The sequence below is a fragment of the Clostridium pabulibutyricum genome (assembly GCF_058242705.1).
The window spans coordinates 57672-115342 of record NZ_JBZAYZ010000006.1; the positions used below are offsets into that span (position 1 = coordinate 57672).

General features: G+C 34.2%; 48 protein-coding genes and 1 other annotated feature (2 of these 49 cut by a window edge). Of the genes, 10 read left to right on the top strand and 38 right to left on the bottom strand.

Going from position 1 to position 57671, the window contains the following annotated elements:
* The 15 genes from AC4CVH_RS08335 to AC4CVH_RS08405 form a co-directional block, all read right to left on the bottom strand.
* Nucleotides 1–154: the start of a glycosyltransferase gene (locus tag AC4CVH_RS08335; RefSeq protein ID WP_490787295.1), read on the bottom strand. 965 nt of this gene lie to the left of the window's left edge; 154 of the gene's 1119 nt are visible here — the first part of the coding sequence; the start codon lies at nucleotides 152–154; the stop codon falls past the left edge of the window.
* Complete coding sequence (locus AC4CVH_RS08340; protein ID WP_490787296.1) at nucleotides 138–1394, bottom strand: O-antigen ligase family protein; 1257 nt, start codon at nucleotides 1392–1394, stop codon at nucleotides 138–140. The genes AC4CVH_RS08335 and AC4CVH_RS08340 overlap by 17 nt, the downstream gene beginning before the upstream one ends.
* 43 nt (nucleotides 1395–1437) lie before the next feature.
* Nucleotides 1438–2469: a glycosyltransferase family 2 protein gene (locus tag AC4CVH_RS08345; RefSeq protein ID WP_490787297.1), complete on the bottom strand. Its 1032-nt coding sequence runs from the start codon at nucleotides 2467–2469 to the stop codon at nucleotides 1438–1440.
* A complete protein-coding gene (locus AC4CVH_RS08350; RefSeq protein WP_490787298.1) occupies nucleotides 2466–3908 on the bottom strand; it encodes an O-antigen ligase family protein in 1443 nt (480 codons plus the stop codon). Before AC4CVH_RS08350 ends, AC4CVH_RS08345 begins: the two co-directional genes overlap by 4 nt.
* A 22-nt stretch (nucleotides 3909–3930) precedes the next feature.
* Nucleotides 3931–5265, bottom strand: coding sequence for an ABC transporter substrate-binding protein (locus AC4CVH_RS08355; RefSeq protein ID WP_490787299.1), 1335 nt, complete (start codon nucleotides 5263–5265; stop codon nucleotides 3931–3933).
* A 2-nt stretch (nucleotides 5266–5267) separates the two neighbouring features.
* Complete coding sequence (gene wecB / locus AC4CVH_RS08360) at nucleotides 5268–6344, bottom strand: non-hydrolyzing UDP-N-acetylglucosamine 2-epimerase (RefSeq protein ID WP_490787300.1); 1077 nt, start codon at nucleotides 6342–6344, stop codon at nucleotides 5268–5270.
* Between the two features lie 29 nt (nucleotides 6345–6373).
* On the bottom strand, nucleotides 6374–7480 hold the full coding sequence (locus tag AC4CVH_RS08365) for a glycosyltransferase family 4 protein (protein ID WP_490787301.1): 1107 nt from the start codon (nucleotides 7478–7480) through the stop codon (nucleotides 6374–6376).
* Nucleotides 7481–7498: 18 nt separating this feature from the next.
* Entirely contained in the window at nucleotides 7499–8248 is a 750-nt protein-coding gene (locus AC4CVH_RS08370) for an acyltransferase (RefSeq protein WP_490787302.1), read from the bottom strand.
* 27 nt (nucleotides 8249–8275) lie between these two features.
* The gene (locus AC4CVH_RS08375; protein WP_490787303.1) at nucleotides 8276–9382 is read right to left on the bottom strand and encodes a Gfo/Idh/MocA family protein; all 1107 of its coding nucleotides are present in this window, start codon (nucleotides 9380–9382) and stop codon (nucleotides 8276–8278) included.
* A gap of 72 nt (nucleotides 9383–9454) precedes the next feature.
* Nucleotides 9455–10774 (bottom strand): nucleotide sugar dehydrogenase, encoded by a 1320-nt coding sequence (locus AC4CVH_RS08380; RefSeq protein ID WP_490787304.1) that lies wholly within the window; start codon nucleotides 10772–10774, stop codon nucleotides 9455–9457.
* 27 nt (nucleotides 10775–10801) lie between these two features.
* The gene (locus AC4CVH_RS08385) at nucleotides 10802–11986 is read right to left on the bottom strand and encodes a glycosyltransferase (RefSeq protein ID WP_490787305.1); all 1185 of its coding nucleotides are present in this window, start codon (nucleotides 11984–11986) and stop codon (nucleotides 10802–10804) included.
* Nucleotides 11983–13857: a polysaccharide biosynthesis protein gene (locus tag AC4CVH_RS08390; protein ID WP_490787306.1), complete on the bottom strand. Its 1875-nt coding sequence runs from the start codon at nucleotides 13855–13857 to the stop codon at nucleotides 11983–11985. Before AC4CVH_RS08390 ends, AC4CVH_RS08385 begins: the two co-directional genes overlap by 4 nt.
* An 88-nt stretch (nucleotides 13858–13945) precedes the next feature.
* Nucleotides 13946–14878, bottom strand: coding sequence for a UTP--glucose-1-phosphate uridylyltransferase GalU (gene galU / locus AC4CVH_RS08395; RefSeq protein WP_490787307.1), 933 nt, complete (start codon nucleotides 14876–14878; stop codon nucleotides 13946–13948).
* A gap of 38 nt (nucleotides 14879–14916) precedes the next feature.
* Nucleotides 14917–15984: a tetratricopeptide repeat protein gene (locus AC4CVH_RS08400; protein WP_490787308.1), complete on the bottom strand. Its 1068-nt coding sequence runs from the start codon at nucleotides 15982–15984 to the stop codon at nucleotides 14917–14919.
* Nucleotides 15985–16016: 32 nt separating this feature from the next.
* A complete protein-coding gene (locus AC4CVH_RS08405) occupies nucleotides 16017–17747 on the bottom strand; it encodes a phospho-sugar mutase (RefSeq protein WP_490787309.1) in 1731 nt (576 codons plus the stop codon).
* A gap of 316 nt (nucleotides 17748–18063) precedes the next feature.
* Here AC4CVH_RS08405 and AC4CVH_RS08410 point away from each other — a divergent pair, with 316 nt between their 5' ends.
* Nucleotides 18064–19524, top strand: a complete 1461-nt coding sequence (locus tag AC4CVH_RS08410) for an aminotransferase class I/II-fold pyridoxal phosphate-dependent enzyme (protein WP_490787310.1) — start codon at nucleotides 18064–18066, stop codon at nucleotides 19522–19524.
* 78 nt (nucleotides 19525–19602) lie between these two features.
* Here the strand turns inward: AC4CVH_RS08410 and AC4CVH_RS08415 are convergent, their stop codons facing one another.
* The 3 genes from AC4CVH_RS08415 to AC4CVH_RS08425 are packed head-to-tail and all read right to left on the bottom strand — an operon-like array spanning nucleotide 19603 to nucleotide 24831.
* The gene (locus AC4CVH_RS08415) at nucleotides 19603–20061 is read right to left on the bottom strand and encodes a 2-thiouracil desulfurase family protein (RefSeq protein ID WP_490787311.1); all 459 of its coding nucleotides are present in this window, start codon (nucleotides 20059–20061) and stop codon (nucleotides 19603–19605) included.
* A 26-nt stretch (nucleotides 20062–20087) separates the two neighbouring features.
* Entirely contained in the window at nucleotides 20088–22451 is a 2364-nt protein-coding gene (locus tag AC4CVH_RS08420) for an endonuclease MutS2 (protein ID WP_490787312.1), read from the bottom strand.
* 37 nt (nucleotides 22452–22488) lie between these two features.
* Nucleotides 22489–24831, bottom strand: a complete 2343-nt coding sequence (locus tag AC4CVH_RS08425) for a U32 family peptidase (RefSeq protein WP_490787313.1) — start codon at nucleotides 24829–24831, stop codon at nucleotides 22489–22491.
* Nucleotides 24832–25067: 236 nt separating this feature from the next.
* On the opposite strand from AC4CVH_RS08425, the gene AC4CVH_RS08430 reads away from it, so the two are divergent.
* Nucleotides 25068–25865: a hypothetical protein gene (locus AC4CVH_RS08430; RefSeq protein ID WP_490787314.1), complete on the top strand. Its 798-nt coding sequence runs from the start codon at nucleotides 25068–25070 to the stop codon at nucleotides 25863–25865.
* 255 nt (nucleotides 25866–26120) lie between these two features.
* Here AC4CVH_RS08430 and AC4CVH_RS08435 read toward each other — a convergent pair whose 3' ends face one another.
* Nucleotides 26121–27587, bottom strand: a complete 1467-nt coding sequence (locus tag AC4CVH_RS08435) for a hypothetical protein (RefSeq protein WP_490787315.1) — start codon at nucleotides 27585–27587, stop codon at nucleotides 26121–26123.
* 142 nt (nucleotides 27588–27729) lie between these two features.
* On the opposite strand from AC4CVH_RS08435, the gene AC4CVH_RS08440 reads away from it, so the two are divergent.
* From AC4CVH_RS08440 to AC4CVH_RS08455, 4 genes are all read left to right on the top strand, one after another.
* Nucleotides 27730–28497 (top strand): hypothetical protein, encoded by a 768-nt coding sequence (locus AC4CVH_RS08440; RefSeq protein WP_490787316.1) that lies wholly within the window; start codon nucleotides 27730–27732, stop codon nucleotides 28495–28497.
* Nucleotides 28498–28626: 129 nt separating this feature from the next.
* Nucleotides 28627–29142, top strand: a complete 516-nt coding sequence (locus tag AC4CVH_RS08445; RefSeq protein WP_490787317.1) for a DUF4489 domain-containing protein — start codon at nucleotides 28627–28629, stop codon at nucleotides 29140–29142.
* A gap of 222 nt (nucleotides 29143–29364) precedes the next feature.
* Complete coding sequence (locus AC4CVH_RS08450) at nucleotides 29365–32454, top strand: DNRLRE domain-containing protein (protein ID WP_490787318.1); 3090 nt, start codon at nucleotides 29365–29367, stop codon at nucleotides 32452–32454.
* 225 nt (nucleotides 32455–32679) lie between these two features.
* Nucleotides 32680–33753, top strand: coding sequence for a glycosyltransferase (locus tag AC4CVH_RS08455; protein ID WP_490787319.1), 1074 nt, complete (start codon nucleotides 32680–32682; stop codon nucleotides 33751–33753).
* Nucleotides 33754–33805: 52 nt separating this feature from the next.
* Here AC4CVH_RS08455 and AC4CVH_RS08460 read toward each other — a convergent pair whose 3' ends face one another.
* The 10 genes from AC4CVH_RS08460 to ytxC all read right to left on the bottom strand — a co-directional run bounded on the left by AC4CVH_RS08460 (nucleotide 33806) and on the right by ytxC (nucleotide 45764).
* Nucleotides 33806–35731, bottom strand: a complete 1926-nt coding sequence (locus tag AC4CVH_RS08460) for a glycosyltransferase (protein WP_490787320.1) — start codon at nucleotides 35729–35731, stop codon at nucleotides 33806–33808.
* A 115-nt stretch (nucleotides 35732–35846) separates the two neighbouring features.
* The gene (locus AC4CVH_RS08465) at nucleotides 35847–36458 is read right to left on the bottom strand and encodes a cell division protein ZapA (RefSeq protein WP_490787321.1); all 612 of its coding nucleotides are present in this window, start codon (nucleotides 36456–36458) and stop codon (nucleotides 35847–35849) included.
* 179 nt (nucleotides 36459–36637) lie between these two features.
* Complete coding sequence (pheT, locus tag AC4CVH_RS08470; RefSeq protein ID WP_490787322.1) at nucleotides 36638–39016, bottom strand: phenylalanine--tRNA ligase subunit beta; 2379 nt, start codon at nucleotides 39014–39016, stop codon at nucleotides 36638–36640.
* Between the two features lie 38 nt (nucleotides 39017–39054).
* Complete coding sequence (pheS, locus tag AC4CVH_RS08475) at nucleotides 39055–40074, bottom strand: phenylalanine--tRNA ligase subunit alpha (RefSeq protein ID WP_490787387.1); 1020 nt, start codon at nucleotides 40072–40074, stop codon at nucleotides 39055–39057.
* Between the two features lie 61 nt (nucleotides 40075–40135).
* Nucleotides 40136–40352: a binding site (T-box leader), on the bottom strand.
* Nucleotides 40353–40415: 63 nt separating this feature from the next.
* Nucleotides 40416–41204: a TrmH family RNA methyltransferase gene (locus tag AC4CVH_RS08480; protein WP_490787323.1), complete on the bottom strand. Its 789-nt coding sequence runs from the start codon at nucleotides 41202–41204 to the stop codon at nucleotides 40416–40418.
* Between the two features lie 81 nt (nucleotides 41205–41285).
* A complete protein-coding gene (gene rplT / locus AC4CVH_RS08485) occupies nucleotides 41286–41645 on the bottom strand; it encodes a 50S ribosomal protein L20 (RefSeq protein WP_490787324.1) in 360 nt (119 codons plus the stop codon).
* A gap of 27 nt (nucleotides 41646–41672) precedes the next feature.
* A complete protein-coding gene (gene rpmI, locus AC4CVH_RS08490) occupies nucleotides 41673–41870 on the bottom strand; it encodes a 50S ribosomal protein L35 (protein WP_490787325.1) in 198 nt (65 codons plus the stop codon).
* A gap of 23 nt (nucleotides 41871–41893) precedes the next feature.
* Nucleotides 41894–42415, bottom strand: a complete 522-nt coding sequence (infC, locus tag AC4CVH_RS08495; protein WP_490787326.1) for a translation initiation factor IF-3 — start codon at nucleotides 42413–42415, stop codon at nucleotides 41894–41896.
* Between the two features lie 192 nt (nucleotides 42416–42607).
* Complete coding sequence (thrS, locus tag AC4CVH_RS08500; RefSeq protein ID WP_490787327.1) at nucleotides 42608–44521, bottom strand: threonine--tRNA ligase; 1914 nt, start codon at nucleotides 44519–44521, stop codon at nucleotides 42608–42610.
* A gap of 376 nt (nucleotides 44522–44897) precedes the next feature.
* A complete protein-coding gene (gene ytxC, locus AC4CVH_RS08505; protein ID WP_490787328.1) occupies nucleotides 44898–45764 on the bottom strand; it encodes a putative sporulation protein YtxC in 867 nt (288 codons plus the stop codon).
* A gap of 177 nt (nucleotides 45765–45941) precedes the next feature.
* Between ytxC and AC4CVH_RS08510 the strand changes: the two genes are divergently transcribed.
* A complete protein-coding gene (locus AC4CVH_RS08510) occupies nucleotides 45942–46637 on the top strand; it encodes a DUF6873 family GME fold protein (protein WP_490787329.1) in 696 nt (231 codons plus the stop codon).
* 52 nt (nucleotides 46638–46689) lie between these two features.
* On the opposite strand, the gene hydF is transcribed toward AC4CVH_RS08510, so the two are convergent.
* The 4 genes from hydF to AC4CVH_RS08530 form a co-directional block, all read right to left on the bottom strand.
* The gene (hydF, locus tag AC4CVH_RS08515) at nucleotides 46690–47922 is read right to left on the bottom strand and encodes a [FeFe] hydrogenase H-cluster maturation GTPase HydF (RefSeq protein ID WP_490787330.1); all 1233 of its coding nucleotides are present in this window, start codon (nucleotides 47920–47922) and stop codon (nucleotides 46690–46692) included.
* 17 nt (nucleotides 47923–47939) lie between these two features.
* Nucleotides 47940–49337: an aspartate ammonia-lyase gene (locus tag AC4CVH_RS08520; RefSeq protein WP_490787331.1), complete on the bottom strand. Its 1398-nt coding sequence runs from the start codon at nucleotides 49335–49337 to the stop codon at nucleotides 47940–47942.
* A 137-nt stretch (nucleotides 49338–49474) separates the two neighbouring features.
* Nucleotides 49475–49879, bottom strand: coding sequence for a hypothetical protein (locus AC4CVH_RS08525; RefSeq protein WP_490787332.1), 405 nt, complete (start codon nucleotides 49877–49879; stop codon nucleotides 49475–49477).
* Between the two features lie 128 nt (nucleotides 49880–50007).
* The gene (locus tag AC4CVH_RS08530; RefSeq protein ID WP_490787333.1) at nucleotides 50008–50814 is read right to left on the bottom strand and encodes a PPK2 family polyphosphate kinase; all 807 of its coding nucleotides are present in this window, start codon (nucleotides 50812–50814) and stop codon (nucleotides 50008–50010) included.
* 190 nt (nucleotides 50815–51004) lie between these two features.
* Here AC4CVH_RS08530 and AC4CVH_RS08535 point away from each other — a divergent pair, with 190 nt between their 5' ends.
* Nucleotides 51005–51199, top strand: coding sequence for an alpha/beta-type small acid-soluble spore protein (locus tag AC4CVH_RS08535; RefSeq protein WP_490787334.1), 195 nt, complete (start codon nucleotides 51005–51007; stop codon nucleotides 51197–51199).
* An 87-nt stretch (nucleotides 51200–51286) separates the two neighbouring features.
* On the opposite strand, the gene AC4CVH_RS08540 is transcribed toward AC4CVH_RS08535, so the two are convergent.
* From AC4CVH_RS08540 to AC4CVH_RS08550, 3 genes are read right to left on the bottom strand one after another with little or no spacing between them, the layout of a single operon-like run.
* Nucleotides 51287–52021: an ABC transporter permease gene (locus AC4CVH_RS08540; protein ID WP_490787335.1), complete on the bottom strand. Its 735-nt coding sequence runs from the start codon at nucleotides 52019–52021 to the stop codon at nucleotides 51287–51289.
* 11 nt (nucleotides 52022–52032) lie between these two features.
* Nucleotides 52033–52794, bottom strand: a complete 762-nt coding sequence (locus AC4CVH_RS08545; protein WP_490787336.1) for an ABC transporter permease — start codon at nucleotides 52792–52794, stop codon at nucleotides 52033–52035.
* Nucleotides 52791–53702: an ABC transporter ATP-binding protein gene (locus AC4CVH_RS08550; RefSeq protein ID WP_490787337.1), complete on the bottom strand. Its 912-nt coding sequence runs from the start codon at nucleotides 53700–53702 to the stop codon at nucleotides 52791–52793. The genes AC4CVH_RS08545 and AC4CVH_RS08550 overlap by 4 nt, the downstream gene beginning before the upstream one ends.
* Before the next feature lie 159 nt (nucleotides 53703–53861).
* On the opposite strand from AC4CVH_RS08550, the gene AC4CVH_RS08555 reads away from it, so the two are divergent.
* Both AC4CVH_RS08555 and AC4CVH_RS08560 read left to right on the top strand, forming a co-directional pair.
* Entirely contained in the window at nucleotides 53862–54575 is a 714-nt protein-coding gene (locus tag AC4CVH_RS08555) for a response regulator transcription factor (protein WP_490787338.1), read from the top strand.
* 15 nt (nucleotides 54576–54590) lie between these two features.
* A complete protein-coding gene (locus AC4CVH_RS08560) occupies nucleotides 54591–56009 on the top strand; it encodes a sensor histidine kinase (RefSeq protein ID WP_490787339.1) in 1419 nt (472 codons plus the stop codon).
* A 3-nt stretch (nucleotides 56010–56012) separates the two neighbouring features.
* Here the strand turns inward: AC4CVH_RS08560 and ilvA are convergent, their stop codons facing one another.
* Together ilvA and AC4CVH_RS08570 are read right to left on the bottom strand one after the other, a co-directional pair.
* Nucleotides 56013–57224 carry a threonine ammonia-lyase gene (gene ilvA, locus AC4CVH_RS08565; RefSeq protein WP_490787340.1) on the bottom strand — a complete coding sequence of 404 codons (1212 nt, stop codon included), beginning with the start codon at nucleotides 57222–57224 and terminating at the stop codon, nucleotides 56013–56015.
* A gap of 27 nt (nucleotides 57225–57251) precedes the next feature.
* On the bottom strand, nucleotides 57252–57671 hold the final stretch of the coding sequence (locus tag AC4CVH_RS08570; protein WP_490787341.1) for an MFS transporter. Its footprint extends 900 nt past the window's final position; only the last 420 of its 1320 coding nucleotides appear in the window; its start codon lies beyond the right edge, outside the window — the gene reads right to left on this strand; its stop codon occupies nucleotides 57252–57254.

Genomic DNA, 57671 nt, shown 5'->3' on the forward strand with positions numbered 1-57671 from the left:
TAACTGCATTGTCATACATATATCCTCTTCCTATGCAAACTACCCAGCTTTCCATATCAAATATATCATTCTTGCATATGTTCAAAACGTGTTTTGCTCCACCGCCATTGTCATTCCCGGATATGACCTGAAGTACCCTAATAATATAAATCACCTTCCATGTGCTGTCTATACATTACAGATTCAAAACATGCTATAAGTATCCAGAAAAAGGCTATTACTTTAGGTGCTGAAAAGAAATTATCTATAAGATTCATACACACAAAAGCTGCAAGTGAAGCAATAAAACCTCTAAAAAATGGTGTATAAAATTTATCTTCAACCTGTCTTGTAAATTTAACTATTCTATAGAATACAGATATTATCATAAATACAAAGACTGCTGTTCCAAACACACCGAGTTCTGACTGAACTTTCAAGATTATATTGTGTGGATGAAAATCTTTTGAAGGATAATACTCTATCTTTTGCTTTAAAAGTACCTTGTATTTATCATACAATACACGATAATTTCCATTCCCCACTCCCCTTATGGGATGATCTTTTATCATAAATCCAGCTATATCCCATAGTTTTATTCTTGACATATTCTGTGCAGGGTCTGTAAATTCAGACAATCTGCTTGTAATTTGGGGAACAAATACAGATATCCCCCCTGCGGCAATAAGTGCTATGATAAATTTCCAACTGTATGTAAGTGCAAGAACTATACATCCAATAACAAAGCCTATCCATGCATTCCTTGAAAAACTCATTACAATATTTAAAAACGCCATAGCTGCAATAACTGCAAAAATAACTTTCTTTCTTCTGTTTTTTTCACTTATCGCAAGTACGATTAAAGGGAAAATGGCCATAACCATAAATACTCCAAGATTGTTTGAATTCTCCATTGTCGAAAATATCCTGTCTCTTACTCCATTTTCACTTTTTTGAATAAATCCAATGCCACATATGCCTTCTATTATACCTATGAGTGAAACTATAAACGTTGATACCATATACAGCCTCAATATCCAATCGACTATAATTTGTCTAGTCGACATTTCATATTTTATTATAAAGAACATCAGAATATATGTAACAAATCTTGCTGTTTCAGACAATGCTATAGTCTTCCCCTCAGCATAAGATACCGATATAAGCATAATCAACGCAAGTAAAAACATGAATATACTGGTTGAGTTTCTAAAAAAGTCCCTCAATCCCCGCATAAACCTTTTTCTTGAATCTGCAAATAAAATTACAGAAAGCGCATAAACTACTATGGCGAGTGCAAGTATTGCATCACCGTTTAAAGGTAATCTACCGACTTTATATTTCCCAGGCAACAATGGTTGAAACAATACATAAAAATATATTAAAATACATACTAATCTACTTCCTATATTCATGTAAAGCACCTCTTTTGGCAATCAAAAATAATCTCAAAGTTACTTATCTTGACATACTCGTATTATTCTTAATAGATTTTTTAGACTTAAAAATATAAAAATTAAACAATCCATTTATAAAACCAACACCATATCCAAAATGAATTATAGGAAAAATCCAGAATATATACTTCCATATTCTTCTTTCACGGTGTATAAGCTTCAATGATGCTACAACATCCCCAAATACATAAATTAAAACTTCCAGTACCCACAGATAGAGTATCCATCTATAAAATATTCCAAGTACTATACCTAGAACATTTGTTGTAACAAACAATGCAGGCACAATATGTCTCAAAGATGGCAGACCACCATGCTTTTGCATTACACGGACCTTCCAGAAGCCGTACTGGTAATATTGCTTCCACAGTTTCTTTAGTGAAGCTCTGCTGTAATAGTAGGATTTTATACTTGGTGAAAGTAAAATCTTATAACCTTTTTCGGTTATCCTAAAATTCAACTCATCATCTTGATTTCTTACAAGCTCTTCATCAAAATAGCCTATTTCTTCAAGTACTTTCTTCCTGTAACATCCAAAAGCCACCGTATCAACATACGTTTCTTCCGTAGCATACCTAAAGAGAGCATTTCCAACTCCAAAAGGTGAACTCATTGCCATGGAAATCGCAAGGCCCTTGTCATTTCCATTTATAGTTTCAATTGGACCTCCAACACATCCCACATCATGAGTTGTAAGTGAAATTACATTTTCTTTCACAAAATTCTGATCTGCATAAGCATGTGCACCAAAAATTATTATCACATCAGAGCTACTATGCTTAATTCCCGCATTCATTCCCTTAGGTGCAGAAAGTCCTTTATTGTCTATAAGTTTTATATTACCATATTTTTTTTCATAATCCCTAACTATGTTTCTGGTGCCATCGTCTGACATTCCATCACATATTAGAACTTCATATAAATCACTGTCATACGTCTGATTTATAAATGAATCTATACACTTTCCTATATACTTTTTCTCATTTCTGCATGGAACTACTACAGAAACAGTTAATTTCGCAGCTTTGTTCATACTGATCCTTCTCCCATATCCGAACGTCTTTTGCAATTATTAATTTCAATTAATCCCAGAACCAAAAATATCATAATCGTTCCAGTTATTACTCCTTTATGATTAAACTCATTTCCAGTTAAAACAGAAGCGATAATATACGTTATTAAAGATACAAATAATCCCCTGTTTTTACTGTAATTTTTAAAGACAACCTTTATTCTATTTACAATAATCAATATATATGTTAATAACGAAACCAAACCAAATTCCACACCTATTTGCAATATTAAATTGTGTGCATGCTCAAGCATATAATGAGCTGCTGTAATTTGCCATCTTAAATCTTCCGGCATCATTAAATATCCCCTGAGTGCAAATTCCTTATAATATTTTGGAAATTGACTCATGCCTACCCCAAATGGATAATCTTTAATAATTCTGATATCTGTATATATTGACTGTATTCTGGCTGTAGCAGACTCATTTCCTAAAAGACCGGATACATTATTTCCTCTTGTTATTATAAACGTCATCACAGGTTTAATTAATACAACCCCTATAACTGTCATGGCTATAACTAATTTTCTGTATTTTTTGCTTATCAGAATTAAAAATACTGCTATAAGTGCACTAATCCAAGCGCCCCTCGTAAATGTTATAAGCAATGCTATAACTTGTATAAAAAGTGATATATACAAAAATTTTTTTTCTGATTTGTTTTTCTTATTATATAAAATATATTCTAGTACAAAAGGCAGTACAGTAACTAAAATTACTGCAAATATATTAACATTGTGATATCCGAATGTTAACAATGCCCTGTTTTTATGTATAGCACTTAAAGATACCCCATCCTTGAACATTTGCACAAATCCATACAAACTGCTCAAATCAATGCTAAAAATTATAGAGTAAATTAATTTTTTTATATCATGCTTTTCAAAAAGAGATATTATAATAAGCATAAACATAATAGGTGTAACTACACCTAAATATGTATCACTCAAACTTTCCCAAATATTAAAAGAATAACTATCTGAATTATATACAAATATTACAAAGATAAGAACCAATATATAAAATTTAAATTCACTCTTATCTCCATTTGTCACTTTGTATTTTATAGTAGCACATATTTGTTTTATATTGTATAAAAAAGCAATAGTAATATATATAGTTTCAAAAGATATCTTAAATACAAAGAAATCTATCTGAAGGAACTTACGTGCTGTAACAAAAAAAGGCAAAAAAATCAAAAACAACAGTATGGACTTCTTTGCATCTTTAAACAATAAATATATTACATTTAATAGCAAAAAACTAGCCAAAAACAACATAAAAACATCTTTTTTGCTATTTCCATTAATATTAAAAATAGCTACTATAACAGACAATAAAAAACTACATCCTAGTACCTTCTTATTGTACTGTGACATTTTTTGCAAGTAATATTTCATCTCTATTGCTCCTTACTAAACTTTATTTTTTAAATGTATCCAGTTGAATTTTTCTGTCTTTTTCAGTTGAACTGCAATATTCTTTATAGGAATTATTGAGCTCTTTTATAACCTCGTCTATCGACTTTTTCCCTTTAATGGCATCTACAGATAATTTCACTGTGCTAGCTGAATTCCTAGATACAAATATTGATGGATCTAACACCTCAGTCTTAAAATTTGAAACCTGATTATATTCTTTATAAATATCATTTTTAATCTGTGTGTTATTAATAGTAGGAGATATAGCCATTCTTGTACTTAATATTTCTCTATTAGAGTTTTCTGAAGTCAACCATTTAAAAACTTCATTTACTGCTTTTCTTTCTTTTTGATTTTTTTCTAATACGTCTTTATTGATACATGCAAAATTTGCATTGGATAAATAATACTGCCTATCTCCATCAGAAGTGTTGAATTTTGGCAGACTGCTCGTGCCAAGATCAAAATTTAAAGGCATTATATTAGTATAATATCCTTTATCCTCAAAAGTAGATAAACCCATTGCTACTTTGCCTTCATAAAAATCTATTCTCAGGTCTTTTTTACTCTTTTTATCAAAATTCTTATCCAGTAAATTTTCTTTATAAAGTTCTTTATATGCACTTAAAATGTCTTTAGATGAATTGAATTCATATTTTCCATTCTTGTAATTCCAAAATGATGTATATATATTATCAAAATTAACGCTTGGTTCACCTATTGATTCTTTAAAATCTTCATATTCTATGATTGGAAATTGGAATGGTACTACATTTGGGCACTCTTTTTTAATTTTTTTACTATACTCTATTAACTCATTCCAAGTTTTCGGAGGTTTGTTTGGATCAAGACCTGCTTTTTTAAATATATCTTTATTCCATACAAATTTTACATTTTCTTCATTTAATCTTATACCAACCGGTTTACCATTAAAATATACAAAATTGTCCGACTTGATATTATCAACATTACCCAAATTTTCAATATACTTATCTTTAATTAATTCAAAAAAAGCATACATCATTATGTCCGGTCCCTTTTCAGCGGCCAGGGATGTTTTTAATACATTAGCATAATCCCTGCTATCATACACATTTAGCATGATATAAATATCTTTGTGACTTTTATTGAATTTCTTAACCTGGTATTCTCGTGTATCTGAAACTCTATCTTTCGGCAGCCACAATCTAACTATGGTTTTATTTTTTATAACTTCAGTATCATCACTGACTTGCTTCTTACTCAAATCCAATTTATAGGATACGGATATTACAATTAATACCAAACAGATTATACTAGCAATTATCATATATAACTTTCTGTATTTTTTATCCATATTTAACTCCTGTGCATATATTTGGCTATATCATTTATTATCTCTAAAATTTTATAAGAAGCTTTACCATCGCCAAAAATACTCTTTTGATTCTCACTTGGCTGAAAATTTAATATAGCATCTAATATTTTATTTTTGTCCGTTCCTGTAATTATATTCCAACCATTTTCAACAGTCTCCACCCATTCTGTCTCATTTCTCATGGTTATACATGGTTTTTTCATAAAGAAAGCCTCTTTTTGAACCCCACCACTGTCTGTAACTATTTTCTGGGAGTTCATCTCTAAAGCAATCATTTCAAGATAACCTACTGGTTCTATTAATTTTATGTTATCGCCAAAGTTCAAATTATAACTTTGCACATACTTTTTAGTTCTCGGGTGAAGTGGTAATACTACAGTTTTATTACTCTCATTCAATGCTTCTATTATATTTTTCAATCTATTTATATCATTTGTGTTTTCTGCTCTATGTATTGTTGTTAAAATATATTCTCCGGGCTTTGCAAAAATTTTCTCCAGTATGCCTGTTTTCTGCTCTGCTAATTTTTTAAAATGCAGTACTGCATCAAACATTACATCTCCTACATTATAAACGCCTTTACTGATGCCTTCAGTTTTAAGGTTTTTTTCAGCTGTTTCTGTCGGTACGAACAACAACTTCGATATGTGATCTGTAAGTACCCTGTTCTGCTCCTCCGGCATATCCATATTAAAGCTTCTAAGTCCTGCTTCAACATGAGCTACAGGCATCAACAATTTACTTGCACACAAAGCCGCCGCCAATGTTGAATTTGTATCCCCGTAAACCAATACCAGATCCGGCTTTTCTTTTAAATATATCTTCTCTAATTCCACAAGCATCCTGCCTGTCTGTTCGCCATGATTTCCTGATCCTATTCCCAGGTTATAATCCGGTTTAGGTATCTTAAGTTCCTCAAAAAATATACTGGACATATTTTCATCATAATGCTGACCGGTATGGACCAATATTTCCTCATGTTCTTTTCTTAATATGTTAGACACTGCTGCTGCCTTTATGAATTGAGGCCTAGCACCAACCACAGTTAATATTTTCATTAGTATCACCTCCAAAAGTATAACCCTGACTACTTGTCACTTAATTCCGCATACATATTTAAAAGCACCTTTCCTTCACTTTCCCAGGAATACTTGCTTAAAACAAATTCCCTTCCGTTTCTGCCAAGCTTTTTCATTAATTTTCTATCCTTCAATAGATTTTGTATTACTCCAGCTATATCCCTGGGTTTATTAGGATCAACCCCTAAAAAACAACCTTTAAATACATTTCTCCAGTATTCAAAATCCGACATAACCATAGGCAATTCACAAGCCATATATTCAAAAGGTTTATTGGGAAGTGCCGATATATGATTATCAACAGGCCAGAAATTCACTATACCAATATCTGATTTTTTCATATAGGAGTATGCTTCCTTTTGCGGTTTCAAGCCGAAGTAGTCCACATATTCCCATCCTTTTGTTTTCATACATTCTTCTTCATAACTTTTATTTTCCCATTTACCTAAAAGCCATAGTCTGACTTCACCTTTCAAAAATGACATTGCCTGTATAATTTCTTTTATACCTCTTATTTTGGTCAATCCACCAGCATATATTACAACGGGTGTCTTTTTTTCCATATCTATAGCGTTTATGGAATCTATATCCGAGATAACAGGGAAATTTCTCACTATTACTGTTTTATTTAAATTAAAATTTTTAGCAATGTCGTCTGAAACACATACTATTCTATCAAAACTTTTTGCCGCCTTTTTCTCATATTTATTAAAAATACTAGATACTAATTTTCTTATAATATCACTTTTCAGCCATTCCTTAGTTAATATCTGCTTAGGCACGTCTTCATGTACGTCATATATAACTTTTTTACCTAATTTCTTTAATTTTACACCTACCGGTATTAATTCTGGATCATGGAAATGATATATATCTGCATCAATTTCGAGAGCTTTTTTTAAAGCTATCTTTCTTTTTTTTAAAAATCTATACAATCTACCATTTTCATGTGGGAGATGAATTATTTTTACATCGTCTGAAATCTCATCCTTATCATTCGCTATTAATAAATACACATCATAATCACTTTTTGCAATAGTTCTGCACTCTTTATGATATATTCTAGTATCAAATGTTGGATGTGCTGTTGATATATGACAAATTTTAGTTTTCATTAATGTTTCCTCTCTCAATCACTGATTTTCAAGAAGCTGATCTTCCGGTACATCTCTAAATACCTTTGCCGGTGAACCTGCAACTACTTTAGCTTTTTCCACATCTTTAGTAACCACACTTCCTGCAGCTGCAAAACCATCTTCTTCTATTGTTCTCCCTGGCAATATTACAGCTCCAGCACCTATTCTTCCACCTTTTTTTATTGTAACCCCTTTAAAATGCTTGAACCTCTCTTTGGATCTTGCTGCATAATTGTCATTTGAAGTCACAACGCCAGGTGCTATAAATACATAATCTCCAACTTCTGAATAAGCCGTTACATATGCATTTGTCTGTATTTTGCAGTTGGAACCAACAGTACAATAATTCTCAACTGTTGCTCCCTTGCCTATTATTGTCTTTTCTCCTATAGTTACATTTTCCCTAACTACTGCAAGATCTGCCACAAGAGTTTTCTTCCCTATTTTAGAACCTGCATAAATTATAGAAGAGGCTCCTATAAGGCACTCATCTCCTATAAAAGCAGGCGGAAGTGGTTTTTCTTCTCCTTTGAATATACTGTTCGCCGCCCTCATTGGTTGTTTTCCTATAATTGCATTATCGTCAATTCTCACATTGTTTCCCACTTTTGACGATTCATGCAGTATTACATTACTTCCTATAATACAATTGTCACCTATTACAACATCATCTTCTACAACCACAAAATATCCTATCTTTACATTTTTACCTATTGTTGATTTTTCAGATATAAAACATCTATCCATTCCTATTGCTCCTTTAAAGTGCATCTACTATTTATGTATTTTATCTACATTTACCATATCCATTGTTGAAAAGTCTTTAAACGGAAATTTAACAGGCATACCTGTTAGTCTTGATTTGTAAGCAGCAAGAATTATAGACATGCCTTTCTTGCCTTCTTCTCCATTTATCAGAGGCTCAGTGTCATTATTTATAGCATCTATCATATTTTTGAAAAGTGGAATATGTCCAAATCCATATACCGTATCAGGATTTCCCTCCTGTTGTTTTAGTATATCTTCCTCATTATCTTTTCCATCATCAAATCTCCATGTTTCAATAGCATTTACTGCAACTCCACCTATGCAAACAACTCCCTTCTCTCCAAAAATACTCAGGGTCTCCTCAAGATTTTTTGGATAAACGCAGGCAGTTCCTTCTACTATTCCAATAGCACCATTTTTAAATCTTATTATTACAGCTCCAAAATCTTCGGCTTCTATATCTCTAAGGAAAGTATCACATTGAGCATAGACACTGTCTATTTCTCCACCCATCATCCACTGAAGAAGATCTATATCATGTATACACTGATTCATTAAAGTTCCACCGTCAAGTTTCCACGTTCCCCTCCATGGTGCCTGTTCATAATAGCCCATGTTTCTATTCCATAGAATTCTTGCAGTTCCATTTATCAACCTTCCAAATCTATTTTCACAAATTGCTTTTCTGAGCTTTTGAATAGGCTTGTTAAATCTATTCTGATGACTTATACACAACTTTACATTGTTTTTCTTTGAGCATTTTATCATATCATCGGCGTTATCTATTGAAAGTGCCATAGGTTTTTCAACTATAACATGCTTATGCTTATCCATGCAATACATTGCAATTTCAGGATGGTATCCACTTTCAGTTGCAACTGTGACTACATCTATATCTTCACTGTCAAGCATTTTTTTATAGTCTGTATAAACCTTCACATCTGTCTTCGTTCCCATCTTGTCTATATACTCTTTTTTTCTAGTTTCAGCTTTTTCACAAGACAAATCACACGTACATGCAAGTTCTGACTCCTGGCTGTTGTTTACCAGAGCCTCTATATGTTTATATGAAATTCTTCCACAGCCTATAATTGCAAATCTTAATTTTTTCATCGACACACACCTCACTAAAATTACTCTTTTAATAATATAAGTCCTATAAACTAGGACTTATTCTTATAAAATTTATAGTTTATGAATCTTGTTTCTATTATTTTTCACATCTTTAGTAGCATTTCTAGTATCATATATAAGCTTTGCTCTTTCTGCAATCTCTTCATAATCATAACAACTGTGGTTTGTAGTTATAATTACAATATCCGAATCATCTATAATTTCTTTCCAATCTACACTTTTGTATTCCTTTCCCTTATATCTGAATTCAGGTACAAAAGGATCATTTACTACAACATCAGCACCATTTTTCTCAAGGTGTTCTATAACCTTTAGAGCAGGTGATTCTCTCATATCATCTATATCATTTTTGTAGGCAACTCCCATTAGAAGAACCTTTGCACCATTCATTGCTTTTTTCTCATATTTATTTAAAAGCTTCATTGCAGTATCGACTACAAATTCAGGCATCGAGTCATTTATATCTCCTGATGCTTCTATAAGTTTTGTATGAAAGTCATATTCCTTTGCCTTCCACGACAAATAGAAAGGATCAAGCGGTATACAATGTCCTCCAAGGCCCGGGCCCGGATAAAACGGCATAAATCCATATGGCTTTGTCTTTGCGGCCTCTATTACTTCCCATATGTCTATGTTCATTCTGCTACACAGAATAGCCATTTCATTTATAAGTCCTATGTTTATATTTCTAAAAGTATTTTCAAGTATTTTTTCCATTTCAGCAACTGCTGGGGATGATACTGTAAACACATCACTGTTAAGTACATTCCTGTAAAGTGCTGCTGCAACTTCTGTGCATTCTTCAGTGCATCCTCCAACTACCTTTGGAGTATTTTTAGTCTTATACTGTTTATTGCCGGGATCCACTCTCTCAGGGGAAAAAGCAAGGAAGAAATCTTCTCCACACTTTAAGCCACCTTCCTCAAGTATAGGCTTTAATACCTCTTCAGTAGTTCCTGGATAAGTAGTGCTTTCAAGTACTACAAGCATACCTTTATGAAGGTATTTTGCAACACTTTTAGTTGAGTTTACAACATAGGAAAGATCCGGCTGTTTATAAAGGTCAAGTGGTGTAGGTACTGATATTGTAACTGCATCAACTTCCTTTACAAATGCAAAGTCTGTAGTTGCTCTTAATTTTTTCTGATCTACAAGTACAGAAAGGTCTGAATCAACTATATCTCCTATGTAATTATGTCCCTTATTCACCATTTCAACTTTTTTATCTTGGACGTCAAATCCAATAACATCATATCCCATTTTTGCTTTTTCAACTGCCAATGGAAGTCCTACATATCCAAGCCCTACCACACCAAGCTTTGCAGTTTTATTATTTAATTTAGATATCAATTCTTCTTTTAATTGTGACATTGTTTTTCCTCCTGAGTTTCAATAAATTTAAATAAGTTCGTCATATATCTTTATAACTTTTTTAGCATTGTCATTCCATGTAAAATGTTCTTTTACTGTAATCATTCCATTATTTCCTATAAAACTTCTTAAATTCTCGTCTTCTATTAACTTTTCAAGAACTTTAACAAGTCCCTCGACATCTTTTCTTTTCACAAGAAATCCATTGCGTCCATCTTGTACAGCATCTTCAATTCCCTCGCCTTTTATTCCTATTACAGGGATACCCATAGACATTGCCTCTACATAGGCAACACCAAATCCCTCCTTATAACTCGGAAGAGAAAATATATCATAATCAGGTATACATTCTATTACCTTACTGTGTTCCATTTTACCTAGAAAGTTTATATTGTCTTCCATTTTTAATTTATGTACAAGTTCTTGAAGCGAAGTCTTAAATTCTCCATCACCTATTATATCATATTGTATATCTGGATATCTGGATCTTAATCTTGCTACAGCCTCGATATTTATATGAATACCTTTTGTCTCTATTAAGTTTGAAATACTTAATATTTTTATTTTTCCATTGTTCTTTATTAATTTACTCTCTTTAATGTTACTTATGTTATCTATATTTACACCGTTGTTTACAATATTGATTTTCTCATAAAAATCTTGAGATTTCACCATATTTTTAAGCTTACTGCTTACAGTTATTATAGAATCCACATTTTTCAATACACCAAATACTGCTTTTTTACACTTTTCATTTCTGTATATTGTATTTTGAAAATCCTGTCCATGCACTGTAACAACATGTGGAACATTAAAATCTTTATTTGCATAAACTGCTGCATATCCATCCGGAAGTGCTACATTGGAGTGTATCAAATCAAATTTAAAGTCACTGTATATTGATTTTAAATTTTTTCTCAGCGACCTTCCCATAAAATATCCTGATCTATGAAATAATATTCCTCTTGGAAATTCCAAATATCTTGGATAATACACCTTTATACCACCTATCACATCACTTGACGGTATACTTAAATATTTTTTCCATTTACTGCTCAAAATTCCCAGTGGAAAAGGAACAAACGGCACAGGACTTACAACCTCAACACTGCAGCCGTTGTCCACAAGAGCTCTTGCCTGTTGATACACAAATATTCCAGACATTTCATTGAAAGCTGAAGGATACATGTGTGAAATTATAAGTATTTTCATATTTCCTCCATGCATCGTACCGTTTCCTCTTTTTTTCTCTTTCTAGTGTATGTAGGAACTTTTTTCTCCATAAGTTCAAAAATACTTTCACTGTCCTCATGCACTACATTTCTAAATTCTCCAATTGAGTCTTCTATAAACCTTATATCTATGTTGTTTGTTTTCTCCACAAAAATCTTGTCATGTTCTGTGGATGTAAGCGCAATTTCATTCATCAATGGCTCTTCATAAAGTTTTTCTCCCGGTCTGAGTCCTGTATATTCTATTCTTATATCAACGTCGGGCTTATATCCCGAAAGTGTTATCAAATCTCTAGCAAGGTCAGCTATCTTGACTGGTTTACCCATGTCGAGAACAAATATTTCCCCGCCCTTTGCTATTGCACCTGCCTGAATTACAAGCTGTGCTGCCTCGGGTATAGTCATAAAAAATCTGTTTATATCCGGATGAGTAACAGTTACGGGTCCTCCATGAGCTATCTGCTTTTTAAAAAGAGGTATTACAGAACCGTTGCTTCCTAAAACATTTCCAAACCTGACAGCCACATACTCTGTAGAACTTACCTGATCAAATGCCTGAACCATCATTTCACAAAATCGCTTTGTTGCCCCCATTATATTTGTAGGATTGACTGCTTTGTCCGTGCTTATCTGTACAAACTTCTTTACTTTGAAATCATTACAGCATTTCAACACATTGTAAGTTCCTATTATGTTATTTTTCACAGATTCACCAGGATTCATCTCCATAAGCGGAACATGCTTGTGAGCAGCTGCATGAAATACTACGTCCGGTTTATATCTTGAAAATATGTTTTTCATTCTATCAAAATCTCTTATGGATGCAATTATAACTTTTTTGCTCAATTCCGGATGGGTATAATTCAACTCCATTTGCACACTGTATGCATTATTTTCATATATGTCCAATATTAAAAGTTGTTCTGGATTAAATTTAGATATTTGTCTGCAGAGTTCTGAACCTATAGATCCTCCTCCTCCAGTGACAAGTATAACTTTATCTTTTATGTATTTTTCTATATTACAGCTGTCAAGTCTTACTTCTTCTCTTCCCAGCAAATCTTCTATATTTACATCCCTTAGCTTGCTTATATTTACATTGCCATCAACTATTTCGTATATGCCTGGAAGAGTTTTAAGCTTGCAGTTTGTCTTTTTGCATATGTTCATAATATCCATCTTGGATTTCATATCTACAGACGGAATTGCAATTATTATTTCTTCTATGCCTTTCTCCTTGCATACTTCCATGATGTCATCTCTTCCTCCAAGTACTTTTACACCGCTTATCATCTTATTTCGTTTTGTTACATCATCATCAATAAGTCCTATGAGATTGTAGTTTAAATTCGTATGTCTCTTTATCTCTTTTATCAATATTGAAGATGCATCTCCCGCTCCTATTACGAGCAGTTTTTTGCTTTCTTTGCCTGCTTCTTTTTCTCCCTTGTTCTGTTCGATTATTCTGGCAAGAAACCTGCTTCCACCAAGCGTCACTACAGATAATATCCAAAATATTATATGAACTGTGAATGGAAACCTGAAATACCTGTTTTCAAAAAATTTAAAATTTACAAAATGACTGTAAACTATAAATACAACATTTGAAAGTGAAATCGAATAAATAATAGATAACAACTCTTCTGTCGATGCATATTTCCATATGCTGTCATATAGTTTAAAAAACTTATTAAATATAAGTGTTATACCTATTACTGGAATCAATGACAGCTTCAAAAATTCCATATATTCATCTGGTATCGTGAAATCAAATTTCAAAAGCAGGGCAAAATACAAGGAAAATATCAGCAAAACCATGTCATATATAATAAGCTTTTTATCTTTCTGCATATAAACACTTCCTAAAGTTATTTTACTTAAGCTCGTAAACTCTCTTCTCTATTTTACATCATAGTAAAAATTATTCAATATATTTTATTTATGAATTTGTAAACTTATTTTTACTATCTTCTTCATGCATTTGTTTACTTACATTTTTGAAGAGTTCAGTATCCTTGAGATTAGAGAGGTACCTCATAAACGGCTTTTTAATATCATCTCTTTTAAGTGCATATTCAACTGTAGCCTGCAGGAACCCGAGTTTGTCTCCAACGTCATATCTTCTTCCCTCGAAATTATAGGCATACATAGCCTCCACTTTAGCCAGCGTTTTAAGCGCATCTGTAAGCTGGATTTCCCCTCCCTTTCCGGGAATTGTATCTTTTAATATCTTGAATATCGTAGGTGTTATTATATATCTTCCAAGTATGGCCACATTGGAGGGTGCATCTTCAACTTTGGGTTTTTCTATAAGTTCTTTTACTTTATATACCCTATCTTCTATATACATTCCTTTCATTATTCCATATTTGTATACATCTTCTTTAGGTACCTTCTGAACACCTATAATTGAAGTTTTATACTCGTTGTAACAATCTATAAGCTGTTTTAAACATGGCTTTTTGCTGTCTACTACATCATCTCCAAGCATTACTGCAAAAGGTTCATTACCCACAAACGTTTCCGCACAGCTTATTGCATGTCCAAGACCTCTTGGTTCCTTTTGTCTTATGTAATATATATCAGCCATATTTGAAACCTTTTTAACGAGATTTAAAAGCTCGGTTTTGTTGTGATTTTCCAGTTCATTTTCCAGCTCCACAGATTTGTCAAAATGATCTTCTATGGCTCTTTTATTTCTGCCTGTTATTATAAGTATCTGTTGTATACCAGATGCAACAGCTTCTTCAATAATATATTGTATGGTTGGCTTATCAACTATTGGAAGCATCTCTTTAGGCTGCGCCTTGGTTGCCGGTAAAAACCTGGTTCCAAGTCCAGCTGCCGGTATTATTGCTTTTTTTACATTCAAATCAAAGTCTCCTCTCAAAATGATTTAATTTTACAACTTCATTTAAACATATCCTGAAGCTGAAGTACGACTTCATCCTTGGGATCTAATTTTTGTGCTATTTGGAAATGTATTTTTGCATTTTCAGTATCCCCCATGTTGAAATAGCACATTATTAGATTAGTACATATTTCAACTGATTTAGTAGCGTCAAAAGCTTTTCTCAGATATGCTACAGCTGTTTTATAGTCTCCTATGGAAGCGTAATTTATTCCCATTTCGTTTACAACTTCAACTACACTGCTGTCTATATTCAAGGCATCATTTAAATAATATATTGCCTTCTCATAATTTTCAAGCATTCTATAAGCAACTGCTATGTAATAATAAATAGATGGATGATCTCCAAATACGTCAAGAAGCGGGATAAGTATTTCAAGAGATTTTTTGGGGTTTGAATCTAAGATTTCCTTTCCCCTGTCATATTCCACTACTGATTTTACCGATTGTTTGAAATCAACTACTTCAGGAGTTTGCTCGCCACCTCTTTGTATATAATTGTTTATATAGAAAAGTGATTTTTCATAATCCTCATCCTCCCGTGAAATTACAGCATGATAAAAATACGGCAGGGCATAATCTTCAAACTTCTCGGCATTTTCTATAATTTCCAGTTCTTCCGCCTTATAATCAGAATCAAGCTTTCTAAGATAATCCGACATAATTATTAATTTGTCATACACTTCTCTGTCCGAATCAATTAAAACAAGTCCTTTCAAAAGTATATAGGCATCTTCATAATTCTTTACTCCAACGTTTTTGGCTATTTTTCCTTTTATAAAATCCGATGCTTTCGGTATCTTTTCAAGTATTGAAACATAAATATCATTATATTTAAAATATTTATCGGCACCCATTACATAAAACATGCCTTCTATAAAAAGACCAGCCGGTATTTTATCCATGTTCTCCTCTGATTTTACCCTGTCAATTATCTTATCTGCACCTACAGGCAGATAAACTTTTTCCTTCAAATCCAAATCGAAGATTTTTTTAAGATTCACCTTATCTATATTCAAAAACAGCATATTCGACAACTTATCCTTGAAATGTACTTTTATATCCATAAATCCTCCACCTACATTTTATTTACATTTGCTCAGCAATTGCATGCATCACTTATTATAGTTTGAATTCTTTTCTCCAGTATTTCAACTTTTCTGCTGGAATCATGAAGATCACTTCCTATTACAGAGAGATATATCTTTATTTTAGGCTCGGTGCCGGAAGGCCTCACTACAAACCATGATTTATCTTCAAGTACAAATTTAATAACGTTTGATTTTGGAAGATTTATTATCTTTTCGTCTATATTTATGAGGTCCTTCTCAATACCCAGTCTATAATCCAATTTTTTTATTATTTTAACATTGTCGAGATTATCTTTCATAGAATGTCTCAGATACTGCATTATTTTCTCTATCTTGTCGCGTCCCTCTTTCCCTTTCAATTCCATAGACACAAGCTTTTCTCTATAGAACCCATACTTTTTGTAAAGTTCTACAAGAGCATCATAAAGGTTCATTCCTTTTTGTTTGTAATAGAGAGCCATTTCACATATGAGTGTTGCTGCAATTACTGCATCCTTGTCACGGACAAAGTCCCCTGCAAGATATCCATAGCTTTCTTCAAACCCGAAAATAAATTTTTTCTCTCCGGATGCATTGAATTCCTTTATTTTTTCACCAATATACTTGAATCCTGTAAGCACATCGATAACATCTATTCCATAACTTTCAGCTATTTTTTCTGCTGCTTCCGTTGTAACTATGGTTTTGACTATGATTCCATTTTCAGGAAGCATACCCTCTTCATCAAGAGAAGAAAGTATATAATTTGTAAGCAGCATGCCTGTCTGGTTTCCTGTAAGTACTTTATATTCCCCTTCTGAATTTTTTACAACAACACCTATTCTATCACAATCTGGATCAGTACCAAATATTATATCCGGTTTTATATCCTCTGCCATATTTAACGCTATGTTGAATACTTTTGGATCCTCTGGATTTGGATATTCGGCTGTTGGAAAATTTCCATCAGGTTTTTCCTGCTCCAATACTACATGTACGTTTTTATATCCGAGTTCTTCAAGTGCCCTTCTTACCGGAATATTTCCAGTACCGTGAATAGGTGTATATATTATTTTCAATTTCTCTGCATTTAATTTTACAAGCTCTTTTCTTATCCCAAGACCTTTTACTCTTTCTATATATGACTTGTCAATTTCATTTCCTATTATATTCAGCAATTTCCTTTTCCTTGCCTCATCTGCATCCATTGTTCTTACTTCCCTAAATCCATCAACTTTTTCTATATAATCAAAAATTTCCTTGGCAGATGCATCTGTAATCTGCCCTCCATCCTCACCATAAACTTTATATCCGTTGTACCGTTTAGGATTATGTGATGCAGTTATAACAATTCCCGCCTTGCTTCCCAGTTTTCTGACTGCATAGGAAAGCATGGGAGTCGGTCTTAAAGTTTCAAACAAATTTACAGAGATCCCATTTGCACAGAGATTCAAAGCAGCCTCCGCTGCAAACTCACTTGAATTTATTCTAGAATCATATCCTATGGAAACCGATATTCTTCCCTTATACTTACTCAAAAGATAATTTGACAGGCCTTGTGTTGCTTTTCTAATAGTATATATATTAATTCTGTTTGTTCCCGCTGCCATTACTCCTCTTAGTCCGCCTGTTCCAAACTCCAGGTCCTTATAGAATCTATCTTCTATCTCCTTTTCATCTTTTATATTTTTAAGTTCCAACTTCGTTCTGTCATCAATCTCACTGGAATTCAACCAATCTTCATACTTATCCTTATACATATAAATACCTCCCGTAGTTCTATATTAAAATAATCATTTGATTTTAATTCAACATAATAAAATAGTTCTATCTTGGAATAATAATAATGTAATATTTAACATTTATAATTATACTATAAATAATAAGCAAAATCACTTTCACAAAAACGTGTTTACTAAATAATAACATATATATTTTTGAAGTATAATTTTCGAAACCGTCATTGAATTTATAAAACAATTAACATATAATGATAATTAGTTTTCAAGAAAAAAAGACTACCCTTTGAACTTTCAATGCCTGAAGGGTATTTTCATTAAAGAAGGTGCTGCAGGATTGTATAAATTAAATCAAAATGAAACTCCCCTATTTGATGCATTGATGGAATATAAAAGCAGAAATATGATCCCCTTTCATGTCCCAGGACACAAACAAGGAAGAGGCGCAGACACGGAATTCAAGGATTTTATGGGTGAAAATCCATTTAAAATAGATGTCACTGTTTTCAAAATGGTCGACAGCCTCCATCATCCCACTGGTCCGATAAAAAAAGCCCAGGAACTGGCTGCGGACGCATATGGATCAGATGCAGCTTTTTTTTCAATTCAAGGTACATCCGGCGCCATACAAGCAATGATTATGTCGGCAGTACGGTCTGGAGATAAAATACTAATACCAAGAAATGTTCACAAATCCGTAACAGCAGGAATTATTTTAAGCGGTGCCATACCCGTTTACATGCCTCCCGAACTGGACAAAAAACTTGGAATAGCCCATGGAGTCACTCCTGAAACAGTTTCCCGGGTATTATCCGAAAATACTGATGCAAAAGCAGTCTTGATTATAAACCCCACTTATTATGGTGTGGCTGCAGATATAAAAAAAATTGCAGATATAGTTCACAGTTACAATATACCGATAATTGTAGATGAGGCTCACGGCCCACACCTGGATTTTAACGAAAAACTTCCACTTTCTGCAATGGACGCAGGATGCGACATGTGCTGCCAGAGCACACACAAAATAATAGGAGCCATGACACAGGCTTCCCTTCTTCATGTAAATTCCAGAAGAATTGATGTAAGACGGGTGCAACAGGTATTATCACTGCTTCAGACTACATCTCCTTCATATATACTTATGGCTTCCCTTGACTGTGCCAGAAGGCAGATTGCAATACACGGTCATGAACTCATTGAAAAATCAATAGACCTTGCAAATTATGCCAGATATCATATAAACAAAATTCCTGGATTTTATTGCTTTGGAAATGAACTTATTGGAAATTCAGGTGTGTTTTCACTTGATCCCACCAAAATTACAATAAGCTGCAGAGATCTTGGAATCACAGGATATGACCTTGAGACAATATTGTCAAACAAATACAGAATACAAATGGAACTTTGCGACATATATAATATTCTTGCAGTAGGGTCATTTGGTGATACGCACAAAAATATGGATGCCCTTATATGTGCGTTAAAAAAAATCAGTATCGAATATTATGGAAGCAGGAGAAAAAAGCCTGATTTCATTGATATACCCGAGATTCCAAAACAAATAAAAATACCAAGAGAAGCTTTTAATGCCGATAAAAAATCCATTCTATTAGAAAACAGCGTTGGAATGACAAGCGGGGAATTTTTAATGGCTTATCCTCCCGGAATACCTATACTCTGCCCGGGTGAAGAAATAACACAGGAGATAGTCGACTATACAAAGCAGTTGAAGGACAATGGTCTTTATGTACAGGGAACCGAAGATCCCGAAGTAGAATATATAAAAGTTGTGAACTAATAAATATCCACCAGATTAGCTGGTGGTTTTCATTAATGACAACAATTAAAAGCGGCACCATTTAGGTACCGCCTTTTTTTACTTCAGATCAAAAGGAAAGTTATTCTCACAAAATACTTCTATATTATTCTGAAGAAGCAGCTCACAGGTTACTCCATTTCCATCTATAAGTTTTCTCTTAAAACTTCCATCATAAATTTTCCCCAATCCACAGGATGGACTTTTCGATTTCAATACCGCTTTTTTTATATTCAATTTTTTGCATATTTCAAGAGTTTCAACTGCACCTCTAAAAAATTTTTGAGTTACATTCCTTCCATAGACATCAACTACACTTGCATTTCCCTGTAGTACATCCCTTCCAGATCCATCCTTCAATTCAGATGGAAATCTCGGAGTTTCCAAGCCTCCAAGTTGTTCTGGACAAACTGGAATTGCAATTCCGTCCCTGACCATTTCAAACACATCTTCTTTTAAATTGCTTTTTCCATCATATCTTGTATTGATTCCGCAAAGACATGCACTAACCAAAATCATATACTTCCTCCCGATTCATAGAAAATTTACTTTAACTGGGCCACCGTGACTCCGGTGCCACCTTCACCATATTCACCAAGTCTGTAGCTTTTCACATGGGAATTGCGTTTCAGCATTTCATTTATGGAATTTCTGAGAATTCCAGTTCCCTTGCCATGTATTATAGTAACTTCTTTAAGTCCTCCCATATATGCATCATCAATATACTTGTCTGTAGTATAAACTGCTTCTATAGAATCCATGCCTCTTAAATCCACTGAGTTGGACACCGATTTCATATTAAGTTTGAGGGCTCTTTTTTCCGATTTTTTCTGTTTGCCTAAGGTTGCTTTTGGCATCTCAAGGTCTTTAATGTTCACATCTATTTTCATTATTCCCGCCTGAACCTTAAGCCCTCCTCTTGCATCCGGCTTTGTAAGCACAATTACATTTTGATTGAGCTGTGGTAAAAATACTTCTTCCCCACCTTCTACATTTTTAACCTGTCCTCTTCCAGTCTTATTTTTATGAGAATAAAGTTTGTTTTCGGCCTCCTCGAGTTTTTCACCAATACTTTTTCTCTGCATCTCAAGCTTCCTTCGTACATCACTTTTAAGTCCCGTCTCCTCGAGCTTTCTCATTTCCTTCAGTATTGTATCCGCCTCTTGTTTTGTATTTCTTATTATATTTCTTGCTTCTCTGCGTGCCTCTATAACGGCATTTTCCCTTGTATTCTGAAACTTTTTATATTTTTCTTCATATCTTTCTTTGAATTTTTCAGTTTCAATTTTAAGATTTCTGGCATCACGCATATACTTTTCCGCTTCAAGATTTTTATCTTGAAGATTCTGAATCAAATCTTCAAACTTCAATGCATCACTCGATATGTTCAATCTGGCATTTTCTATTACAAAATCAGGCAGACCGAGCCTTTTTGATATTTCAAATGCATTTGATTTTCCAGGTGCACCCACTATAAGTCTATAAGTTGGTCTTAAGGTTTTTATATCAAATTCAACCGAAGCATTCTCCACCCCTTCGGTTTTAAGTGCATACACTTTGAGTTCGCTGTAGTGAGTTGTTGCAACTATAGAAGCATTTCTTCTTTTCAATGTTTCAAGTATTGAAACCGCAAGTGCCGCTCCTTCTGTGGGATCAGTACCTGCCCCAAGTTCATCAAACAGTACAAGGGACTTCTCATCCGCTTTTTCAATTATATCCACTATATTGGTCATATGCGAGGAAAATGTAGATAAACTCTGTTCAATACTCTGTTCATCGCCTATATCCGCAAAAATCTCAGTGAAAAAACCTACCTGTGAATTTTGCGATGCAGGTATCATAAGTCCACTCAAAGCCATAATATGCAAAAGCCCGATTGTTTTCAGCGTAACGGTTTTTCCTCCCGTATTGGGACCTGTTATAACAAGCGATTTGAATTTATCTCCCATATGAAGATCCATTGGAACAGCTTTTTTTATCTCTATCAATGGATGCCTTCCCTGTATTATATTTACTATGCCGCTTTCGCTTATCTTTGGTATTGTACAATTGCCGTCTCCCGCAAACCTTGCCTTTGCAAATATAAAGTCAAGTTCCCACAGTATTCTGGAATTCACTTCAATCGCTGATATGTCATCATATATTTCACCCGACAATTCCGAAAGTATTCTATCTATTTCATTTTTCTCCTCAAGCATAAGCTGTTTTATTTCATTATTCAGATTTACAAGTCCCATAGGCTCTATATACAAAGTAGCCCCGCTTGAGCTTTGATCATGTACAAGTCCTGGAACATACGACTTGTATTCAGCCCTTACTGGAAGAACGTATCTTTCACCTCTCATTGTATAAAGGGAATCCTGCAGATATTTAGAATAGCCTCTTACAAGCGATCCAACCTTATCTCTTATAGAAGAATTTTTGTTTCTAAGGCTTCTTCTTATGTTATATAATTTTGAACTCGCTCTGTCAGAAACTTCATTTTCATTTTCTATGGATTCAAATATTTTCTTTTCCAGTGTTTTAAATTCCGTAATTCCGGAACATATATCCTCTATTATTCTAAACGGCTTTTCGTTTTCATCATGTTCAATATATTTTTTAAACCTTCTTGAAGAACGAAGCACAGCACCTATTCTTAAAATTTGAACAGGTGTAAGCACCGACCCTTTTTTTGCCATTGTTATTCCGACCCTTACGTCACAAACTCCTTCAAATGGTGGATTGCCTTTTATTATAAGCAATTTAAATGCCTCATCTGTTTCTTCCAGATGGTTTTCAGCTTCATATATATTTGAATATGGCTGCAGCATTTCTATTATATCCCTTGCTGCATCAGTATTGGCATATTCTTTTAAACTTCGTTTTACTTTATCAAATTCAAGAATTTTTAGAGATTTGTAATTCATATTGTTTAGCAAAGCCCCTTTCACAAACAAATATAATTTATTCTATTCCTTTTTTATAATGTCCCCTTGTAAATCCAGAAAAATCTCCGCTCCATTTTTCCATCAAAAATGCATCAATTATACTCTTGGTCTGCTCATACGTTTCATCTGTAAAATCTATTCTAAAACTATTCACTCCTGCATCTTTCAATTCTTCTATATTCGATAACAAATTTGTAGGTACACTATTATATATATAACACCTGCAAAACTCATCAACCTCTACGGGAAACCCCACATTTTTCCTATCAACAAGCAAATATTTACTGTCACTGCATGCACCTTTACATTCCTTCAATGAACTTTTTTCTCCAAACGTACTTCCTATAACACAATATTCACTAACCATAAGTTGGGCTCTTCCATATACAAGCATCTGAGATGGGTGTTTTTTATTTTTAAGCATCTTCTTTATTTCATTTTTACTTAGTTCCACACTTATACATGCCGAATCTATAAATGAGTCATAAAATTCAAGTGAGTTTTCATTTGTTATATTAAGCTTATAATCGCCTATAATATTCATGGTTCCTTTAAATTTATTTATTATTCCAAGATTTGATGTAATAATTCCCTGAATTCTATCAGAATTTTTTTGAATGTAACTGCATATGTACTCAAATTCACTTTTCACTATGTTTGGTACCACAATATACACTTTTTTGTTTTTTATATCTTCAAGGCTAAATTTACTTTTCTTCATAAATGGATTTATACATATAAACTCAAGCTTTGACTCAAGAACCGCCCTCAGCTGTTCCCTATTTGAAACCACTGCCATTTTGAAAGGTGCGCTGCTTATTTGACTATTAGCTTTGTCAATTTCAAATACATCCGCCGTTTCTCCTGCTGAAGTTTTATTCTTCTCCAATATGTATTTTTGAACACTTTCAAGAAGACTGCGCCTAATTGAATTCAACGCAGATATAGGAAGAAATCCTTCTTCAAAACATTCAAATTGTATATTTGAAAACACAAAAGGAGTCTTTCCCGTTTTGCAGAAACTTGATTTTATTCTAACTTTGTCAAGGGGCATCTTCATGGCTTTTTGCACAATATCGCCCTCTACAGTAAATTTTCTTCCAAGATATGAAGTTTCAACGATTATAGCTTTTCCTACCGTAAATTGAATTTTTAAATTCAATTCTATCTTCTTATTATAAGGATCATCATATATACTTTTAAGCTGCTTCATCTGTTCAACATCCGAAGTTTTATAAAGCATATCACCTTTTTTATAATTAGATGGAAAAAGATTTACCTTTTCCCCTATAAAGGCTTTTTTCATTTCTTTATTATGCTTTAATATCCTAAATACATTAAAACCACTTTTATCATTTCTAATTCCATCACCCAAGGATATGTCATCTTCAAGTATAATTTCCTTGTCATTTGAAACTCTACCTAACCTAATTCCCGTATTTTTGGGATACAAATAAGACATCATATCTCTTCCTGTATTTTTAAACAAATATGCCTTTGTGAACCCCTGCCTGTTAAAAAGCTTCATTAACCTTTTTTTACTTTCTTCCGTATTCTTGTATGATTTATATGAGTCAACAGCTTTTCTATACTCTAAAGTAACTCCTGCAGCATATTCAGGTTTTTTCATTCTTCCCTCAATTTTAAGTGAACAGGCACCACTTTCAATTATGTCCTTTATATTCTCAATGGTACACATGTCCTTTGGACTTAAAAGATATCCCCTCCTTGAAACTTTATCAGAATCCCTGACTATACTGTATGGAAGTCTGCAGGGCTGGGCACATCTTCCGCGGTTTCCGCTCCTGCCACCTATCATACTGCTCATAAGACATTGTCCAGAGTAACATACACAGAGAGCTCCGTGTATAAATATTTCTGTTTCAGCAGCAATATTGGTTGATATATACTTTATCTCTTCAAGAGAAAGTTCTCTTGAAAGAACAATCCTGTCAAAACCAATGGATTGAAGCATTAACGCTCCTTCCATGTTGTGCACCGTCATCTGAGTCGATGCATGAAGTTTTAAATCAGGCAAATATTTTTTGACACCATATGCAAATCCAATATCCTGGACTATAATTCCATCTACACCAGCTTCTTCTAAAAAGGCTGCATAGGAAAGTGCATCTTTAAATTCAGAATCTTTTATAACAGTGTTCACAGTTACATATACCTTTACAGCATATGTATGACAGTATACAACTGCAGACTTCATAGATTCATTATCAAAATTTCCAGCATATGCTCTTGCTGAAAATTTGTCTCCGCCAATATAAACTGCATCAGCTCCAGCTTGAACTGAAGCATACAAGCTTTCCATATTTCCTGCAGGCGACAGAAGTTCTATGTCTTTCATATTTTCATCTCCTTGCACAATATTTATTATATAGTAATACTTTGTATATTCAAAGATATATATTTTTTTTCAATAAAATTGTGACTAAATTTTACTAACTTATATATTATATATTAAAGAAGTTAAGGGGATTTCCTATTTTTCATTTAAAATACATTCTAAAAAAAATCACAACTAGAATGTTTAAGCATAATATATAATGTAAATATTGTATACTTCTTAAAAGGAGGAAAACTATGTCAATAAGCTTTAAAAAATTTGTACCTCGTCCCGGTCTTGTAAATAAACAAGGACATCTGCCGGATCCATCAGAACTGGTTTGCGTTGAGGTACCTAAAGTATTTGACCAATGCTTGATCAAAAGATGCATATTATATAAAAAAGGACCTGATACAAATAAAACTGATTGTGAACTTAGAAGCAACCCTTTAGAAAATCCTAAAATATATGTGGGATGCAGGGATTTTAAAATCACATTGAAATCCGTAGACCAAATTCCAATAAGAGGTGAAAAAGGATTCAAAAAATTAGTTATCTGCTATGTCATATCTTTCTATGCAGATTACATTGACTGCAATGCAGTAAACAAATGCGAATTTTTTGAAATAAACAGAAAAGATGTAATTGGGAAATTTTATTGTCCGGATTCACTATCCCAAATATGCGACAGCCATATAAACTCAGAAACATCCCAAAACTTCAATTCGAATGTGATAAAACTCGAAATGGTGGCAGATGCTCTACAGGGCAAATTAATTGAATGTGACAATTTGAACTTTCTAGACATAACTTTAGGCTATTATATTGTTGTAAAATGTGAAATAACAGTTCAACTGCTTATTCCTGCCTATAGTTACTGCCCTGTACCTAAGGAACCTTGTGCACCTGAACCTGAGGAAAATGTATGTGAAAAGTTCAAAAAATCGCCTGTACCTAAATTCTATCCTGACCAGCACTTAAAACCACTTTTCAATGACTCCGAACCTTGTTCAGACAGCAACGACGAAGACGATGATGAAGATGATTTCGACTAATTAAGTTTTGCAATTTTATACATCAACATAAGTAAATAATAAACCCACGAGTATATTTATTTTTAAATTAAAGCCGGAAATTCACCCATAATCTAGACATATTATAATTAAAGCATAACTAAGAAAACTATGTTAAAGATTAAGCCATAAATGTACATTAATTATCTTTCCATATATTTATATGTTTCCTGTCACTGTATACCTCTTTACACTATATATAATTCATCTCCAAACATGTGTATTGAGGTATATAATTTATTCTCTCTTTTTAAACAATTTTGTTACAAAAGACTGGTTTTTTTCAACTTCAAGTTGTTCCTTGAGTTTTGCATTTTCGTCCATGGCAGCTTTTAACTCTTCTGTAATGATCTTTATATATCTATTATTTTTATTTAAATTACTTTTTATATTGTTTATTGAAGCATTTTTCTTTGCAACCTGCCTTTTGGCTTCATCAAGTTCCTTCTGGATATTTTGCCTTACTTCCATAAAAAATTTTAGGTTTTCCTTTAATTTTTTTCTTTCGTCAAGCATTCTATCTATTTTTTCCTCATATTCCCTTTGAATCAATTTCTTTTTCTTCATATGTGAACTGAAAGACTCTATTTTTTCTTTTAATACATTGTTTTCATAACATATTTCTTTGAACTTTTCTTTTATTTCATCGATACTTTCTTCATCAGCCTTTATCTTCAAATTATCAGTTTCTTCTTTCTCAGGCAAGTTTTCAAAATGAGCCTTTGAAAGTTCCTTAAAATTGACTATATGAACCTTATCATCTTTTTTAGCATACACGATTTTGGGAATTTCATTATTGCCTCGACTCAAAAGATTAACCGTTTCAATATCAACCTCCTGTGGCTTCTTAAGTCTTAAAGGACCATCCCATTTTCCAAAGCTGTACTTTGAAAGAAATATATACTTTTTGTCATTCCAAGCAGAAAATAATTTATTATGAGCATAAATCATTATTGGATTCAGTGGTTCTTCTATACCTTTGTAAATTTCAAACTCTCTCATCTTCATATTGTTTCCAACAAGAACATGTTCAAGTGAATACACATTGCCATCTTTTAATTTATTAACAATATTGAATTCATAGGGCGTGTTTATAACTTGAAACATTATTTTATCTCCCTGAATTCCATATAATCTTCTTGCCGAGCTCCACTTATTCTGTCTATATGTCATATAATTAAAAGATTGTTCATTTCCTATATAGGATATAAAAAAAATATCTATATTCTTTTCCTCATCAATCTGTATTCTATAATTTACATAGACACTTTCGGACAATACTATATGCTGAATAGTACTCAGCTTTATTTCTTCTCCATTCCACAGACAATGTTTTAAAATTCCATGATTGCTTCCATCCATTTCACTCATTAAATAAAATATGTGCATTTTCCCCTGTAAAATTACAATTTTCAAATCTTCTATATTAAATTTATCTGCATTTATATCATATAGTTTTTCTCCAAACCATTTTTCTTCTTTCTGCGTACAATATCTAACTTCCTGTTTATTATTTATATATACAATATTAATCATTTCGTCCTGAAGGCATATTGAAAATTCAACTACATTCCTGTCAATAATCCTTTCGTCACCAAAAACACCATTATCACATATCTTATATACAAGTTCATATTTATCATTCAAATAAACCTTCAATATATTATCTTGCAGGTCAATTATCCAAGGACACTTATTCTTCATGATATATTCCTCCTTTCTACTTATATTCTATAAAATTATATTAAAATGTATTACACAAAATCACAATTGCAGAAACAAATCATAGAATGTAATGTAAGCATTGTATATCTATCTTAAGATAATATTAAAAGGAGGAGAATTTATGTCCATTAATTTCAATAAATTCGTACCGCATCCCGGTATTGTAAATAAACAGGGCTATTTGCCCGATCCTTCTGAATTAGTTTGCATTGAAGTACCTAAAGTATTTGATCAATGCTTAATCAAAAGGTGTCTTGTATACAGTGAAGGCCCGGACACAAAAAAAACAGATTGTGAATTAAGAAGCAATGCTCTTGACAATCCTAAAACTTACATCGGCAGCAGGGATTTTAATATAAATTTGACATCGGTAAACAAAGTACCCCTTTCAGGGAAAGATGGATTTAAAAAAATGAATATTTCCTATGTGATCTCTTTTTACGCAGATTATATAGATGAAAATAATGTAAACAAAACTGAATTTTTCGAAATTAGCAGGACAGATGTAATTGGAAAATTCTACTGTCCTGATTCAATTGCCGAAATTTCAGACACTTTTACACAAGATACTTCCTGCAAAAATGATTCAAATATAATAAAACTTGAAATGGTAGCACAGGCTCTTGACGGAACCCTTACAAAAGATTCAGCCGGCGACTGCGTGCTCGATATTATACTTGGATATTACATCGTAGTAAAATGTGAGCTTAAAGTTCAGCTTCTAATTCCATCCTACAACTATTGTCCTATTCCAAAAGAACCCTGCGATGAAGAACCTGAAGAAGATCCATGCGAAATATTCGAAAAAGCTCCTGTTCCTAAATTTTACCCTGATCAAAACCTTGAACCTTTATTTCCCGACTACGACGATGACTTCAACTATGATTAAACAAACAAAGCCTTTTTAGTTAAGTTAACCTTTGTCATCACTTTTTTTAACAAAATTCATATATTATATTAGAGACTCAATAATATATTCATTCAATCTGATTCATATAAATAAAGGAGGATTTGATTTATGAATTCAATGTCAAAATACTATAAAGATGATTGCGATCCCTGCAAAAGCGAAAGCAGTCAGAAAAAAAGCAATTGCCAGGCAATAGTAAAATGCGGCTGTCCCGGTACAGTCACAATACCTGCCGCAGCTGTAGCAGGCACTACATTTACAGTTTCCTCATTGACCTTAAATACTTCCGGTTTAAAAGATCCATGCGTAAAACTCGAATTTGCAAGTAACCTTATCGCTTCTGTTGCATTTACCGGTACAATAAACTTTCAAGTATTCAAACAGTGTGGAAATCAGCTGACTCCCGTGCCTGTTGGGCCTTCATGGTCTTTTAACCTAGTTGCATTACTTTCCAGCCAGACATTTTCATTCTTTACCTGCGATTGTGATTCTTGTTTTAACGATTGCTGCACTTATACCGTAGTTGCTACTGTAACTAGTGCTGTTACCGTAGGTACTCTCACAATCAACAATGCAACTCTTGGTGCAGTGGCTGCCTGCGGAAGTTCTTCATGCTCCTGCTAACTTAAACTTTTAAAACCCGGGATCTTGAATCCCGGGTAAATTATTCACCAAGAACTTTACATATTCATACATAAATAAATTTTAAAACCTCAAAATCCCAAATCTCATCTTCATACTCAAGTCATATATAAATGTACCCAATTTTATAACAAAATCATATATTATACTAGTGCATTTTCATATTGGCACTATGACAAAAGACAATAAAAGGAGAGATAAAATATGCCCTTTATACAGATCACTCCTAGTGATGACTCCTATATATTAAAATCCAATCCCAACATTAATTTTGGTACTTCAAGTCTATTGTTTACAGGATCATTCGTGGGACCAAATGATATATACAGGAGCCTGTTTAAATTTGATTTGTCTTCCATTCCACCAGGAAGCAATATCGTACAGGCATCACTAGAACTATTTGTCTACAGAAAAGATTCTCCTGATGCAGTATTGTCACCTCAAACTGTAAGTGTTTATACAAATTCAAGTGATTTTTCAGAAGATACAGTTACGTGGAATAATGCACCTGGATTAAACCCAACAATTTATTCTATTAATGTAACAGATGCAGATCTAGAAAACTTTATAAGCATTGATATAACAAATCTAGTATATGACTGGTTTAATAATATAACCACCAATAATGGAATAACATTGGTTGGAATAGAAAATTTCGCAAGTGCTGTACTAGGTTACTTTTCTAAAGAATGGCAAGTTGAATCTCAACGTCCATTCTTAAATGTTGAATATTCTTCCTCAACACCTACCGGCTGCACATGTGCCACTGGGGCAACAGGAGATACCGGAGCTACTGGTAATACTGGGGCTACTGGAAATACCGGAGCCACTGGCAATACCGGAGCTACCGGTAATACTGGAGCTACTGGAGCCACTGGTACAACAGGCGCTACTGGTGACACCGGTGCTACTGGAAACACTGGTGCTACAGGAAATACTGGGGCTACTGGCGACACTGGGGCTACTGGTAACACCGGAGCTACCGGAAATACTGGCGATACCGGAGCTATTGGCGATACCGGTGCTACTGGTCCTACTGGAGATACCGGCGCAACAGGCGATACTGGAAACACTGGGGCTACCGGAGATACTGGGGCTACTGGTGACACTGGGGCTACTGGCAATACTGGCGCTACTGGAGCTACCGGAAACACTGGAGATACCGGAAATACCGGGGCTACTGGTAACACTGGGTCTACTGGTGCAACAGGTAACACCGGAGCCACTGGAGCTACAGGAAATACTGGTGTTACTGGCGTAACTGGGGCCACCGGCGACGCTGGAGCTACCGGCGCTACTGGTGACATTGGGGCCACTGGAATCACTGGGGCTACTGGCAATACCGGAGCTACCGGTAACACTGGTGCAACAGGTGATACTGGAGATACTGGTCCTACTGGAGATACCGGCGCAACAGGCGATACAGGAGCCACTGGCGTAACTGGTGCTACTGGAGACACTGGAAGCACTGGAAGCACTGGTGATACCGGCAATACCGGGGCTACTGGAAACACCGGAGCTACCGGAAATACTGGCGCTACCGGAGCTATTGGCGATACCGGTGCTACTGGTCCTACTGGAGATACCGGCGCAACAGGCGATACTGGAAACACTGGGGCTACCGGAGATACTGGCGCTACTGGCGACACTGGGGCTACTGGCAATACCGGTGCTACTGGAAACACCGGCTCTACTGGTAACACTGGAGCTACTGGTAACACTGGGGCAACAGGTGATACTGGAGATACTGGGGCTACTGGCAATACCGGTGCTACTGGTAACACTGGGGCAACAGGTGATACTGGAGATACTGGTCCTACTGGAGATACCGGCGCTACAGGTGCTACCGGAGATACTGGCGCTACTGGTAATACCGGGGCTACTGGTAACACTGGCGCTACTGGCGACACTGGGGCCACTGGAATCACTGGAGCTACCGGAAACACCGGAGATACCGGAGCCACTGGAATCACTGGCGCTACTGGTGACACTGGGGCTACTGGAATCACTGGAGCTACTGGTAACACTGGGGCTACCGGAAATACTGGTGCTACCGGAAATACTGGAGCTACTGGAAGCACTGGAGCTACTGGTGACACTGGGGCTACTGGCGCAACAGGCGACACCGGAGCTACCGGAAACACCGGAGCCACTGGAAGCACTGGGGCTACTGGTGACACTGGGGCTACTGGCAATACTGGCGCTACTGGAGCTACCGGAAACACTGGAGATACCGGAAATACCGGGGCTACTGGTAACACTGGGTCTACTGGTGCAACAGGTAACACCGGAGCCACTGGAGCTACCGGTCCTATTGGAGATACCGGGGCAACAGGCCCTATCGGTGCCACTGGAGTAACAGGAAATACTGGTGTTACTGGCAACACCGGCGCAACTGGAGCTACCGGAGATACTGGTGCTACTGGAAGCACTGGAGCTACCGGAAACACCGGAGATACCGGAAATACTGGTGACACTGGAAGCACTGGCGCTACTGGTGACACTGGGGCTACTGGTAACACTGGAGCCACTGGAAATACTGGCGCTACCGGAGCTACTGGTACAACAGGCGCTACTGGAGCTACTGGCAACACTGGGGCAACCGGCCCTATTGGCGATACCGGTGCTACTGGTAATACTGGAGCTACTGGAATTACTGGCGCAACAGGGAACACTGGAGCTACTGGAAATACTGGCGCTACCGGAGCTACTGGTACAACAGGCGCTACTGGCGCTACTGGCAACACTGGGGCAACCGGCCCTATTGGCGATACCGGTGCTACTGGTAATACTGGAGCTACTGGAATTACTGGCGCAACAGGCGACACCGGAGCTACCGGTCCTATTGGTGACACAGGCCCTACCGGTCCTACTGGAGCAACCGGCGAACTGGCAGGAATTCAGATTCAGCTTGACGATTCCCAAGATGACACTGTTGACAATGGCAACCCAGTTTTATTTAACACAACTTTAAGCGATAATAGTCCCGATATTTCCTATAACCCTGTTAACGGAGAATTTACAATCTCTACAAACGGCGTCTACTATGTCAGTTGGTGGGTTTCAGAAAGCAGCGGTGGGGATTCAACAAGCATCTCCTTCAATATAGAAATAGACGGAACTGCCGGCCCATCTGCGTACTCTGAAATAACTTCCGGGCAAATCAGCGGCATCGCTATTGTGGTCGTTAGCGACGCTCCTTCAACCGTTTCACTGGTAAATCAGTCAGGAGATACTGTAACCTTTTCAGCAACCTCCGTTCAAGCCGGAATCACAATTATTCACACCGCTTAATCAAACCGAATGACAATAAATCTTCATTTGGAAAATGATTCATTTTTAGGTATTGTATGATCAGTATACAGACTGCTTTAATCAATATTAAATTTAAAAATACTGCTGATAAGATTATTCTTGTCAGCAGCTTTTTTATTTTATAAAAATATATTAGAAATTCAGCCTTCATCTTTTTTCATTGAATTCATATTATAATAGTATAAATCTTTGGAAGGTGAATATATGATAACTATTGCCTTATGCATGATAGTAAAAAATGAAGAAAAAACACTTGAGAGATGTCTCAAATCAGTAAAAAATATAGTCGATGAATTTATAATAGTAGATACCGGTTCCAGCGACGAAACCAAAAATATAGCAAAAAAATATACTGATAATATATATGACTTTAAATGGATTGATGATTTTTCAGCTGCAAGAAATTTCGCTTTTTCAAAAGCATCAAAAGATTACATTCTCTGGCTTGACGCTGACGATACAATATTACCCCAAGATGCAGAAAAATTTAAAAATCTAAAAAGTAACCTGGATCCTTCAGTCGATTCTGTAACAATGAAATATAATATAAGTTTTGACGAATATGGCAATGCTACAATGTCATACAGACGCAACCGACTGGTGAAAAGAGAAAAATACTTTAAATGGATAGGATTCGTTCATGAATATTTAGAAGTATATGGGAATATATTTAACAGCGACATAAGTGTAACCCACAAAAAAATAAATTATTCTCCAAAACGAAACCTGGAGATATTTCAGAATAAATTAAAAGAAGGAGTAAAATTTACTCCAAGGGATACATTATACTACGGAAATGAGCTATATGACCACCGCATGTTCAAAGAAGCCCTAAAATATTATAATAATTTTCTCGATTCAAAGCGTGGATGGTACGAGGACAATATAAATGTTTGTGGTAAAATTTGTGATTATTATCAATCCATTAATAATGAGGAACTATGCAGAAGATATGCTTTTAAAAGCTTTGAATACGCTATTCCAAGAGCTGAAATCTGTTGCAGACTCGGTTTTTCCTATTTAAAAGAAAATAAAATAAATGAAGCCACATTTTGGTATGAAACAGCTGCAAATTTAAAAAAGCCAAAAGAAAGCCTTGGCTTTTTTAATGATGCATGCTGGACATGGCTTCCACATCTTCAACTATGTGTATGTTATGATAAGCTTGGAAAACACAAGCTTGCATTTAAACACAATGAACTCGCTGCAACATTCAGACCAAACGATAAAAGAATACTTTTTAACAGAAACTATTTTAAAAAAATAGGAATAAATTGATTTTAACTTGGAATGAGAAGAACAGCAAGTATGCAAATACCTGCTGTTCTTCTCATTCCATTTTTATAAGCGTTGGATTTTTATCCAAAATTGATTCATATTGTCCCATCAATCCATATTTTCCTTCCGGATCTGCTTTCATATATCTTTCATACTTAAGTTTTCTAAGTTCCGGCGTAGACCATCCAAGATGTTTTAATTTTACATAACATACGCACCCACTTAACTCGAATATATTCTTTGGCATTCTTCCGCAATGAAGTGGTAGCTCATTCCACGTATATTCAAAATCGGGCTGATATCTAATCAGAAGTGGTCTATAATATTTATGAGCACTCCAATAGACATCTTCCCGGTAATGATTTTCATCCCACATATCGTATAATCTGAAAGAATAATAATCAAAACTAGGTTGATCTACAAGATCTCTTATGACGCCACATATTCTGTCTTCAAAGATTTCATCTGCATCAAGAAACAATATCCAGTCTGGTTTGGTATCAATGGTTATATCCCACAACTGCTTTCTAAGATTAATTTCATTGTCGAATCCATGTTTCTCATTATGCACTATCTTGATAGGGATATCTTTAAGTGCCTCAATACATATATCAATAGAATTGTCCTCACTTGCATCATCCAAAATCACAGCATTATCCACATATCCTGATGCATGTTGAAGAACTTCTTTCAAAAATTTTCCGCTCTCATTTCTGACAAGCATTGCAAGTGTTATCTTATTTCTATCTTGTTTGTCCACTCTTATCCTTTCATTTAAAAGATCTAATATAGTAGATCCAAATAATTGTTTCTTGTCTTCATTTAAAACTTTTATACTCCTTACTAAAACTGATTCCGTATCAAACAGCATAATGCAATAAAAAATCCTGGTCAATTTTTTTCCTGCATCACTGTAATTTAACTCAAATTTAGTTTTTATTTCATCACCACAAACATCAATATTAAATATTTTCACATTACATAAACATTTGTTTTTAATTATATATTTTATTATATTCTCTTTTTCTGCATCAAATCTTTTTCTATAACTTTCATTCATATATTTTTCCACTTGAAATTCACCTATTTTTTTATAATCATATGAATACAAGTTTTCTATAAACTTTCTGGCAAAATTTTCTTCATTCACGCCTCCATAAGCTCCACACATACCCGTTAATTTAAACCTTTCTACTTTTACAAGATCCTCACTTCTATATAAATGAAGCGCCGGATACTTTGTATCAACATATAACTTAAAACCGAGGGCAGCAGCTCTTATACAAAAATGCCTGTCCTCGCCCCAGAATGAAAGGTTGTATATTCTTCCAAAGTTGACTCCCGACTCCATGGCCTTCCTGCTTATCAAAGTGCAGGCTCCAAGTCCACCGACCTCATATATACCAGGCTTTTTCAGCCTTTGTAAAAAGCTCCTATATCTTCTGTTATATTCCTCTGCTGTAAGAACTTCTTCCCTCTCCTTTTTTACAAAAGAATATTCATCACTTACCCATACTTGAGGTGATTTAACTGTATTTTTGCCCCAACTGGTCCAAAAAATTTCAGATATTATATCTTTCTTGCTGCCAACAAGACTCATTAAAGTATTTGGTTCAAGAATTAAATCAGAATCTATCAAAAACAAATGATCATAATAGTTGTTCTTTGCATATTCTATAATTTTATTTTTATATCCCGCTATTTTCCAAACAAGACTGTCTTTCCAACAATGCGTGTCACCTGTTGTTATATACTTGCCAACTTTGTCTCCGGATTCAATTATAACTTTTTCTTCTTTATCATGAGAAAATGAAGTTAAAACATCACTTGACTCTTTAATTTCATTATCATCTATAAAAAAATAATCTACGGTAACGTCCTTTTTTACTAACCCTTTCAAAAAAGCAATAAAATTTTTCAATATTTCAGGTGACTGTCTTACAGTACTCCCAATGAGTATCTTCTTATTGTTATTCATCAAATTCCTCCAAAAATTATAATAAACAATTGCTCTCAATTTATATAATATTCCCTGCCTTGAAATTTGATATAAATAAAAAAATCCGAACTAACATTTCCCATTAGTTCGGATTTTACACTGATTTGTCACTCAGAAGAGGATTTTTCTTTTTTCTCTCTTTTGCAAGATTTATCTGATTTTCTTCCAGTTTATTTTCAAGATCCATCAATTTATATTTAAGGGAATGCACTTTAAACTGATACTCTTTATTCTGAGATTTTACTGCAGTATTTTCATCAACATATCTTTGTTTTGACTTGTCTGTTTCCTGAATTTTTTTCTTCAACTCGGCTATTTGCTTGTCCCTTTCTTCAACCTTGTCTTTCGAATATTCTCCATTATCATAGTCTTTTAGCTGTTGCTGCAACTGTTTATTGTATTCTTCCATATGCGTCAGCTGGTTTTTCAATGAATTTACTTTTTCTTCATACATGTCCTGAATCTTTTTAAATTCATGAGATTCCTTTTCAAGTTTCTTATTTTGTTCTTTTATTTTAAACATGTCATCAGCTACATTAACAGCAGACAATATTGCCGCTGAAGAAGTGCTTAACTTGTTGTTTATTTCCAGCACATTTTTTACTTTCTTGTCAACATAACTAGCAATTCTATGTAAATATTCTTCTTGTTCTTCTCCTTTTAAATTATACTCTATACCATTTATGACAACTGTCACTACATTCATTTGAACACCCTCTCAGATACAGCCAATTTCAATAATCATAACATTATTTTATCACAAATCCAGCATATATTAAACTGCTAATTAGAATTTAAGTTAATTTTTTACTTTTTTTAATTTAAAATACATATAAAGATTACTGTTTAAATAATTATATATTTACAGTAATCTTTATATTGTTTTTATCTCAATTTTGCATCAAATTTGTTTTCAAGCGCCTTAAGTATCTTATCATGAACTTTATTAACTTCCTCATCTGTTAAGGTTCTGCTGTCAAGTCTGTAATTTATAGCATAAGCTATGGATTTTTTACCTTCATCTATCTGCTTTCCAGTATATACATCGAAAAGCTTTATACTGTCAAGAATTTTACCACTATTATTTTTTATTATGTTTTCAATATCCTGAACAGGTACGTCTTTATCGACAACCATAGATATATCCCTTGAAACTGCAGGAAATTTTGGAAGCGGCCTGTATTTTTTATCTCCACTTGAATATTTATATATTAAATCGAGGTTTATCTCGGCAATATAGCATCTTTCTCCTACTCCATAATTGTCCATTACATCTGGATGAATCTCGCCAACTACACCAACCTTCTGTTTTCTTATGTACAAGTCAGCAGTTCGTCCTGGATGAAAAGTCGGATTTTGAGTTTCCCTCTTAAATGAAAACTTCTCTATTCCAAATGCATCAAGAAGATTTTCAACTACACCTTTTAAAGTAAAGTAGTCAGCGGTTCCATACATTCCTACAGTCAATATATTCTTTTCATCTGGAAGTTTGCTTGAGTCATCACCTGGAATATATATCTTTCCAATCTCAAATAATCTTACATAATCATTGCTTCTTGAATAATTTCTACTCAATGATTCCATCATTGACGGAATCGTAGTTGTTCTCATTATGCTGTAATCTTCACCTAAAGGATTCTTTATAACAACAACATCTCTGAGGCTGCTGTCTTCTGGTATACATATCTTGTCAAAAACTTTTCTGCTGAAAAATGAATAGCTTATAGACTGATTAAGTCCACTTGCAATAAGTGTATCTATGACTTTGTCATCCATCTCCTGCTTTTTGTTTTTTCCACCTCTCATGCTTACACTTTCTATCATAGTGGACGGTATTTTATCATATCCATATATCCTTGCTATTTCTTCGGCAACATCTTCTCTTATGTTTATATCACTTCGAAAAGTAGGTACGTGGATATCAAGAGTATCTTCCTGGATATCTGTTTTAAGTTCAAGCCTTTCAAGATATTCAGCCATGCTTTCAATAGATATGTCAATTCCGAGGAACTTGTTTATCCACTTATAATCTACTTTTACATGATGTGCTTCAACCTTTTTATCATATATATCAATAACGCCTTTTGAAATTTCTCCTGCACAAAGTTCCTCTACAAGGTGGCAGGCTCTATTCATAGCAACTTCAGCCAGATTCGGGTCAAGATCCTTTTCAAATCTGGATGAAGCCTCTGTTCTAAGTGCAAGTTTGTGTGTTGAAATTCTTATATTTGTTCCATCAAAATTTGCACATTCAAATATTACATCCTTTGTATCATTCTGTATCTCCGAGTTCAGTCCTCCCATAATTCCGGCAATTCCTATGGATCTTTCTCCATCTCTTATAGTAAGTACATCACCATCTAAGGTTCTCTCTTCATTGTCCAAAGTAGTAAATTTCTCTCCATCTTCAGCTCTTGCAACAACTATTTTTCCAGAACCTATCTGCCTTGTATCATAGGCGTGCATTGGTTCTCCAACTTCAAGCATTACAAAATTGGTTATATCAACAATATTATTTATAGGCCTGACTCCTGCTTCAAGAAGACGTTTCTGCATCCATGAAGGTGACTGTTGTATCTTAACGTTTTTAATCATCCTTGCCATGTATCTTCTACAAAGCTTATCTTTCACTTCAACTTGTATTTGATCTTTTATATTGTTACCTGACGACTCACTGTAATCAAGCTGTGGTTTCCTGTACTTTTCATTTAGTGTAGCTGCAGTTTCTCTTGCTATACCAACAACACTCAAACAATCAGGCCTGTTTGATGTTATTTCAAAATCTATTATACTTTTTTCCATATCAACAACTGACTTTATGTCCCTGCCTACGGGCGTATCATAAGGAAGTATCATAAGTCCATAAACCGGCTTATCTCCTGCTACTCCAAGTTCTTCTTCTGAGCAGAACATCCCATTTGACACAAGTCCCCTCAGTTTTCCTTTTTTTATCTTCGTACCTCCATGTATAGTTGCACCATGAAGTGCAACTGGAACTATATCCTGTTCCTTCATATTATCCGCCGCTGTTATTATCTGGATAGGTTCCTCCATACCTATGTCAACCTGGCATACTGAAAGTCTGTCTGCATCCGGATGCTTATCTATCTTCACAATCCTGCCTGTGACTACTTTTGTTATTTCATCTCCTGTAGTTACAACTTCTTCAACTTTTGAACCGCTCAATGTTAATTTATCTCTCAGCTCATTTGCCGAGATATCTATATCAACATAATCTTTCAACCATCTAACTGGAACTTTCATAAATTATTCCCTCCCTAACAAAAATCATAGAATATGAACTAAAACTGATTTAAAAATCTCATATCACTTTCATACATGTTTCGTATATCATCTATTCCATATTTGAGCATTACCATTCTATCAACACCCATTCCAAATGCAAAACCACTATACACTTCAGGGTCTATTCCACAATTTCTAAGTACCTGTGGATGAACCATTCCACATCCCAAAAGCTCTATCCATCCTTCTCCCTTACATACTCTGCAACCTTTTCCTCCACATACAAAACATGTAGCATCCATCTCGGCAGAAGGTTCCGTAAACGGAAAATGGTGTGGTCTGAATTTGGTATTTATGTCATCTCCAAACATTTTTTTTGCAAACATCTCCAGGGTACCCTTAAGATTTGCAAAAGTTATTCCCTTGTCAACCACAAGTCCCTCCATCTGATAAAATATAGGAGAATGCGTAGCATCCACTGCATCTGAACGATACACCTTTCCAGGAGATATCATCTTTATAGGAGGCTTTTGCTTTTCCATGGTTCTTATCTGTATCGGCGATGTCTGTGTTCTCAACACCATGTTGTCATTTATATAGAAGGTATCCTGCTCTCCTCTTGCAGGATGGTTTTTAGGTATATTTAGTGCTTCAAAATTATAATAATCCAATTCAACCTCGGGGCCTTCCTCTATACTGAATCCCATGGATATAAATATTTTCTTCATCTCCTCAAGAGTTTGTTCAAGTGGATGCCTTCTACCTATAACCTGCTTCTTTCCGGGCATTGTTATATCTATCTTCTCATCTTCAAGTCTGCTTCCCCTAGTGCTGGCTTTTATCCTATTTGAAACTTCCTCTATTTTATCCTCAAGGCTTTTTCTAACCTGATTTGCAAGCTTTCCAACAACAGGCCTTTCTTCTTTTGAAAGAGACTTCATCCCCCTTAGTATTTGAGTAAGTTCCCCTTTTTTTCCAAGATACTTAATTCTTATATCATTAACATCAGAATCTTTTAAACTTTTTTTGAGCTCAAGAATAGCATTTTCTTTTATCTGCTCAAGTTTTTCCTTCAACATTACAACATCTCCTTTCAAAAACATATAGAATTTTGTAAAATAAAAAGAGCACCTCCCTCAAAGGGACGAACTCTATATCCGCGTTACCACCCAAATTGATATCATAAAATATCCTCTTGTAAAAATCTAACGAATTTATCCGCTGACCGCTACTTTAAATTCACAGCCAGAGCTCGGGAATGAACTTCAATACAAAACAAGTTAAGAAACTCCCAGCTTAAAATTTCTCTTTCTGCAAACAGTTTTGAACCTACTCTTTCCTTCAAGGCAAAGTATTCTATTTTTATACTGCATATTGACAATATTACAATTATTCCGCCTCAATGTCAATCGAAATTCTATTTTAATCTTTGCCTCACAACTTCAAACATCATTATGCTGGCGGCTATGGAAACATTCAGTGATTCGGCTCCACCTGGCATTGGTATTTGTACATTCACATCGGAAATCGCCCTAACATCACTGCTCAGTCCATTTCCTTCATTCCCAACTGCTATTATCAAATTGTTTGAAAGATTGCAGTCATAAAAACTTTTATCCGAATCAAGAGTACTTGTAATAAGCTCAAATCCTCTTTTTCTTAGTTCTTCTGTATATTCAAGCTTGAAGTCATGTATAACAGGAACATGGAAAACAGAACCCATGGTGGCTCTCAATGTTTTTTCATTGTATACATCTACAGTTCCTCTGGTTGTAATTATCCCAAGCGCACCTGATGCATGAGCACTCCTTATTATAGTACCCATATTACCCGGATCTTGAATCTTGTCTGCAAGCACATAAAACCCCGAGGTTTCTTTCACTTCAAGCTCCTTGTTTTCCACCACCGCAGCTACTCCCTGTGAATTCTCCGTACTACTTATAGAAGAAAACACATCTTTTTTCAGGCAATATACTTTTTCCATTACAGAATCACGTATTGAACAATTTTCAATATGATTCAGCCACTTTTCTGAAACTGCCTCATCTATAAAAATTGCTGAAATTTCAAATTGAGACATCAGAGCTTCATCCACAAATCTAAAACCTTCAATCAAAAACCGATTATTTTGATCTCTGTACTTTCTATTCTTCAATTTTTTAGCTTCTTTAACCTGATTGTTGTTTCTACTATTTATTATATTCAAAAGTTCCACCCGGGCTTCTTAAAAATTTAACAATTGATACATAAAAGAGTGCAGAAAATCTACACTCTCTATGTAAAAATGCTATGCAGTTAATTGTTTCTTTGCTATTTCAACCAATTCTGTAAATGCCTTCGGATCATTTATTGCTATCTCTGAGAGCATCTTTCTATTCATATCTATACCTGCAATCTTTATTCCATTTATGAACTTAGAATATGAAAGTCCATTCAATCTTGTTGCAGCATTTATTCTTGCTATCCAAAGTTTTCTAAAATCTCTCTTTTTAAGTCTTCTTCCAACATATGCATTTCTAAGTGCTCTTATAACTGACTCATTAGCTGTTTTAAACAATTTGCTTCTTCCGCCATAATAGCCTTTAGCCAGTTTTAATACTTTTTTATGATTTTTACGAGCATTGACAGCTCTTTTTACTCTTGCCATTTTTTAACCTCCTTCTAAGATTCCAAACTATACGTAAGGTAATAAATTTTTCATATTCTTTTCCTGAGTTTTTGAAACATATCCTGCTTTTCTAAGATTTCTCTTAACTTTTGAAGTCTTAGCTGTTAATTTATGGCTTCTAAAAGCCTTTGCTCTTTTAAGTTTTCCTGTTCCTGTAAGTTTAAATCTCTTTGCTGCACTTTTTTTTGTTTTCATTTTTGGCATATCAATTCCTCCTCTCGATTTAATTATGCTTTATTAGGTGATAATACCATTGTCATATTTCTTCCCTCAAGTTTTGCCCTTTTTTCTATCGAACAGATATCTTGAAGCTTGGAATAAAAATCATTTAATATTTTTCTTCCAGTAAATGAGTATTCTGCTTCTCTTCCTCTAAATCTAACTGTAACTTTAACTTTATCTCCTGATTGCAAAAATTTTCTAGCATTGTTTGCCTTTATGGAAATATCATGTTCTTCAATTGAAGGACTGAATCTTACTTCTTTTACAACAACAACTTTTTGGTTTTTTCTAGCTTCCTTCTCTTTCTTCGCCTGTTCGTAAATAAATTTCCCGTAATTCATTATTTTGCAAACCGGCGGCTTTGCATGCGGTGATATCATTACCAGATCAAGCTCTTTTTCTTCTGCAAGTTCAAGTGCCCTCTGGAAAGGTATAACTCCAATTTGTTTTCCATCATCTTCAATAGTTCTTACTTCTTTTGCTTTAATCTGTTCATTTACAAGAAAACCCTTATTAATAATTTTCACCCCCAGGTCATACTAGATATATAAAAAGAGACGGCGCACGCCGTCTCTCAAAATCCAATAGGAAATTTCAACCCTAATGTAAAATTCACATAACCTTACTGGCTGTGCCGTAAGGTGAGAAACGGCTAGTTTCTTCTTAAAATTTAACCTTATTCAGTATACTATACTCACACTCACATGTCAATATACTTTTTAATTTTCATTTGATTTTGATCTTACCTCATCCTTAACTTTTGCTGTAAAATCATCAAGCGACATTGTACCTATGTCACCATTTTTCCTGCTTCTCACTGAAATATTTCTCTCATTCATTTCCTTGTCGCCAACTATAATCATATAAGGTACCTTCTGCATCTGTGCTTCTCTTATTTTATAACCTATCTTCTCATTCCTTATATCAGATTCCACTCTTATATTATTTTTCTTTAATACATCTACTATATCTTTCACATAATCAGTTTGAGCATCAGTTATATTCATAACCTCTACCTGTACAGGTGAAAGCCAAGTTGGAAAGGCACCTGCATAATTTTCTATAAGTATTCCTATGAATCTTTCTATTGACCCAAATACGACTCTGTGTATCATGACAGGTCTGTGCTTTTCTCCATCAGCACCAACGTAAGTAAGATCGAACCTTTCAGGCATCTGGAAATCCAGCTGCACTGTTCCACACTGCCAGGTTCTTCCTATGCAGTCTCTAAGATGAAAATCTATCTTAGGGCCATAGAATGCTCCATCACCTTCATTTACCTTATATTCAAGCCCTGCAGCTTTTAGAGCCTCTCTAAGTCCATTTGTTGCAGCTTCCCAATCTTCGTCACTTCCCATGGAGTCCTCTGGTCTTGTAGAAAGTTCTACAAAATAATCAAAACCAAAAACTTTGTAAAAATTGTCTATAATCTTTATTACATTGAGTATTTCATCTTTCATATTGTCTTTTGTCATGAAAATATGAGCATCATCTTGGGTAAAACATCGTACTCTCATAAGTCCGTGAAGTGCTCCCGATTTTTCATGCCTGTGGACAATTCCCATTTCACCATATCTTATAGGAAGATCCCTGTAGGAATGTATCTTGTTCTTGTATACAAGTATGGAACCAGGACAATTCATAGGTTTTATTGCATAGTCTTCATCATCTATTTTTGTAAAATACATATTTTCCTTGTAGTGATCCCAGTGTCCGGACTGATGCCAAAGCTGCTCGTTTAATATAATAGGTGTCATTATTTCATCATATCCTGCTTTTGAATGAACTTCCCTCCAATACTGCTGAAGCGTATTCCTTATAACCATTCCCTTTGGATGGAAAAATGGAAATCCCGGTCCCTCTTCATGTATACTGAAAAGATCAAGTTCCTTGCCTATCTTCCTGTGATCTCTTTTTTTAGCTTCTTCAAGCATGTGAAGATAATCTTTCAATTCATTTTTCTTTTCAAATGCAATTCCATATATCCTCTGAAGCATTTTGTTCTTTTCATTTCCTCTCCAATATGCGCCTGCTATGGAAAGAAGCTTTATAACCTTGACTTTTCCTGTAGAAGGCACGTGAGGTCCTGCACAAAGGTCAACAAAGTCACCTTGTTTGTAAAAAGATATAGTCTCATCTTCCGGAAGATCTTTTATAAGTTCAACTTTATACGGTTCCTTTGCATCCTCCATTAATTTTACTGCTTCATCTCTCGGCAGTTCAAATCTTTCAAGCTTCTCATTTTCTTTTATTATTTTATTCATTTCAACTTCAATTTTTTCGAGAAGCTCCGGTGTAAATGAAAAGTCTGCATCAAGATCATAATAAAAGCCATTGTCTATTGCTGGTCCGATTGCAAGTTTCACATCTGGATACAGCCTCTTCACTGCCTGGGAAAGTATATGCGATGCAGTATGCCACAATATCTTCTTTCCGTCTTCATCTTCAAATGTCAATATTTCCAGATTACAGTCTTCATCTATTGGTTTCATAAGCTCAACAACTCTGCCATCAACCTTTGCGCCAACAGCTTTCTTTCCAAGAGAAATACTCAGTTTTGAAGCTATATCACCTGCAGTTGATCCTTTTTCTACTTCGATTATTTTTCCATCTTTTAAAGATACTTTTATCATAATTTTCCTCCTTGAAATATATTACAACGTAAAAAAACCCCTCCCTACAATGGGACGAGTTTGCCGTGTTTCCACCCAAATTAACAACACATATAAAGTCAATCAAATAACACATGTGCCATCATCTCTATACCTTTAACGCAGGATACGAAAATGTCTAATAATAAAAATCATAGGCTTGATTTACTTTCAACATTCAACTCAAGGGGCGGTCTTCAATAAAAATTATCTAAAAAACCTCTCAGCTAATAAGTTTTTATCTCTTAAGATAATTATTTTACCTACTTTTCCTCTATCATCGTTTTTCTATGTTAACTATTTTATTATTCTGAACTGCATATGTCAATACAAAACCCGTTTATTTTTCAAATAACTTTCACACTCTGCAGCTTTTACATATACACACCCTGTCTTCAAAAACCTTTTTTATTGTATCTATTATTTCATTGTTTCTGCAGTTTTCTATACAATGTATTCTTATTTTCTCCGGTGAATTTGTTATAAGAACACTTATCAGCAAATCTTCAGAACTGGTATCATTTTCTGTTCTAAATTCAACAAGCTCTCCAAATAATTGCTTTGTTATATCGTATCCTTCACCATCTTTTATTATATAACTACCATCATTCTTTATTTCTATATCAAGACAGTTTATTTTACTCTCCTGTATGTCAACAAAATACCTAAGCAGTTTTATAAATTCATCATATTCCTTTTCAACCATGTACTTTTCAACAACTCTATCAAGTATAGCTTCAAGATCACCCAGTAAATCTTTTATTCTAAACAGTATAAATCCATCAACGTTTATACTTTCATTCTCCCCTATACATGATTTTATTTTTTCTATAATGGCATTCTTCTTGTTTATGCAATAAACTGCATCTTGATCTGATATTTCAATCTTGCCCCTTACATAATGCATACTCTCTTCTATAATTGTCTTTTTTTCACCTGACTGCAGGAAAAAATATGATTCTCTTATAAAATTATCTGCGTAATTTTCATAAAATTCATCAACTACTATATCATACAATATATTCGATATAAAAATATAAAATATATTTTTCAATCTGTCACTTAATTCTGAACTGCAAAACAGCTTGAGGAAGTGAGTATCCGATTCCATTTTTTCAGATAATCCCATATTGATACCCTTATTTTTAAAATATTCTACTACAGATTTTATTCCATTTGTTATATGTTCTCTTTCATTTCTGTATACTAAAATTAACAGCGGCATTTTCTACACTCCCTTCTGACATAGTATGTGCCTAAAAAAAATCTGTATTCAAAATTTGTTTGTCAAATATCGACAACGTTCTTTGTAAAAATTGCAATTTGCCTTTTCAATATTTCTGTTCAAATTTTGATATATAGCTTATAATATTTAAAGCATCTAATCCAGAGGAGGGGTTTCATGGAATACGCATTGATTGATTTTAGAACAAGTGACAATGAAAAGAAAAACCTGAACAAACTCGGTTTCAAAACAATATTGTGCCCACCATGTAAAAATGTATGCTGGCAAATATGCGGGCATCCTGACATATCTGTTTTCTTCATAGACAAAAAAACAGCCGTAGTAGACAAAAACACAGATATTGATTTCCTAAAAAAGTTGAATTCTATAAATATAAATGTAATTCCTGCCAAAAATCCACTATCACAAAAGTATCCAGGTGACATATCCTTAAATGCACTAAACCTTGATAAAATTTTTGTACATAATTTAAAATATACCGATCCCTCTATAACAAAAAATTTGGGCAGAAAAAAACTTATAAATGTAAATCAAGGTTATACAAAATGTTCTTCCTCCGTTATAGGAAAAAATAATGTAATAACAAGTGATCCTTCCATATACAATGCCCTGTCAGAACAAGATATCGATGTCATGCAGATACCCTTCGGTGACATACTCCTTGACGGCTTTGATTATGGATTTATAGGCGGGTGCTGCGGTTCATTTGAGAACTATGCAGTGTTTTTTGGAAGTTTGGAAAACTATGCATATGGTAAAAATGTACTTGAATTTTTAGAAAAGCACAATATAAAGCCCATATATCTAAGTAATGAAAAACTTACAGACAGAGGGAGCATATTTTTCATATAAAAAATGCAGAAACGATTTTTACAATCAAGCTTTCTGCATTTTTTAATATATTTTATTCTTCTTTCCAGATCATGTTCGCGAGAGGAAAAGGCTCAAGTGCTCTGTCAAGTATCCCATGAACATATGCAATCAATATACCATAGTTTACTATAGGCACCTTCATACTCTCTGCATAATTTATTCTGTTAAGCATTGCTTTACTGTTCAGCATACATCCTCCACAATGTACAACAAGAGAGTACTTTTTTATATCATCTGTAAAAGAAACCCCTGATGAATACTCAAAATCTATTTTTTTACCTGTAACTTCTCTTATCCACCTCGGTATTTTGACTGTGCCTATATCATCCGACTGCCTGTGATGAGTACATCCTTCGGCAATTAGCACCCTGTCTCCGTCCTGAAGTTTGTCTATTGCTTTTGCACCCTTTACAAGCTCCACGAGATCTCCCTTGTACCGTGCAAAAAGTATAGAAAAAGACGTCATAAGTATGTCCTTTGGAGTATCTGCAGAAACTTTCAAAAAAACCTGTGAATCTGTAATAACTATTTTAGGTTTTACCCCGAGTTTTTCAAGCGTATATCTCAATTCGTATTCTTTTGTAACAACTACAGTGCAATCACTCTCAAGAACATCTCTTATAGTCTGCTGCTGAGGAAGTATAAGTCTCCCCTTGGGTGCTGCCTTATCTATCGGAACTACAAGAACCACAAAATCACCCGGTTTTATAAGATCACCGACTATCCTGAATTTTTCTTCTGTCTTAGGAAGCGAATTTACAATTTTAAGTTTTAAATCTTCTATTCCTTCACCGGTTCTCGAAGAGACACATACACAAGGCACATTAAAATTGTCACCAATACTGGATATTTCATTTTCATCCAGTTTAAAAACATCCGATTTGTTCATAGCAATAACTAAAGGTATATTTCTAGTCTTTATATTCTTTATCAAATCCCTATCATACTGTGTAATATTCAAAGCAGAATCCACTACGACAATTGCTATATCTGTTTTTTCAAGTACCTTCAAGGTTTTTTCCTTTCTAAGGCCTCCAAGCATTCCTACGTCATCAAGTCCTGCAGTATCTATAATTACGCACGGACCTATTGGAAGGATTTCCATTGACTTGTACACGGGATCTGTTGTTGTTCCCTTCACCTCAGATACTATCGCAATATTTTGGCCAGTGATTGCATTTATTATACTTGATTTTCCAGAATTTCTTCTTCCAAAAAGAGCTATATGCGTCCTCACAGAACGTGGTGCTTCATTAAAACTCATTTTATTACCTCCAATAGCTATTCCCCAGGTATACCCGGTTTTGTAAGTTGGTACGGATTTATTATATTGTCTATTTTATCTTCAGGCAATATTTGAAGTTCATATAATACATCTTTTATTGTTTTGTTTTCCATGAGAGCTTTCTTTGCGACCCTGCCTGCTTTGTCATAACCTATGTAATGTACAAGTGCAGCAGTCTGGGCAGTTGACATTTCAAGATTTCTTCTGCAATTTTCACTATTTATTTTTATATCCTTTATACACTTGTTATTGAATATTTCAACTGCCTTTTTTAATATTTCAAGAGATTCCAGAAGTGAATCTGCTATAAGAGGCATGAAGGCATTGAGTTCAAGCTGACCGGAGGAACTTGCAATGGTTATTGCAGAATCATTTGCAATTACTCTCATGCTCACCTGTCCTACCATTTCAGGTATAACCGGATTGACTTTTCCAGGCATAATAGTTGATCCAGCCTGAACCTCGGGAAGTATGACCTCGCCTATCCCCCCCCTTGGTCCAGAACCAAGAAGCCTTAGATCATTTGAGATCTTTAAAAGATTTACTGCAAGAGATTTCAAAAGTCCGGATACTTCCACAAATACATCGCAATTCTGCGTAATATCCATTGGATAATCCGACCTTGAAATTCCAAAACCAGTTAAATTTTGAAGCTTATCCGTCATCTCATAAATAAATTTTCTTGAAGCATTGAGTCCCGTTCCTATTGCAGTACCTCCTATATTAATTTCTCTCAACCTTTCTTCTACCTTGTAAATTCTCCATCTGTCTCTTGATATCGCCTTTGAATAGGCTCCAAATCCCTGACCAGCCATCATTGGAAGTGCATCCATAAGCTCCGTCCTTCCAAGTTTTATTATATCTGAAAATTCATCTTCTTTAGCTTGAAGTACCTCCTGAAGCTTCGAAAGAACATGGCTCAGATCTCTTATGCACCTTATGGATGCAATTCTAAGTGCCGTAGGATAAACGTCGTTTGTAGACTGTGACATATTTACATCATTCAAAGGATGTACAACATCATAGTCTCCTTTTCTGCCTCCGAGTATTTCTATGGCTCTGTTAGCTATAACTTCATTTACATTCATATTCGTTGAAGTTCCTGCCCCACCTTGAAATGCACTTAAACCAAACTGACTGTCAAACTTTCCCTCAATTATCTCTTCGCTTGCTTTCACTATAGCAGATGCTTTTTTATCTGAAAGTTGCCTAAGGTCACAATTTACCAGAGCTGCCGACTTTTTTATAAGTGCAATTTCCCTTATAAGCCTTATGTTTACAGTTCTGTCACCCAAATTAAAATTTTCAGCAGCCCTTAAAGTATTTATACCAAAATAGTCCGAATTCTGTATATATCTACTTCCAATAAGATCTTTTTCCTCTCTAAACTCCACATTGTCACCGCCTTAAAACATCAAATCAACGTACTTATATTATATTCTACCATCAAATCTATATCAATTCCGCCTCAAGTCAATAAAAATCACCAATAATTTTGGGCCCGGTATAAAAAACCGGGCCCTTGGTATATTTAATTAACCTCATTATTTTCCTTATCTTCAGATCTATCTTCGGATATAACCTCAACATTCGAAGTTTCACCTTGTTGTGCCTTAAAAACTTGTGACAGTTTTTTATTTATAAGTCCAATTCCAAACAGTATTACTGCAATTCCAAAGTAAACTACCACAGTTTCAAACAATGACGGCAAAAGCTGTGATGGTAAAAGCTGTGAAACAACAGTGGTTTGAGAATACCCTTGACTTACATATTGTTTTACGGTCTTTGTAAATAATGTTATGTTTGTCACAAGGGACGCAATTCCAATAATTGCAGCAATTATTGATGCAATATAAAAACCAATTGAAGTACGACATTTTTTAGATTTTTTATTCTTTTTTTCTTTTTTGGTGATGTTCTTATCTTCAACTTCCATAATAAATTGTCTCCATTCCGCCTCTTAGGCTTATATTATTCTACTAATGCATGATAATTACTAATATATGTTACTAAATAATTGTTGCATTAAAGTGTCAATTTTGTTAACAATTATTTAAGCCATTTCTATTTGCAAAGTTCACTTATCAGCATTTTAATATTTTCATCTATATCTGGAAACTTCAAATCAAGCTTTTCAAGTACATTCACAATAACTTTCATGACGATAAAATCTCTAAACCACCTTTTGTCGGAAGGTACAACATACCATGGTGCATGGCCCGTACTGCAGTTTGACAATATATCCTCATAGCATTTTTGATATTTATTCCAGAAATCTCTTTCCTTTAAATCAGCTGCCGAAAATTTCCAGTGCTTTTTTTCAACAGTTAATCTTTCAAGCAGCTTTTGCCTCTGAAACTCTTTTGATATGTTTAAGAAAAATTTAATCACTATGATATTATTATTATTCATATATTCTTCAAACTTGTTTATTTCATCAAATCTTCTGAAAGCAGTGGAATCATCTATAATTCCATGTACCCTGGTAACAAGTACATCTTCATAATATGATCTGTTAAAAACACTTATATTTCCTCTCATAGGCAATTCTCTGTGAACCCTCCACAAATAATCGTGTCCAAGTTCCCTAGGTGTAGGTTCTTTAAAACTTACTACATTAATTCCATTTGGATTGATTTTATAAAATGCTTTTTTTACAGTACCATCTTTTCCACTGCAATCCATTCCCTGAAAAATTACAAGAAGTGCAAATTTTTTTGATGCATAAAAAACATCCTGAAGTTTTAAAAATTTGTCCTGCAAAATGGAATACTCATCTTTAATAGATTCTTTAAACAATTCACCGGAATACGCCGGATCAAATTCATTTAAATTTATTCTTTCACATTTGTTAATCAAAATTTTATTCATATACTTAAACCTCACTATTTTGTTTGTTTTAATAGTTTATCCTATGGAATAAAAATATATGTATTCAAAACAATATGAAATAACACATACAATTTCCATCCATTCCTCAACTTCCCTTACATATTTTGATGTTAATTGTATAAACTTAAAGTGTAAGCAGTAAATATTACTATATAAAGGAGTGAGTGTTATGGCATATAATAACCGTATAGTTGTTCCAGGAGCAAGAGAAAAATTAAACCAGTTTAAGATGGAATCAGCTTCCGAGGTTGGTGTAAACTTGAAGCAGGGTTACAATGGTGATCTTACTGCAAGAGAAGCTGGATCTGTAGGTGGAAATATGGTCAAGAAAATGATTCAAGCCTATGAGGAAGGTCTCAAGTAATAAAATGCCTATTTGATTTTTAAAAAGAAATGTCTGATTTCAGCTTTTTGCCGAAACCAGACATTTCTTAGTTTTAGTAGTATTTGTCTACAGTATGTCCTTCTTCTTAAACTCCCATATACCGATAAAAGTAAACAATAGAAAAATTCCAATGGAAACTCCATACATATATAATGGAAAATCAAATTGTACGCTTCCACCATTTAAAAGCACACGTCCTGGATAATCCCAGGGAAAGAACATCCAATATTTTGTATTGTTTATAAGGATGGACGGAATTGAAAAAAAAACTCCAACTCCAAGCGGCACATAAATATTCTTAAACTTCATACTCAAATAATATTGAACAGACACAACAGGCATCGATGCTATCATGCAGAGAAGAGGACTATAAATAACACGCATCGGCATTTTTTCCCCGTGGGGTACTACAAGCAATCCCAATGTAAGCATAATAATTATAAATACTAAAAGATTCAAGAAAATCATATTACATGCAACTGCAAGCTTTGAAAGGTAAAGTTTTTCCCTTCTAACTGGCAGTGTAAGCATTCTTTTTAAACTGTCACAGCTATTTTCTATTCTAAATAAAATGGCTGTAATGATAGTTATTAAAAGTGCCATAATAAACAAACCGTAGAACATGGAACTTTGAGTGTAAATTTGCATCCATACATTTTGTCCTTTTTCTGTAAAAAGTTCCTTGTATCTCATAAAATTCACAACACCAAGTATTACAAAAAATATAGGTGTTAACATGGTTATATACAATATTTTAGAATGTTTAAGCTTTAACATTTCAACCTTATATATTCCCTTCATAGTTGTCCTCCTTATTTTATATCTCTTTTATTAAATTCAAAAATTCCAACTGCAAGCCATAGTATTCCAGATGCTATGGAAAAAGCCAGCCCAACGTATGCATCTCTTTCATCTCCAAAGGGTACTGTAATCAATATGTTTGAATATGGAATGACCTTTGACAGTATCTGGCTCTGTGCAAACATATATGAACCTATGCTTCCGCAAAAACCAACTGCCGCTGCTGCAAGAGAATTTTTAATAAAACAGCTTATAAACTGCTGAAGACTCGAAATTCCCAAAACCGCGCAAAGTTCAAAACATACATATTTAAAAATCAAAAAATAATCGGTTTGAACCTTGAATACAGAGCTAATTATGATTAGACCTATTCCGTTTAAAACAACCATTAAAACTGCCGAGGAATATACAAGTATCCATTTTGAAATATAGATTTTTCTTCTTTCCACAGGTCTCGACAGCAGTTGTTTCCACATGTTTTCACTGTATTCAATATAATTTACAACAATTGAAACTGCAACTATAGCAAGACTAAGCAGTAAAAACCAGCACGTTCCAAGATGCGACTCATATATGAACACAGCTGTTTGTCCATAAATTCCAGTTTTAGATAGATCTTTTAAATGTACAGGAGACATCAAAAAATCATATCTCACATAAAAATCTGCAAATAAAACCAAAAAAGACAACAGAGGTATTAAAAATACACCTTTCCACAACACCGATCTCCTGTACTTCATAAACTCCGCTTTCATAATTGACGTAAATTTCATACATTTCCTCTCCCTTCTGTAAGGTCAAGGAATATATCCTCAAGAGATTTTTTGACTTCAACAAACTTGTATATTCTGCTGCCCTTCTCTACAAGACTTTTTAAAAGTTCATCGTGTTCTATTTTCTTTGGTTCCACATATATACATTCATCTTTTATATTATATTTGTAACCACATTTATTTAAAATATTTTTTGTTTCCTCAATATTTTTGCTTCCTATGCAAATATTGCCCTTACTTTTTGAATGAAGTTCATCAAGTGTTCCTTGAAACAACATATCCCCCATATTTATAATTCCTATGTCATTTGCCATAAGTTCAATTTCACTTAGATTGTGGCTTGATATTACAACAGTCATATTATAATGTTTTGGTAAATCTTTTATAAGGTTCCTTATCTCGTGTATTCCTGCAGGATCCAGCCCGTTTGTAGGTTCATCCAGTATCAAAAGTTCAGGTTTTGCTATCAATGCCTGAGCAATCCCAAGTCTCTGTTTCATGCCAAGCGAAAATTTTCCAGCCTGTTTGTCCTTCCATTTTGAAAGTTTTACAACTTCAAGTACTTCGTCAATATATTTATAATCAAGTTCCAAAATTTCAGCTGTTATTTTAAGATTTTCATATGCTGTCAAATTTGCATAATATGAGGGGGCTTCAACCATTGAACCCACTCTTTTCAAAATCTCCATTCTATTGGTTCTTATATTTTTCCCAAAGATTTTAATTTTCCCTCTGGTTGGTTTTATAAGACCAAGCATCATTCGGATGGTTGTGGACTTTCCTGCACCATTTGGACCAAGAAATCCATATACTCTTCCTTTTCTAACTGATAAGTTTATACCCTTAACTGCGTGGAAACCTTTAAAGTCCTTTGCAAGATCACTAGTTTCTATTATATTTTCAAACATAACCTTTCCTCCTCAAATTAGTCATATGTATATGATAACGGCTGTCACTTAAATCTGGTTTATCAGTACCTTAACAGAACCTTAAAGTTTTAAATTATAACAACATAATTTTTGTGTAATGATATAATTAAGTCATATTTATTTTAGACGGAGGTTATTATGCCAGATGAAATTTTATCTAAAAAAGTTCTATTGATTGATGATGAAATTGAGCTCTTAAATCTTATGGAAACTGTTTTAAAAAAAGAAGGATTCAGTAAAATATACAAGGCTATGGACGGAGCAGGCGGTATAAATCTATGTACCAAAGAAAAACCTGACATAATAGTTCTTGATATTATGCTTCCAGACACGGACGGTTTCGAAGTGTGCAAACAAATACGGGGCTTTTCTTTTGTTCCTGTAATTTTCTTGTCTGCAAAATCAGACGATATAGACAAGATTCTTGCACTTGGACTTGGCGCTGATGATTATGTAACAAAACCTTTCAGTCCAAAAGAAGTTGCCTTTAGAATAAAAGCTCATTTAAGAAGGAACATATATTTGAAAAAAGAGATGACGAGAAGCAAAAGTTTCGTACAATTCGGTGATGTAACAATCGATCTAAAAAATGCTGAAGTGTCAAAATCTGAAAAAGTCGTAATTTTAACTCCAAAAGAATATCATCTTTTACGCTATATGGCTGAAAACCCCAATCAAATACTTACCAAGGAAATGATATGCAGTAAAGTATGGAAAGATGAGTGCATAGGATATGACAATACAATAATGGTACATATACGAAAACTTAGGCAAAAACTCGAGGACAATCCATCAAGTCCCAAATATATAATTACATTTAGGGGCCTTGGGTATAAACTCAGGATTCCATAAAATCGAGGTGGCAAAATGAAATTATTAAACAAATTCAAAACCAACTGGACACTTACTACAAAATTCCTGCTTACACTTGTATTTATAATAATCATGAATCTATTTTTCAACATTGTAGTATGTAGCCAATTCCTTATATACACTAAAAAAACAATACTAACCTTAAATCCGCAAAAATTCACATACAATTTTTCGGAGTATGTAAAATTTAAAAATTCACTTCCTTTTATAAATGAAACCGGCAAATCAAAAATTTTAAAAAATCATCTTTGGGTTCAAATGATAGATGAAAACTTCAGTGAAGTATACTCTTTTAATAAGCCTCAAAAAGTCCCTGTAAAGTACATACCAATTCAATTTTCCCATATGTACAAATACGATATAGCTGGATATTCAGTATTTGTAAGTGAAAAAAGCTTTCATGGAAAAAGTTTTTCCTATATAATAGGTTTTCCTGAAAATACAACAGGAAAATATACTTTAATATTCAATACTCGCAACATTAAACTATTTTTCTGGAATGGAGTCTTACTTGTTTTATCTTTAAACATACTTGCTACTGTGCTTTCAGCCTATTTTTTATTCGGTAAAAAAATGGGAATACCCCTGCAGAAAATAATAAACAGCATAAACAATCTTTCGAATGGAAAATATAAAATACAACATGTAAATTCCGGTGTGTATAAAAACATATTTTCAAATTTAGATAATCTAAACGAAAATTTAAAAGAAGCAAAAGAAAAGCGTGAAGAACTTGAAAAAATAAGGAATACATGGATTTCTTCCATATCTCATGATGTAAAGACTCCCCTTTCTTCAATAAAAGGTTACGCTGAAATTATGAAAGATGTAGATTACAGCTTTTCGGAGGAAGAAATACGCACATACGCTGAAATAATATATAAAAAATCCTCCTACATACAATCTCTGGTTGATGATTTAAATATGACATACAAGTTAAAAAATAATGCCGTACCTTTAAAAAAGGAAAAAGTAAATATTGTACCGTTTGTTCAAAATATTATTGTTGAAATTTTAAATCATCCACTTTATTCCGAAGAAAATATAGAATTTTACTGCAGAAACCAAGTCATGGAAACTTTCATAGACAAAAAACTTATGAAACGTGCCATAGATAATTTGATTATTAATGCTGTGCTTTACAATGAATCCAAAACAAAAGTAGTAGTTTCAATTTATGAAAATAAAAGCATCAACATAATTATAAAAGATTATGGAAAAGGGATATCCAAAAATGATCTAAAACACATATTCAACAGATATTACAGGGGCACAAATACAAACTCATCCATTCAAGGTTCAGGATTGGGAATGGCTATATCAAAACAGATAATAGACGCCCATGAAGGCACTATATGTGTGGATAGTGCCTTAGAGCATGGAACAACAGTAAACATAACTTTAAAGACATGATTTTTAATATATTTTATCTACATTGTATCCATTTTTATTAAGTTCAGCTACAATTGAATCTATATGTTCATATCCGCTGGTTTCAACAGTTACTTCAAGGGCTACGTGCTTTAACCTATCAACTGCCTTGAATTGATTGTGGTCAAGCTTTATTACATTTGCTCCCTGTTCCGACAGTATTTGTGATATCTTTTGCAGCTGCCCCGGAGTGTCCTTTAATTTTACTGAAAAACAGAATATTCTTCCCCGTGATACTAGTCCGCTGTTTAAAACAGAAGATATTGTAACTACGTCAATATTTCCTCCACTTATAAGTGAAACAACCTTCTTTCCCTTGAAATTAAGTTTTTTAAGTGCCGCAAGAGACATTACCCCCGTAGCTTCTGCCACAAGCTTGTGTTTCTCGAGAAGTACAAATACATCTTCCATAAGCTCTCTGTCACTTACAGTAACTATCTCATCGACATACTCCTTTACGATTTCAAAAGCAATATCTCCTGGTTGTTTCACCGCAGCCCCATCTGCAATGGTATCAACTTTATCCGCATAAATAAGCTTTCCGGCATCAAAAGAAAGTTTCATGGGATTTGCCCCCTCTGCCTGTACTCCTATGATTTTTATGTCAGGATTTACAGACTTTGCTGCAACAGATATTCCACTTATAAGTCCGCCTCCACCTATCGGTACCAATATTGCATCAACATCCTTAAGTTCATCTATTATTTCAAGTGCTATGGTTCCCTGCCCCGCCATTACATCTATATCATTAAAAGGGTGAACAAAAGTGTATCCATTTTCTTTTTCAAGCCTTTTAGCTTCTTCATAGGCCTCGTCATATATTTTTCCTTTAAGTACCACATTCGCCCCATAATCTCTCGTGGCCTGAACTTTTATAAAAGGAGTTGTCTCCGGCATTACAATTGTTGCCTTTATTCCAAGCTTCTTAGCGGAATATGCAACTCCCTGTGCATGATTTCCAGCAGATGAAGCTATAAGCCCTCTTGATTTTTGTTCATCGCCAAGCTTGCTTATTTTATTTGATGCCCCCCTCAATTTAAAAGCACCTGTAATCTGAAGATTTTCAGGTTTTATGTAAACTTCATTTCCACATTCCATACTAAACACAGGACTGTATATAAGACTTGTTTTTACACATATATTCTTTATCCTCTCTCTAGCTTCCAATACATCATTCAATGTTAAATTTAATTTCATAATTAAAGCCCCCTTTTCTGTACAAAATTATTTTACGTTTGTTATTCTTTCACTTGTTCTATCAGATTTCATATCTAAAGTCACTACACTTTTTTGTTTTAAGGTAAGCATTACAACTCCTGCAATCACAAGCGATACAGCAAGATATACGTAAGCTGCACTGTATGATCCTGTACTGCTTTTTATAAATCCTACAAAACTAGGTCCAACCCAGCCTCCCAAATTTCCAATTGAATTTATAAGTCCTGTAGCACCTGCTGCTGCAGGCCCTGAAAGAAATGATATTGGAACACTCCACCAAACTCCCATTCCAACATATACACCTGCTGCAGTAACGCATGTAAATATGAAACTAAGTACAGGATTTGACACAATGGTACCAAAAAACATCCCAACTGCCCCAATAAAAAGTGGAAATGCTATATGCCATTTTACCTCACCTGTCCT

Bases quoted from the DNA above. Each gene is read 5' to 3' on its own strand.
- AC4CVH_RS08340 (WP_490787296.1), bottom strand. From the start codon at position 1,394: ATGAATATAGGAAGTAGATTAGTATGTATTTTAATATATTTTTATGTA.
- AC4CVH_RS08345 (WP_490787297.1), bottom strand. From the start codon at position 2,469: ATGAACAAAGCTGCGAAATTAACTGTTTCTGTAGTAGTTCCATGCAGA.
- AC4CVH_RS08350 (WP_490787298.1), bottom strand. From the start codon at position 3,908: ATGAAATATTACTTGCAAAAAATGTCACAGTACAATAAGAAGGTACTA.
- AC4CVH_RS08355 (WP_490787299.1), bottom strand. From the start codon at position 5,265: ATGGATAAAAAATACAGAAAGTTATATATGATAATTGCTAGTATAATC.
- wecB (WP_490787300.1), bottom strand. From the start codon at position 6,344: ATGAAAATATTAACTGTGGTTGGTGCTAGGCCTCAATTCATAAAGGCA.
- AC4CVH_RS08365 (WP_490787301.1), bottom strand. From the start codon at position 7,480: ATGAAAACTAAAATTTGTCATATATCAACAGCACATCCAACATTTGAT.
- AC4CVH_RS08370 (WP_490787302.1), bottom strand. From the start codon at position 8,248: ATGGATAGATGTTTTATATCTGAAAAATCAACAATAGGTAAAAATGTA.
- AC4CVH_RS08375 (WP_490787303.1), bottom strand. From the start codon at position 9,382: ATGAAAAAATTAAGATTTGCAATTATAGGCTGTGGAAGAATTTCATAT.
- AC4CVH_RS08380 (WP_490787304.1), bottom strand. From the start codon at position 10,774: ATGTCACAATTAAAAGAAGAATTGATATCTAAATTAAATAATAAAACT.
- AC4CVH_RS08385 (WP_490787305.1), bottom strand. From the start codon at position 11,986: ATGAAAATACTTATAATTTCACACATGTATCCTTCAGCTTTCAATGAA.
- AC4CVH_RS08390 (WP_490787306.1), bottom strand. From the start codon at position 13,857: ATGCAGAAAGATAAAAAGCTTATTATATATGACATGGTTTTGCTGATA.
- AC4CVH_RS08400 (WP_490787308.1), bottom strand. From the start codon at position 15,984: ATGGATATAAAAGTACATTTCAAGGATAAGTTGTCGAATATGCTGTTT.
- AC4CVH_RS08405 (WP_490787309.1), bottom strand. From the start codon at position 17,747: ATGTATAAGGATAAGTATGAAGATTGGTTGAATTCCAGTGAGATTGAT.
- AC4CVH_RS08415 (WP_490787311.1), bottom strand. From the start codon at position 20,061: ATGATTTTGGTTAGTGCATGTCTTTGCGGAATCAATACAAGATATGAT.
- AC4CVH_RS08420 (WP_490787312.1), bottom strand. From the start codon at position 22,451: ATGAATTACAAATCTCTAAAAATTCTTGAATTTGATAAAGTAAAACGA.
- AC4CVH_RS08425 (WP_490787313.1), bottom strand. From the start codon at position 24,831: ATGAAAGACATAGAACTTCTGTCGCCTGCAGGAAATATGGAAAGCTTG.
- AC4CVH_RS08430 (WP_490787314.1), top strand. From the start codon at position 25,068: ATGTCAATAAGCTTTAAAAAATTTGTACCTCGTCCCGGTCTTGTAAAT.
- AC4CVH_RS08435 (WP_490787315.1), bottom strand. From the start codon at position 27,587: ATGAAGAATAAGTGTCCTTGGATAATTGACCTGCAAGATAATATATTG.
- AC4CVH_RS08440 (WP_490787316.1), top strand. From the start codon at position 27,730: ATGTCCATTAATTTCAATAAATTCGTACCGCATCCCGGTATTGTAAAT.
- AC4CVH_RS08445 (WP_490787317.1), top strand. From the start codon at position 28,627: ATGAATTCAATGTCAAAATACTATAAAGATGATTGCGATCCCTGCAAA.
- AC4CVH_RS08450 (WP_490787318.1), top strand. From the start codon at position 29,365: ATGCCCTTTATACAGATCACTCCTAGTGATGACTCCTATATATTAAAA.
- AC4CVH_RS08455 (WP_490787319.1), top strand. From the start codon at position 32,680: ATGATAACTATTGCCTTATGCATGATAGTAAAAAATGAAGAAAAAACA.
- AC4CVH_RS08460 (WP_490787320.1), bottom strand. From the start codon at position 35,731: ATGAATAACAATAAGAAGATACTCATTGGGAGTACTGTAAGACAGTCA.
- AC4CVH_RS08465 (WP_490787321.1), bottom strand. From the start codon at position 36,458: ATGAATGTAGTGACAGTTGTCATAAATGGTATAGAGTATAATTTAAAA.
- pheT (WP_490787322.1), bottom strand. From the start codon at position 39,016: ATGAAAGTTCCAGTTAGATGGTTGAAAGATTATGTTGATATAGATATC.
- rplT (WP_490787324.1), bottom strand. From the start codon at position 41,645: ATGGCAAGAGTAAAAAGAGCTGTCAATGCTCGTAAAAATCATAAAAAA.
- rpmI (WP_490787325.1), bottom strand. From the start codon at position 41,870: ATGCCAAAAATGAAAACAAAAAAAAGTGCAGCAAAGAGATTTAAACTT.
- thrS (WP_490787327.1), bottom strand. From the start codon at position 44,521: ATGATAAAAGTATCTTTAAAAGATGGAAAAATAATCGAAGTAGAAAAA.
- ytxC (WP_490787328.1), bottom strand. From the start codon at position 45,764: ATGCCGCTGTTAATTTTAGTATACAGAAATGAAAGAGAACATATAACA.
- AC4CVH_RS08510 (WP_490787329.1), top strand. From the start codon at position 45,942: ATGGAATACGCATTGATTGATTTTAGAACAAGTGACAATGAAAAGAAA.
- hydF (WP_490787330.1), bottom strand. From the start codon at position 47,922: ATGAGTTTTAATGAAGCACCACGTTCTGTGAGGACGCATATAGCTCTT.
- AC4CVH_RS08525 (WP_490787332.1), bottom strand. From the start codon at position 49,879: ATGGAAGTTGAAGATAAGAACATCACCAAAAAAGAAAAAAAGAATAAA.
- AC4CVH_RS08530 (WP_490787333.1), bottom strand. From the start codon at position 50,814: ATGAATAAAATTTTGATTAACAAATGTGAAAGAATAAATTTAAATGAA.
- AC4CVH_RS08535 (WP_490787334.1), top strand. From the start codon at position 51,005: ATGGCATATAATAACCGTATAGTTGTTCCAGGAGCAAGAGAAAAATTA.
- AC4CVH_RS08540 (WP_490787335.1), bottom strand. From the start codon at position 52,021: ATGAAGGGAATATATAAGGTTGAAATGTTAAAGCTTAAACATTCTAAA.
- AC4CVH_RS08545 (WP_490787336.1), bottom strand. From the start codon at position 52,794: ATGAAATTTACGTCAATTATGAAAGCGGAGTTTATGAAGTACAGGAGA.
- AC4CVH_RS08550 (WP_490787337.1), bottom strand. From the start codon at position 53,702: ATGTTTGAAAATATAATAGAAACTAGTGATCTTGCAAAGGACTTTAAA.
- AC4CVH_RS08555 (WP_490787338.1), top strand. From the start codon at position 53,862: ATGCCAGATGAAATTTTATCTAAAAAAGTTCTATTGATTGATGATGAA.
- AC4CVH_RS08560 (WP_490787339.1), top strand. From the start codon at position 54,591: ATGAAATTATTAAACAAATTCAAAACCAACTGGACACTTACTACAAAA.
- ilvA (WP_490787340.1), bottom strand. From the start codon at position 57,224: ATGAAATTAAATTTAACATTGAATGATGTATTGGAAGCTAGAGAGAGG.